Below are 55209 nucleotides of genomic sequence, written 5' to 3' on the forward strand. Positions count from 1 at the left end.
TCATAAGGGGATATGTGTATTCCTGCCAACGTAGAGAACCAATATTGGCATGGGTTGCAGCAAGCAACGACTGGTATTATTCTGGCGGACTGTTTTTCTCCTCTGGCTGAGACCGAGGAGCCGGACCGGCTGACGGAGGATACGCTGCGCGCCGTTCTCCGCTCGGTCCGGTCTGTTCTCAGCTCTTCAGACTGACGACCACCCGTCCGCGGACGGTGCCTTCCAGAATGTTCCTGCTGACCTCGGGGACATCACGGAGGGTGATTTCCTTTGTCATCAGCGCCAGTCTGTCCGGATTGACGTCTCTGGCCAGCCTGTCCCATGCGCGTTTGCGTACGGGTGCGGGGCACATGACGCTGTCTATGCCTGCGAGTGTCACGCCGCGCAGGATGAAGGGGGCGACGGTTGCGGGGAAGGACATTCCTGCGGCGAGGCCGCAGGCTGTCACGACGCCGCCATAGGCCATTGAGGCGCAGATATTTGCGAGTATCTGTCCGCCCGCGACATCGACCGCTCCGGCCCAGCGGGCTTTTTCGAGCGGCTTTCCCTTTTCTGAGAACTGGCTGCGCGGGAGGATTTCCGAGGCACCGAGTGTACGGAGATACTCTTCCTCTTCCGGGCGTCCCGTGACGGCAGCGACTTTGTATCCTGCACGGGACAGGAGGATGAGCGCGACGCTGCCGACGCCTCCTGCGGCACCCGTGACGACGATAGGGCCGCTTTCGGGCGTAACGCCGTGGTCTTCCAGCGCGTTGACGCACAGTGCGGCTGTATAGCCTGCCGTTCCGAGGGACATGGCGTCTTTCGGGCTGATGCCTTCGGGGAGCGGGGTCAGCCAGTCTGCGCTGACGCGGGCTTTTTCCGCGAGGCCGCCCCAGTGTTTTTCTCCGACGCCCCATCCGTTGAGGATGACTTTATCTCCGGGGCTGAATTCCGGCGATGATGAGGTTTCCACGACGCCGGCGAAGTCCACGCCGGGCACCATCGGGAAAGACCTGACGATGGAGGGGTTTTTCCCTGTTACGGCGAGGGCGTCCTTGTAGTTCAGCGTGGACCATTCCACGCGGACCGTGACGTCGCCCTCCGGCAGCATGGTGTCATCCAGTTCGCGCAGGGAAACGCCGTATTCCCCTGCTTCGTTTTTTTCGATCAGCAGTCCTGTGAACATTTATTTTTCTTTCTTTCAGGATGTGGCGAGAGGAAAAATTCAGATTTTCTCCGGCATTGTTGCCATGTCGATGACAAAGCGATAGCGCACATCCGAGCGGAGCATGCGTTCATAGGCCGTTTCGATCTCGTCCATACGGATCATCTCGATATCTGATGTGATGTTATGCTTGCCGCAGAAATCAAGCATTTCCTGTGTTTCCGCGATGCCGCCGATCAGGGAGCCGCTGAAATTCCTGCGTTTTCTGAGCAGGCCGGAGACTGCGACCGGCAGCGGTTCGTTCGGCAGTCCGACCTGCACGAGGGTTCCGTCGCGTCTGAGCAGGCTGAGATATGCATTGATGTCGTGTTTTGCCGAGACTGCATCGATAATCAGGTCGAAGCTGTTTTTATGCTTCTGCATGGCATCGTCATCTTTTGACAGGATGACTTCGTGCGCGCCGAGACGCAGGCCGTCTGCGATCTTGCTTTCCGATGTCGTGAACAGGGCGACTTCGGCACCGAGTGCGCGGGCGAGTTTGACGGCCATGTGTCCGAGGCCGCCGAGACCGACCACACCCACGCGTTTTCCCGGGCCTGCGTTCCAGCGTTTCAGCGGGGACCAGGTTGTGATTCCGGCGCACAGGAGCGGTGCGAGGGCGGCCGGATCGAGGTGGACCGGCATTCTGAGGACGAAGCTCTGATCCGTGACGATGCTGCGGGAATAGCCGCCGAGCGTGATGTCTCCGCCGTGGCGACGGTCCTTGCCGTTATAGGTTCCGACGAAGCCTTCCTCGCAATACTGCTCCAGCCCCTCTCTGCAGCTTTCGCATTCGCGGCAGGAATCGACCATGCAGCCGACGCCGACCATGTCACCTTTCTGGAATTTCCGGACGTTTTCGCCGGTTTCCACGACATGTCCGACGATTTCGTGGCCCGGGAGGCAGGGGAATGTCGTGCCGCCCCATTCGTTGCGAGCCTGGTGCAGATCGGAGTGGCAGACGCCGCAGAACAGGATGTCGATCCTGACATCGTCCGGGCCGGTATCGCGTCTTTCGAATGTGAAAGGTGCGAGCGGTCGGTCTGCTGCTGTTGCGGCGTATCCGGTGCAGGTGAACATGGGGCCTGTTCCTTTTCTGAGTTACCGGAGGATCCGGTCAGAGGCAGGCCGTATTTATAGGAACACGTTTATGCGTCTTGCAAATAAACTGTCGGGTGAGCGGGAATGCTTTTTCCCGTGTTTTTACCCTGGCATGGCGGCTTGATGCGCCATGCCAGGGATGTCCGGTCGTCAGTTTGCGGCAGGGGCCGGTGCGGCGTGCGCGGGGGCTGCCGGTGCCTTTGCGGCGGTGTTTTTACCGGTGTTCGTGCCTGTGTTTTTGCCGGCGGGGGCCAGCGTGTCCACTTCCTCATCAGCGATGAAGACGAGGCCGTCCAGGGCTGAGCTGAGCGCGGCGGCGGCGGAGGTGGCGTCGTCTCCCTCGGCCAGAGCTGCGGCACGGTTGACTGCGCCCTGGGTCTGCTGCAGCGGAGCCAGTGCGATGATGAGGGCGGCATCCTGGCCGACGACCTGCACGGTCTGGGAGGCCTGGGCTGTATTACCCTGACGGATCTGCGTGTTGGCCGTTGTCAGTGCGGCTTTCTTCTCCGGGGCCATTTCATCTGTCACGATGAATTCAGCGCCCACCGGGATCCAGTCTGTCGGCTGCGTTGTGGCGGTGTGTCCGGCCGGGGCCGGATGCTGCGGAACGCGGTGCAGCGCGGCTTCTGCGGCGTTGAATTTCAGGCGGGCCTTGCCTGCGGCTTCAAGGCGCTTACCGGCATCGGTGATCAGGGGGACGGCCTGGGTGGTTTTTCCGGCGGCGAGGAGATCGCGGGCCTGGAGGATGTCGTCGATGGCGCGCTGACCGTCCTTTGAGAGATGTCTGAAGGAGTGGTCTGCCCTGCCCTGCTCGTATCTGTCGTGGATTTTCTGCATGACGCCTTCGGCTGAGGCAGCGACCGGGGTGAAGGAGAGTGCGGCCACGATGGCGATGGATGATGAGAGGCGCATGGTTTTCATTTCCTTAAAATGAGCTTGATCCGAATATAGGCTGGAAATGATATGTTACAATACTCCGTTGTGACACTTCTCCTATGCCGCAACGCATACGTCCCTGAGGGCGCTGCACATTTCCTCGACCGTTTCCTCCACGAGCTGCGTGTCTTCGGCTTCCACCATGACGCGGATCAGGGGTTCGGTTCCGCTGGCGCGCAGGACGAGGCGACCTCGGCCTTCGAGGCGTGATTCTATTTTTTTCCTGACCTCGTTCACGCGGCTGTCGTGCAGCGGGCTTTCTCCGGTGTAGCGCACGTTTTTCAGGAGCTGCGGGAACGGGCTGAACACGCGGCAGACTTCGCTGGCGGGGCGTCCGTCTTCCATCAGCACGGCGAGGACCTGGAGGGCGGCGATCAGGCCGTCTCCGGTTGTACTGAAGTCCGAGAGCACGACGTGTCCGGACTGTTCCCCGCCGAGATTGCATCCGAGGTCGCGCATTTTCTCGACGACGTAGCGGTCTCCGACGGCTGTGCGGACGAGGTTCAGGTTCTGGCTTTCCAGGAAGCGTTCCAGGCCCATATTGGACATGACGGTTGCCACGACCGAGTCTGTTGCGAGGCGGCCTGCAGCTTTCCATGAGCGGGCGATGACGCCGAGGATCTGGTCTCCGTCCACGAGCTGGCCTTTTTCGTCCACGATCAGCATGCGGTCCGCATCTCCGTCGAGGGCGATGCCGAGATCTGCTCCGTGTTCGACGACGGTGCGGCAGAGGGTTTCGGGGTGTGTCGAGCCGCAGTTTTCGTTGATGTTGACGCCGTCGGGTTCGCAGCCGATGCGGATGACGTCCGCGCCGAGTTCCCACAGGGCTGTGGGGGCCACGCGGTAGGCTGCTCCGTTGGCGCAGTCCACGGCGATTTTCAGTCCGTCGAGGCGTCTGCCGCGCGGGAATGAGGCCTTGGCCTGTTCGATGTATCGTCCGGCGGCGTCGTTGAGGCGGGAGGCTCTGCCGATCTGGTCCGGGGCGGCCAGCCTGTCTGACAGGTCCGTATCCATCAGGGTTTCTATATCGAGTTCGGTGCGGTCCGAGAGTTTGAAGCCGTCGGGGCCGAAGAGCTTGATCCCGTTATCGCCGAAGGGGTTGTGTGATGCGGAGATGACCACTCCGAGATCCGCGCGCAGGGAGCGTGTCAGCATGGCGATCGAGGGGGTTGGCATGGGTCCGACGAGGATGACGTCGAGCCCTGCCGAGAGGAAGCCTGAGACGAGGGCGCATTCGATCATATATCCCGAGAGGCGGGTATCTTTTCCGAGCAGGACGCGGTTGCGGTGTGCGCCGCGCCGGAAGTGGAGACCTGCGGCCTGGCCCAGTCTGAGGGCCGTGTCCACTGTCATGGGCGCTTTATTGGCTGTGCCCCTGATGCCGTCTGTTCCGAAGTAGCGTCGTGCAGCGTTCATTGCGCCCGTTTATCCCTGCCCCTTGTCCGGAGGCCTTTGGTGCGGGCCTCCGCAAAAAATATACGGGCGTTCTGTTCAGCCCGCCGCCCGGGGGATAGTTACAACCCGCAGCGTGTTTGTGGAACCGCTGACTCCGAAGGGCATACCTGCGGCGATGACGAGCGTGTCGTCCGGCTTTATGTTTTCGTGTTCCGACACGATTTTTATGGCAGCGCTTACGACGCTTTCCATCGTGACTTTCTGAGTGTCCGGGTTGCTGATTGCCGGGTGGACGCCCCAGACGAGGGCGAGGCGGCGGGCTGTTTCGGGTGTTGGTGTGATGCCGAATATGGTGCAGCCCGGGCGTTCACGGGCGATACGCAGTGCGGTGGGTCCGGATCTGGTGAAGGCGACGATGGCGGCGGCGTTCAGGGTATGGGCGACCTGGTGCGCGGCTCCGGCGATGGCGTCCGCGACGTAGCGTTCCGGTTCGGGGCATCCGGCCTGGATGAGGCTGCGCCAGCTTTCGTCCTGCTCCACTGCACCGATGATGCGGTTCATCATGCTGACGGCTTCGCGCGGGTATTCGCCTGCGGCGGATTCCGCGGAGAGCATGACGGCGTCCGCACCGTCGAACACGGCGGTTGCGACGTCCGAGGCTTCGGCGCGTGTGGGCACCGGGGTCGTAATCATGCTTTCCAGCATCTGGGTTGCGACGATGACGGGTTTTCCGGACTGTCTGGCCAGCCGGACGATCCGTTTCTGTGCGAGCGGGACGGTTTCCGGCGGGAGTTCGACGCCGAGGTCTCCGCGGGCGACCATGACGGCGTCCGAGGCTTCCATGATGGCTTCGAGGCGTTTAATGGCTTGGGGTTTTTCGAGTTTGGAGACCAGCCAGGCTTTTCCGCCGATGATGTCTCTGGCTTCCAGAACGTCTTCGGGTCGCTGGACGAAGGACAGGGCGACGAAATCGACGCCGAGTTCGAGGGCGAAGGCGAGATCCTTGCGGTCTTTTTCCGTCAGTGCCGGGATGCCCAGTTCCATGTCGGGCACGTTGACGCCCTTGCGGTCGCTGAGCTGGCCGCCGTTGACGACTTTTGTCTCTATGAAGTCCGGGCCGGTTTTCGTGACGGTCAGGCGCAGGCGTCCGTCGTTGAGCAGCAGGGTCGTGCTCTCACTGGCCGCGTCTATGATTTCCTGATGCGGGAGGCAGACGCGGGTTTTGTCGCCGGGTGTTTTATCGAGATCGAAACGGAAGGGCTGGCCTTCCTCCAGTGTGATTTCCCCGTCGCGGAAGGTTCCGACGCGGAGTTTCGGTCCCTGGAGATCCGCGAGGATTCCGACCGGGCATCCGAGTTCTTCCTCTACCTTGCGGATGGTGCGGTAGCGTTCCGCGTGGTCCTCGTGGGCGCCGTGGGAGAAGTTGAGGCGGAAGACGTCCGCTCCGGCGATGACCAGGTCGCGGATCACGTCTTCCGTTGAGGAGGCCGGGCCGAGTGTGGCGACGATTTTTGTCCGGTACTGTGTGATCGGACTTTTTTCTTTTTTCATTCCCTGTCCTTCCCGGCCTTCCTTTCCGTCGGGGACGCATCAGCCGTCAGGACGGCTGAAGGGCCTCGTCCGGGAGGAGACCCCAGATCTCCTTGCGACGCACCCATCCGGCATACTGCTTTACCGATACCTGGCACCACGCCGCTCCGGCGGCGCAGGTTTTTATGGTTCCGACGGTTCCCGGCAGAAGGACGGCGACGCCTGAGGCCGTATCTTCTCCTGCGGAGCGGAGGATGACGGCACCCGGATAGTGCGACATGTCTGTCTGCCCGGTAACGTACCCCGTTACAACGGGTTCCATGTGGCGGGGCGGATTCTTAGGATCTGCCGCGGTTTCCTTCTGTGTTCCGGGGATCACGAAATCGCGTGCGCCGACGAGAGTGGCCTGGTGAACCCATCCCTGGATTCCGTCCGCGTCTTCCACCAGACGCCAGATATCGAACTCGCGGGTGATTTTCACGGGGAGGCCGCGGCGGTGATAGACCCACTGGATCGGGTAGCGCTGGCCTGGTCCGGCACGCATGTTGACCTCATCGGCACGGAAGGCGGCGAAGCGGGGCAGCGGCAGACCGGTGTTGCTGCCTTTTTTCAGGTCCCGGGCATCTGCGGGGGGCACGTCCGGATTTTCCGGCGTTGCCGTTCCGGGCTGTGCGGCACCGGGCTGCGGCGCCAGCGGGGTGGCGGTGACGGCGGGCGGTGTGGCTGCCTGCGGCGCTGCAGTGCGTGCGGCGGCGTGCGGGGTGGCGGGCTTTTTATGGTGCGCCGGTTTTGCGTCCTTGTGGTGCGCCGCGGAGGATTTGTGCTCCTCCTTCACCTTGTCCTCGTGCTTCTTTTTTACGGCGGTTTTTTTCCTTGCCGCGGCCTCGCTGTCTTTCTTTGCCGCCTTTACGGATGAGGCGCCTTTCTTTTCCCCGTCCTTCTTATGGTGGGGATGCGGGTGCTCTTTCCCTGCTGCCGTTTTGTGTTCCTGGGCCTGGGCCGCGGACAGCACGAGGGGGGGCAGTGCCGGCATCAGGGCCAGCGCCAGAGCGAGGCGGAGCGGGGACAGGGCGTTCATGGTCCGCATCCGTGCCAATCCGTGCGGTCCCGGGCAAGTGGTTTTGTGCTCTTTCTGCGTCGTTGGCGATATTTTTTTCCGTTCCGGAGCGGAAAGCCGCGCTTCAGGGCTGCTTTTGCTCTTCCGTCTTTCCGCAGGCCGGGCAATCGGGGTCGCGACGCGTCTGCAGGGTTGTAAAGCGCATGTCCAGGGCATCCCACATCAGGAGGTGTCCGGCCATGGTTTCTCCGATGCCGAGCAGTTCCTTGAGGGTTTCCGATGCCTGGAGCGTGCCCATTACGCCTGTGACGGCTCCGAACACACCTGCCTCGCTGCAGGTGAGCTCGCCTTCCGTGCCGTCCCGTTCGGGGAAGATGCAGCGGTAGCACCCGCAGCCGGTTCCGGGTTTCCAGGCCATGAGCTGGCCTTCGAAGCGGCGGACGGCGGCTGAGATGAGGGATTTGCCTTCAGCAACGCAGGCATCGCTGACGAGGTATCGCGTGGTGAAATTGTCGCTGCCGTCGCAGACGATGTCGTAGCTGCGGATCAGGCGTCTGAGTTCCGCCGGGTCTGTCAGTCTGTGCGGGATAAGATCGAGGCGGACATCGCTGTTCAGGGCTGTGATGGCGTCCCGGGCGGAGTCGGTCTTTTTATCTCCGACGCGGGCCGTGGTGTGGAGGATCTGCCGCTGGAGATTGGAGAGATCCACGTGATCGTCATCGGCAAGGCCGAGGCGTCCGACGCCTGCTGCGGCGAGATACAGCGCGACGGGGGAGCCCAGCCCGCCTGCGCCGATGATCAGGACGGAGGAGGAGAGCAGCTTTTCCTGGCCTGTTCCTCCGACTTCGGGGAGCAGGATGTGGCGGGAGTATCGTGTGATCTGATCTTCGTTCAGCTGCATGCCGGTGTCCCGATTATGACTTTTTTACGATCAGGGGCATTCCGGCGCAGAAATCTGGTGCATGTCTGGAATGCGCATGGTAGATAGCTTGGAGGCCCTGAAGTAAGGAGAAGAAAGGCTATGTCCGGCGCTCTTGCTATCACCGCACCTGCCGACATAACAACCGCGAGGGTCTCTGCGCCTGCAGTTTTCAGGGTCAGGGCACGCAGGCTCTGCCTTGCGTCTTTTGTCTGTGCCTTTGTTCTTTTCCTTGCCTCTCCTCTCATCACTCTGTGGAATATCTCGGCTGCGATTCAGTCGGGGAATATGGAAGGGCTTGGCCGTTCGATCAACTGGGGGTCTCTGGACTCCTGTCTCAAGCAGCAGATTCTGGCCGGTCTTAATCTGGATATGTCTCCGCCTTCGGATGAGCTTCCCGATTTCGGGTCTTCCTTTGCCGTGGCGGCTGTGTCGAGCGCGATCGATCATCGTCTGACGCAGGAGAATATCGGGTCTGTTGTCGGGCAGATCTTTCCCGACGGGATCGGTGCGCAGGCCGTGAGCAGCGGTACGGTTCTGTCCGTTCTGCAGCATGCCTCGGGGCGGTTTTCGAGCTATAACGTGTTTGAGGCGCGTGTCGTTCTTCCCGGTCATGAGAAGGAGACGCCTCTGGGCATTCAGCTGAAGATCGAGGGCTGGCGCTGGAAGCTGACCCGTGTGGATCTTCCCGTGGCGCGGCCTGTCGTTGCCGGGAAGGATCAGGCCGGGGCCGGACGCGGGGCCTGAGAGCTTTCTTTTTCCGGCTTCCGGGCGGGAGGAGTGGCGCTCCGCCTGCCCTGATGCTGTTACTTCCGTGAGATTTCGGCCGGGAGATCTTCTTCCAGGACGATGATATTGATTGCGTAGGACGTCTCACCTTCGTCCTCATCCTTGTGGACCGTTCCGATCACTTCTCCGTTCACGGCGATTTCCACGGACAGACCGGCCCGCGGCGGCGGGTTGACAGTCAGGCCGGAAGACCCGAGGAGACGACGCAGACAGGTCTGAAGGCGAGTGACTTCAGAAGAGGTAATTGTGCTCATGAGCGCGACTCCAGACATCACCGGCACTGCCCAGTTCATTGCAGCCAGCCGGTCTGAGAAACATACCCCGGAGCGGCACCGTCCGGACCGTGGCGGTATAGGCTCCCCTCTCCTGCCCCGCAACCTCCTGGGCGGGATCATGGCTGTGACTTTTTCCGTGCTTGCTGCGAGTGCCTTAACCGTTCGTGAGAGCCGGGCGCAGAACAGCGGTCTGTCCGCTCATTTCGTTCAGGCCAGCGAGATCGAGCAGTATATTCACCGGCATGGCGCACGGGCTGCGGCTGAGGCTCTGACGAAGGAGAATGAGTGGTCCCGTCTTCGCAGGGCCGTGGCGTCGGGCTGGGGCAACTGGGAGAAGCTGGTTCCTGAGCTGATGCCGGCCGTGAGCGTGCATACGGGGGAGTCTCTGCTCGGGGCGCTGAACACGGCTCTGCCTCTCAACCCGCATGCGACGCTGGAGGCGGTTCCGCCGTCTGCGCGGGAGGAGTATCTTGCGCGGGTCTGTTCTCCTGTGCATCAGCCTGAGCTGTGGCGTCACAGGACGCTGAGGGCTTTGTCCAGTATGCATCCGGCCCATGCGGAGGAGCAGGAAAAGGTCAGTTTCTGCCTGAAATCCCTGAAGGAAGCTTCCGAGACCTGAGGGGCGGATTTCTGCCGGGCTTTGCGCCTTTTCGCGAAGTCACCTAAAGCTTCTTTTCCTGCGGGGAGAAGGATCTGATTCGGGTGTTTCGCAACAGGCTGGCTGCTTTCCTTTCATTGTCTTTCTGTCTTCCTCTTCTGTCTTCCTGTGGCTATTTCCATTCGCGCTCCGCGCATCAGGCTCAGGTCAGCATGATCGGGACGACGCTGACGGATCTGGAGGCCTGTGCGGGACTTCCTGACAAGCGTGAGAAGATCAGCGATACGGTTCAGATTCTGGAATATGTCTACAAGCCTGAGACGACCGGGGATATCTCGATCAATCCGTTCGGGATTTCCCAGATCTCCTATAACGGCAAGGGGCATTTCTGCATTGCGGTTTTCCGTATCGATGAGGGCCGGGTGAGTTCCCTGCATTATAACGGATCGACCGATATGGAGATCGGGACGGATGGTATCTGCGAGCCTCTGTTACGCGGGTGTCTGCGTCAGCCTGTGACCAGCATGAAGCATATCCGTTCTTCCGGCCTTGGTGTTTCCGGGTTCTATTCTCCGTCCGAGCCGTCCCAGACTCCTGAGGCCATTTATGGCGTTGTTCCGAAGGATGCCGCGCCGGCGGCGGCGTCTGACCTGACTGCTCCTGCCGCCCCGGCTTCGGCAGCACCTGCGGTCAGGTAAGCAGGCGGCACAGGATGAGGGCATCGTCCCCGTCCGGATAATACGCGCGGCGGTATCCGGTTTCGGTATAGCCGTCGCGTTCGTAAAGCGTGCGGGCGGCGGTGTTGCGGGTGGCAACCTCCAGCAGGAGACGTGTCACGCCGAGCGTCTGCATGTCCTGTGCGAATACGGAGAGCAGGGTCCGGGCGATGCCGTTATGGCGGAAGTCCGGGCGAATGCCGAATGTGAGGATTTCGGCTTCATCGGCGACGGCGCGGGCGAGGAGGAATCCTGCATCTTCTGCTGTCTCCTCCGTTTCCCCTGACCGGGCCAGCCAGACTGCGCTGCCGGGCATGTTCAGCATGTCCGTGAAGTCTTTTTCCGCCCATTGTTCTGCGCGGACGAACATGTCCTGGTGCATCCGTGCGAGGGCGGCTCCGGTTTCCGGCGGAAAATGACTGGACAGGGCTGAGAGGAAGACGGGCATGTGCGGTGCGGGGGTCAGACCGGGCGGGGCCGGAGGCCTCCGGCGGGCAGTTTTGCCTCCGGCGGGTCGATATAGAGCGGCAGGACCGGGCGGGTTCTGTCTCCGCTGTCGTATTTCGTGAGGGCTGCGCGGGCGATTTCCTGCGGCTCCGGGGCGGTTCTTCCCGAGAGGGTGATACGGCCGGGGAAGCGGGTGGTCAGGTCGTTTCCGTCTGCATCCCCTGCGATGAACCAGCGGCCTGGCGGGGGTTCCCATGTTCCGGCCGGGCTGGCTTCGGGTGTGAGGGGGCCGTCCCTGAGGGAGGCGCCTTCGATGAACCACCGTCCCTGCCTTGCCGTGCTGAGACAGATCCAGCCGTCCAGGCCGTTATCCTGTGCCTGTGCGTGCAGTGCTTCGGCCAGGGCTTCTCCTCTTGAAAGGCCGGTGACGTCACAGCCTGTTCCGAGCGCGAGACCTTCCGCGAGGGCGCAGGAGGTGCGCAGGCCGGTGAAGGAACCGGGGCCGGTGAGCACGGCGATCAGGTCCGGTGTGATTTCTTCCAGGCAGGCGGCGGCGAGCTGCGGGAGATGTGCGATTCCGTCGTGCCCGGCCTCTTCCCGCATGATGTGTGTGGTGAGGGACTGATCCTGACTGATCAGCATTGCGGCGCGGGCGTGGGGGGTGAGTGAGGATGCGTCCAGGATCAGGATTGTCTGCGGGCCGGGCATCAGAGGACCTGGCAGGCTTCTTCGAATGTCAGGCGGGCGGCGCGGGGCGGCATGTCTGTCGGGTCTGCATGGCCGAGGCAGACGAGGAAGTTTGCGCGCCAGTTCCATGTGCTGAGGAAGGTGTTTTCCACGGCCATCTGATCGAAGCCTGACATGGGGAGGGCGTCGAGCCCCAGCGCGCGGGCGGCGAGGATGAGGAAGCCTCCGGCGAGGGTGCCGTTTCTCAGGGCGGTTTCTTCCGAGAGGCCGACATCTGCGGCGAACCAGTCGCGCAGGGCGGGTTCGGGATTGAGCTGCCCGAGCTGTTCGAAGAAGAGCGGATCGTGCGCGACGATCACCACGACGGGGGCTGTCATGGCTTTTTCGATATTGCCTGCGGAGAGGGCCGGTCTGAGGCGCTGTTTTGCGTCGTCCGTCGTGAGGAACACGAAGCGGGCGGGCTGGCAGTTGCCTGAGGTCGGTCCCAGTTTTACGAGATCGTAGAGATCCTGGAGCAGGTTCTGCGGGACCGGCTGGTCTGTCCAGCGCTGCGGGGTACGGGCCTGCCGGAACAGGCTGTCGAGCGCGTTATCGTCCACCGGTGTCATTCTGCTCTCCCGCCGTTATTGCGGCGGGTGTGTGTTTCCGCTCCCGGCCGCATCCTGCGGAGATAGGACGCGGCGGGGTGGAAACTCAAGGGGTGTGTTTCAGAACACCTGCTCGACCGAGACGATTTCGGGGACGTAGTGCCGCAGCATGTTCTCGACGCCGTGTTTGAGGGTGGCGCCTGAGGAGGGGCATCCGGAGCATGCGCCCTGCATGGTCAGCCGCACGACGCCGTCGCGATATCCGCGGAAGACGATGTCTCCTCCGTCTCCGGCGACGGCGGGGCGTACGCGGGTGTCGAGGAGTTCCTTGATCTGCTGGACGATTTCCTCGTCCCCCGGAAGGATCGGGTCTTCAGTGACGGCCTGGCTGTCCTCTACGCAGGGGCGTCCTGCGGCGAAGTGATCCGCGAGCGTGGAGAGGATTTCCGGCTTGAGCTCTGCCCAGTCTGCCTCATCCGATTTGGTGACGGAGACGAAATCGGAGCCCATGAAGACGCGGGAGACGCCGGGGAGATCGAAGAGCACCTCTGCGAGGGGGGAGCGGCCCGCAACGGAATCGGGGCTGACGAAATCGATGGTTCCCTGGTCTCCCGTGACGTCACGGCCGGGGAGGAATTTCAGGGTTGCGGGGTTGGGTGTGCTTTCGGTTTCGATGAACATGGCGGCTGGTCTCCCTGGCTGCTCCGCTGCGGCTCCGGGTTCGTTCGGGGCTGATCACGGACGGGCACGGTCCTGATTTGTCTCTGCACATGGGACAGGATGTGCGAAATGGCAAGGGCAGACGATACTTGCAAGGTGCGCGTGTCGGGCGGAAAATGTCTTTCATGTTCCGCTTTTCCTTTCGAGGCCGCTCCGGCCTGCTGCCCTTCCCTGCCCTTCGGGCGCGCTCCCCTGCGGGCCGTGCGGCCGTGATCTGTGCGGCCGCGGCCTGTGCTGCTGTTGTGGGGATCATGCCTGCTTCGGCGGTGCCCATGCCGCCGAAGCCTCTTCTTGGGGCGTCGGCCCTGACGGAGGCTGCACACTCGTCGGGGCAGATATGGGAGTCCGTTGCGGCTCTGCCGTCCGGGGATATTTTGATTCTCTCGCCTGTATGGCCGGGGAATACGGGGCCGCAGCTTCAGCTTCTGGGGCGTGACGGGGCGTTGTCTCCCTTTCCGGATGCGGCCTGGAATGCGGCGGGCGGTGATCCTTCGGGGCGTTTTGTCTCCGTGACTGCGATGACGGTTCTGCCTGACGGGGCGTTATGGATTCTGGACAGCGGGCGGCCGTCCCGCGACGGGACCGCGCGGGTTGCGCTGCCGCGTCTGATCCGGTTCGATCCGGCCTCGGGCAGTGTCGTGCAGACGGTGACGATCAGGGATACGGCGCTCCGGCCAGAGAGTTTTCTGAGTGCGATTCAGATTCACGGCACGCGCGCCTATGTTCTGGATTCCGGGTCTGCTGCCATTGTTCTTGTTCATCTTGATACGGGCGTGGCGGAGCGTCGTCTGGAGATGCATCCGTCCCTGACGTCCCAGAAGCCGATTGCGGGGCCGGAGGGGATTGTGAAGGCTGCGAACGGACGGCCTTTTGAGGTGGATGCCTCTCTTCTGGCGATCAGTCCTGATGGTCGGTGGCTGTATTACCAGCCCTATTCCGGGCCTTTGTATCGTCTGAGTGCGGAGACTCTGGAGGATTCCGGCTTTACGGGTGCGGCTGTCGAGGAGAGTGCGACGCTGTGGTACAAGACGCCAGCTCTGGGCGGGATGACGGTCGGGCCGGACGGGACGCTTTACTGGTCTGACGTGACCTCTGGCAGCATCGAGAGCTATACGCCCGGGCGTGTTCCGCATCGTCTGATTACGGATCCGCGTCTGCACTGGCCCGGGGGGCTGGCTGTGGACGGGCATGGCACGCTGTATGTTCCTGCGGCTCAGCTTGATCGTTCGGCCTGGTTCACGCATGGCGATCCGCAGGTTCAGCCGCCTGTCGTGCTGTGGAAATTTGCCATTCCTGCTATGGCAACTTCGGACGTGGTTGAAAAATAACTGCAGCCTGGCGGGAGACTGCCGGGGAGGAGAACAGGATGCGCAGGACTATTTTCGATTTTCAGAAGATGAAGCAGGATGGCGAGAAGATCGTCATGCTGACCGCTTATGATTATCCGTCGGCTCTGCTGGCGGAGCGGGCAGAGATTCCTGTGCTTCTGGTCGGGGATTCCGCTGGCATGGTCGTGCACGGGCATGACACGACCATTCCCGTGACGGTGGATGACATGATCGGTCATGCCCGGGCCGTGATGCGCGGGAGCCGTTCGGCGCTGGTTGTCGTGGACATGCCGTTCCTGAGTTATGGCGATGTTCCGCAAGCTCTGCAGACCGCGCGGCGGCTGATGCAGGAGGGCGGTGCCCCGGCCGTGAAGCTGGAGGGGGGCGAGATGGTTCTCCCGGCCGTGCGGGCGCTTGTGGCGTCCGGTGTTCCGGTGATGGGGCATCTTGGTCTGACGCCGCAGTCCCAGCATACGATCGGTCTGCGGGTTCAGGCGAAGGGCGCGGAGGCGGCGGGGCGGCTGATCCGCGATGCGCAGGCTCTGGAGGCGGCAGGAGCATTCGGTGTGGTTCTGGAGGTGGTTCCGGCGGAGCTTGCGGCGCATATTGCCGGGCTTCTGACCATTCCGGTGATCGGGATCGGGGCCGGGGCCGGGTGTGATGGCCAGGTTCAGGTCTGGCATGATGTGCTGGGTCTGTTTGAGGGGCGTCCGCCGCGCCATGCTTCCGTGTTCGCGCCGATCGGGCGGCAGATTGAGGACGGTCTGAAGGAATATGCCGAGGCGGTCCGGATGGGGACATTTCCGACGAAATCCAACTCTTCCTCCATGGACCCTGAGATTCTCCGGGAAGTGCTGGAATCATGAAAGTTGTGAATTCGATTGCCGGTGTGCGGGCGCATCGTCCGGACTGTGGCCAGGCGGGGTTCGTACCGACGATGGGGTTCCTGCATGAGGGGCATCTGAGCCTCGTGCGGACGGCGAAGGAGCAGTGCGGCTCCGTTATTGTCAGTATTTTCGTCAATCCGACGCAGTTTGGTCCGAATGAGGATCTGGATCGTTATCCGCGGGCTCTGGAGCGCGATACGCAGCTTTTGCGTGAGGCCGGGGCGGATATGCTGTTCGTGCCTGATGCGCGGGAGATCTATCCGCCGGGATGGGCGACAGTGATACAGCCCGGGCCTGTTGCGGAACGGTTTGAGGGCGGGCTGCGTCCGGGGCATTTTGAGGGTGTCGCGACGGTCGTGACGAAGCTGTTTCAGATCGTGCAGCCTCAGCGGGCCTATTTCGGGCAGAAGGATGCGCAGCAATGTGCCGTGATCCGGCAGATTGTCCGTGATCTGAACATTCCCGTTGAGATCGTCGTCTGTGACATCATGCGCGAGGCCAGTGGCCTCGCGATGTCCAGCCGGAATTCCTATCTGACGGATGAGCAGAAGGCGCGGGCTGCGGATATTTCTCTGGCTCTGGTGCGGGCGCGGGAGATATGGTCCGGCGGAGAACGGCGGGCTGAAGTGCTGCGAGCTGCGGCGCTTGAGGTTCTGGCGACTCACTACCGCGATGCGGTGGATTATCTGGCGCTGGTTGATGCTGACACGTTTGAGGATGTCTCGGATGTCGGGTCCGGCGATCTTATGATCACGGCGGTTCGCGAGGGAACCGTGCGTCTTCTGGACAATATCGTTTTCCAGGACTGATCCGAGGTTTCAGGAAAAAAGGGGGCTGTGATGCCCCCTTCCCTTTGCCTCTTACTGAGGCGAGACGTTTTCTGCCTGTCCGAGCTGCTTTCCGTTATATTTTCCGGTCAGCGTTTTCAGGAAGGCCGTGATGTCGTCCACATCCTTTTCCGAGATGGATTTGTCCGGCGTCTGGTAGATCGCCATTTTGCGGACGGCTTCATGCAGGGTTTTCACGCTGCCGTCGTGGAACCAGGGGCCTGTCAGCTCTACGTTACGCAGGGTCGGCACCTTGAAGCGGTGTCTGTCCAGCGGGTCTTTCGTGACGTTGAAGCGTCCTTCATCCGCATCCGTCTGCTTTCCGCCGCGATCTGCGAAATAGTCGCCTTCCAGACCCATGACCTCGAGCGCTCCGCCACCGGCGGCGGGTCCGCTGTGGCAGCCTGAGCAGCCGACGGTTCTGAACAGGTCGTAGCCGTGTTTTTCCTGTGCCGTGAGGGCTTTCTCGTCACCCTTGAGCCAGGCGTCGAAGCGGCTGTCCGGGGTGATGAGTGTTTTCTCGAACTCGGCGATGGCGTTGGTTATCGTGTCCTTGCCGATTTCCTGGTCGGGATAGATTTTCCCGAATGCGGCTGTGTAGTCCGGATCCTGTTTCAGTTTTCCTGCGACTTCCTCCCAGTTATGGGAGCCCATTTCCAGGGGGTTCATGACGGGGCCTGCAGCCTGATCCTGGAGGTCTTTTGCGCGGCCGTCCCAGAACTGCAGCACGTTGAAGGCCGAGTTATAGACGGTCGGGACGTTGATCGGGCCTTTCTGGCCGTGGATTCCGGTTGCCGTGACGAGGTGATCGACGCCGCCCCGGTTCAGGTCGTGGCAGCTTGCGCAGTTCAGCGTGTTGTCGCCGGAGAGGTTCTTGTCGAAGAAGAGCTTCTGTCCGAGGGCGACCTTATCGGCATTCACGTCCAGGGATTCGGGGACGGGCTGGACGGGTTCGCTGCGGAAGCGGTCTGCAACGCCGGGTGTTGCGTAGTATTTCGCACGGGTCTGTGCGATCCAGTCCAGCATGATTTTCCGCTGGTCTTCCGACAGATGTGCGTGCCAGTGCATCAGGAGATACTGCGGCGGGGGCATCCGGTTCTGACGGATGACTTCCTCGATCCTGGACAGTGTCTCGTAGGGCGGGGCTTCTCCCTTCTGCATGGCGCTGAGGACCGGCTCGATACGGAAGTGCCTCAGACCCTGGGTCAGATCGCGCTGCATGATCTGTTTTGCGACCGGGATGCTGAAGTAGAACGGCAGGTTCACGCCTTTTGCGTGGCAGTAGTCGCAGCGGGCTTCGGCCATGACGCCGAATGCGGCACGGGCTACCGGATCTTTTTCCGCCGTTCCGATGCGTGGTGCGCCTTCGTGATCGAAATGCGTCAGGTACGCTACCGTACCGCCATAGGCGATGACGCCCGCACCGATCGCCCCCAGAATAATCCGTCTCAGCACGATATGTTTCCTGTGTCCCGTTTTCTGTTTCACGGACCGTGCCGGTCCGTTCTGCGATATGCCTCGCGTCCGTTCTTAGTGTACTGGCCGCGGGAATTCGTCAAAACGATTATTTTGATACAAATGATCGAAAAATACGTTCAGACGTTCTGCGGGGATCGGGCGGCGGCCAGTTCTGCGGCGAGCCTTGCGCGGGCGACCGAGACGTAGTGCGGGTCTATTTCAATACCGATCCCGGTAAGCCCCTGGCGCTGTGCCGCGATCAGTGTCGTTCCGGTTCCCATGAAGGGGTCCAGGACTTTTTCCGCGTTCCCACCGTGCAGCTTCAGGCAGAGTTCCGGCAGGGCCACGGGGAAGGTTCCGGGGTGATGAAATTTCTGTTCTTTTTTCCTGACGGTCTCATAGGGGATCAGCCAGGTGTCTCCGCGGCATCTGCGGTCCTGGGCATGTCCGCGGCGGGCGATATTGCTCTTGTCCTTGTAGGGCACGCCTGCGGCGAGGCGGTCGAGCCGGACATCTCCCGAGAGTGTCAGGTGGAACAGGTGTTCGTGGTTGCGGTTGAGGAAGCGCGGGCTGTTGACGGGTTTGAAATGTCCGACCGTGCTGCCGTCCACGGCGATGGATTTGACCCAGACGATGTGGTTCTGCAGCACGAACTGCTTCCGAAGGCGGACTGCCAGCTCGAAGGGCAGCCAGGGCTGTGCCGAGGTGCCTGCGATATTGAGGAAGAAGGAGCCGTCCGGGGTGAGGATTTTGCGGATGGCGGCGCAGATGTCTTCCATCCAGCCGAGATATCCGTCTTCTGTCAGGCTGTCCTGGTAGCTCTCATAGGCGAGGCCGATATTGTAGGGCGGTGACGTGATGACCACGTCGATCGTGCCTGAGTGCATGCGGCGCAGGATCTGCAGGCTGTCTCCCTGCACGATCCGGTGTCGCCCGGCGCGGAAGCGTTGCGGGCGGCTGCTCTGTGTCATCACGGGGATATGGTCGGTTCGGAAAAAGGCTTTCCGTTCAGGCGCTGCGGGCTGCTGCGAGGCGCCAGCTTCCGCCGGTGCTTCCGGAATAGAGGCGCTCGAAGGTCCACAGATCGGAGAATTCCGTGACGGCATCCGTTCCGGCGACCGGCTGCTGTGAGGAATCGAGCGTGAGGCTGATCTGATCCGAGACGATCCGCACGTCGATGGCCACTCCGGTTCCTGCTGCGAGGTCCGTTTTCCGGACGTCCTCGATCGCCATGGACTGGACGCTGCGGATTTCGCTTTTCTGCGTCTCGCCTGCCTGTTCGCGTGTGATGATGGCTGACTCGAAGGCGGCAAAGGCGGCCGGGGTCAGGCGTTCCTGGAGGACGGGTCTGTTGCCTGCGGCAAAGGCCGTCACGATCTGACGGAAGGCACCTTCAGCGCCGCTGAGGAACTGCTCGGGCGTGAAGCTCTGATCCAGGCTTCTGAGCGTTCCTAGCTCCTGTCCCACGCGGGTTGCGGGCGCCGGGATGTTCGTGGAGACGTCTGATGCGGGTTTCTGTCCACCGACGACGGCAGCCCCCCGGGAAGGCTGCGGAGCCTGCGGAGGCGCGACCGGCCCTGGCTGCAGTCCGGCTTTCTTCCCCAGCACGCTGCGCAGACGCAGGACGAGGAACACCGCGACCAGAGCAAAAAAAATCAGATCAAACGGAAAATGTCCGCCGGTTACATTCATCTCAGATCTTCCCGCTGGTCCGGTCAGACCGGATCAAGAACCAGACGCTCTCCAGAATCGCACGAAGGGGCCTGACGGTTGCCTGCCCCTGTGCAAAACATAAGGTCTGCGGGCGTGCTGCACAATGCCGGAGCTGTCCTGACGGCGGAGAACTTGCTCCCTGTGCGGCTTATTTCCTATGTGTACTGGATGATTGTGCTGCGTCATTGCGAAAGCGAATTCAACCGTCTCTATACCCTGACGGGTCGTGATCCGGGGATTGCGGACCCGCCTCTTTCGGCGCGGGGGCGGTCTCAGGCCGCGGCGCTTCCTGCGGTGCTGGCCGGGCATCGGATCGGCCGGATTCTTGTGTCTCCCTATCACAGGGCGATCGAGACCGCGCAGCCTCTGGCGCGGGAGCTGGGCCTGACGCCGCGAATTCAGCCTCTGGTCCGGGAGCGGGCGCTTTATTCGTGTGATATCGGTTCTCCCCGTTCGGAGCTTGAGGGGCGCTGGCCCGATCTGGATTTTTCCGGTCTGGATGAGAACTGGTGGACCGAGGGTGTCGAGCCGGTGCGTGAGACCGAGCGGCGGGCCAGGGCGTTCTGCGCTGAGGCGGGTGCGGATGAGGCTGCGGATGGCGAGACGCTGGTGGTATCTCACTGGGCCTTTCTTCTTTCCCTGACCGGTGAGGGTATGGAGAACGGTTCCTGGCGGTTCTTTAACCCTTCCCGGCGATGAGCAGGCGTGCTTGGCGTCTTCGTCCGGCCATGCTACCGCCTGTGGTGGAATTTCTGTTTTCTTATTTTCAGGATATCTGTCTGATATGAGCGCATCTGGCACCCCTGCCCCCGACACTCCGGCACCGCCTGCCCTGCCGCTGATGATCAACCTTCAGTATACGAAGGATCTGTCATTTGAGGTTCCGGCCGGCGCTGCGATTTTCCCGACTCTTACGGCACCCCCGCAGATTTCCGTCAATATCGACGTGCAGGCCACGCCAGTTCAGGAAGGTCAGCCGGTTTTTGAGGTTGCTCTGACGATCCGTGCAGAGGCTGACGAGGCTCCGCAGAGCGAGGGCGGTCCGGCCGGTCGCAAGGTGTTCATTGCCGAGCTGACCTATGCTGCGGTCGTGACGCTGACGGGAACGCAGACCGAGCTGGTTGAGCCTCTGCTGCTGATTGAGGTTCCGCGTCTGATCTTCCCGTATGCCCGCAATATTCTGGGTGACGTGACGCGCGATGGCGGTTTCCCGCCGGTTGTTCTGCAGCCGATTGATTTTGTGGCTCTGTGGCAGGCCCGCCGCAGCCAGGAAGCCGGTTTCCCGCAGACTGTCGGCAACGCCTGAGACCGGATGGCCTGTCGTTCTGCGGCAGGCCGTTTTTTCTTTCAGCCTTTTCAGCCTGATCCCGGGCCGTCCGGGAATATGTCCGGAGCTTCCGTCATGATTTTTCGGCGCTCGTTTTTCCCGGCTCTGGCTCTTGCGGCCGGCTGCTTTCTTTCTGCCTGTTCCGAAGACGCGCCGGCTGAGGCTCCTGCCGCACAGGCTCAGGACCAGGCCCGTGCGCAGGCGGCGCGCATTCCTCCGCAGGATTTCCCGCCGGGCACCGTTGCCGAGACCCCGCCTCCTGCGGGTGTGACGCTGGTCAATGATCCGTCGGCCCCGGCTGATACGCCGCTGTGCGGTACGGCTGCGCGTGAGGCGAATGCGATATCTGCCACGAATTATCCGCAGCCACTCAGTACGGGCAACAGCTGCACGGCGAATGCGTGTTTTGATCCTTCGACCGTGACCTATATCGCCTCTGACGGCACGCGGCGCGTCTGCCGCTAGGTTCTGTTTCCGTGCGGCTGCTGTCACGTCTTTTTCGCAGGAGAAAGCCCCGGCTTCTGGGGGTTCTTCTGTGTTATAATGACGGGGATATTCTCGCGAACAGCATAGAGGCGCTGCTGGAAAGCGGTCATGAGATCGTGGTCTGGGACCACGGGTCCGATGATACGACGCCGCAGGTTCTTGATCGTTATAACAGGTATTTCCGGGAGCGGCGGTTCATTCCGCGTGAGGTTGATTTCTATGGTCTGTATCAGGCCATGTCTGAAAACCTGCTCCGCAGCCATGTTGCGTCTTTCGACTGGGTGACGTGGCCGGATCAGGATGAGATTCCTGAGGGTCCGGACCGGTCCCGGCCTTATACCTCCTTTGTGGAGGAGGTTCTGGAATCAGAACACAGCTGGGTGCGGTTTCATAATTTCAATTTCTGGTTCACCTCGGCGGATGATCCTGCTGTTTCCGACCCGGTAAAGCGTGTCCGGCATTATGCGCTGTTTCCGGACTGTGCGCCGCGCATCCGGGCGTGGCGGGCATCGGCGACCAATATCCGCGTGTTCAATCACAATCCGCCTGAGGGCACGCCATGGCCTGAGCCGTTCTGTCTGCGGCATTATCCGATGCGGGACCTTGCGCAGATGCGGCGCCGGCTTGAGAAGGATCGTGCCGGGCTGGAGCGGGACGGTGCGAATTATCATTATGAGAATATGAAACGGGCTGAGCAGCGGCTGATCATTCCGCCTTCTTCTCTGCATCTGGATGACGGTGTTTCCGACCTTGATCCCTCCCCTGTTTTTAACTGGCGGGAGATTTACGGGCATGGTCCGTCGCGCTGAATGATTCTGCCTTTCTGAGGAAGGCTTCGATATCGCCGCTCATCAGCAGGGAGAGGCTGTCCCTGATCCTGTCGCGGTCCCAGTCCCACCAGGACGTTGCCAGGAGGCGGGTGATCAGATCATCTGAGAAGCGTTTGCGGATCACGCGGCAGGGGTTTCCCGCGACGATGGCGTAGGGCGGGATGTCTCCGCGGATCATTGCGCCTGCACCGATGACCGCGCCGGTTCCGATGACGGCACCTGAGAGGATGGTGCTGCCGGCTCCGAACCAGACATCGTTGCCCACGACGATATCGCCCTTGCTGGAGTGGTCGGTTTCGAGATCTTCCGGTGCGTCCCAGAAGTCTTTCAGTTCCGCGAAGGGATAGGTCGTGACGGTGTCTGTCCTGTGGTTGCCCAGGATGAAGGTGACATCAGGTCCGATGGAGCAGAAGCGGCCGATCTTCAGTTTTGCGAGCTGCGGCTCCAGGACGAGCGGCCTGCCGTAGGTGTAGTCTCCGATCTCCCAGCCCCAGTCTTCGATATCTGCCGCGAGCTGGTATTTTGTCAGGGCCCGGAAGACCTTGTTGCCGTGGATGGACATTATGTCTCCGCTCCTTTTTTCAGTCGCTCGGAAAAATGCCTGCGCATTTTGGCGACTTTGGGGGCGATGACGGCGGCGCAGTAGGGCTGTGCCGGATTCCTGGCAAAATAGTCCTCGTGATAGGCCTCTGCGGGCCAGATATGTGCTGCGGGTTCGATCTGCGTGACGATCGAGGCATCCCATATTTTTTCCGCCTCGATCTCCGCTTTTACGGCGCGTGCGGTTTCCATCTGCGCTTCGTTTTCGCAGAAGATGACCGAGCGGTATTGCGGGCCGACGTCATTTCCCTGCCGGTCCTGTGTGGTCGGGTCGTGCGTGACGAAAAAGATTCTCAGCAGATCGGCAAAAGACAGAATTTCGGGATCGAAGGTGATGTCCACCACCTCCGCGTGCCCGGTTGTTTTCGTGCAGACCTGCTCATAGGTGGGCGCATCTGCATGGCCTCCGGCATAGCCGGGTTTTACGGAGTGCACGCCCGCGAGATCTTTGAGGACGGCTTCCACGCACCAGAAGCATCCGCCTCCCAGGACAGCTTTTTCCATGATCATTTCTCTCCCTGCGTCACGACCGGCAGCAGAACGGCGCTGGCGGTGTTTCCGCCCTGGTGCACGGTCTGCGTGGCGGCAATGAAGTCCGTTTTCTTCGCATCGAAGATATTGGGCACGTATTTCTGCGGGTTGCGGTCATAGAGCGGGAACCAGCTTGACTGCACCTGGACCATGATGCGGTGTCCGGGCTGGAAGACGTGGTTCACCGGCGGGAGATCGAAGCGGTAGAGTTCCGTCTTTCCCGGTTCTGCGGGCTCGGGTTTTTTGAAGCTTTTTCTGTAGCGGCCGCGGAAGATGTCCATGGAGATCGGAAGTTCGTATCCGCCTGCGGCCGGGGTGTCTGCCGTTGTCGGCGGTGCGACGTCGATCAGCTTGACGACCCAGTCTGAGTCCGTGCCTGTCGTGGCGGCGTAGAGCTGCGCGACCGGGACGCCGCTTACGGCGACGGGGTGATCGAGCACCGGGGTTTCCCAGGTCAGGACATCGGGGCGGGATTCCGCCTCTCTCTGGTCTTCGGTCAGCCAGGGTTTCCAGCGGGCTGAGTCTGAGAAGGCATAGGGTCTGTGCAGGAACGGGACCGGGTGTGCCGGGTCCGAGACATAGGAGGCGGCGCTGTCATTTCCGGCGTGTGAGAAGGACAGGCCGTTATTTTCCGACATGTACAGCGGTGTGAGGGCTGTGGCGGCGGGCCATTTCGGGAATCTGTCCCATTTCTGCGTGCCGGTGTTGTAGATGATGGCGTCCGGCAGGTGCACCATCGGGGAGCCGGGCTTGAGATAGGCGTTAAAGAAGGGGCGGAATACGGTTTCCCGATACTGCCGGGCTGTATCGCCTTCGAATTTCAGGTTTCCGAGTTCGGAGCCGTTATAGTTGACGCCGCTGTGTCTCCACGGTCCCATGACGAGTGTGTTGGGTGTGGTGTCTCCGGCGTTTTTGATTGCGCGCCAGGCGTGGATGGCGCCCCACATATCCTCCTGATCCCACAGTCCCTGCTCCCAGAGCATGGGCACGGCGGGTTTTTTCTGCGCGATCAGTTTGTCGAGGGCCTGTCCGCTCCAGAAGGCGTCATAGGCCGGGTGCGCGTGCATGCGCTGCCAGAACGGGAACTGGTCGAGGCCTGCGGCTGTGGCGAAGGCTCCGGCTGAGCCGGCCTGGAGGAAGTTCGTGTAGTCATCGGCGCTGATGCGGGGGATGGGGTTGCCTTCTCCGCGCACGGTCATCTGGTCTGTGAAGTAGTCGAGGCTGCTCTGGCGGAAGGCGCCGTAGTGGAACCAGTCATCTCCCATCCATCCGTCGACCATCGGGCTTTCCGGGGCGGCGACCTTAAGGGCCGGGTGCGGGTCCAGCAGGGCCATGACGACGGTGAAGCCTTCATAGGAGGATCCGGTCATCCCGACGCGTCCGTTGGATTGCGGGGTGTTTTTCACGAGCCAGTCGATGGTGTCCCAGGCGTCTGTCGTCTCGTCCGTTTCTGTCGGGTTGAGCGGGCCGCGCGGCGGGCGGGTCATGACGTAGTCGCCTTCGGAGCCGTATTTGCCGCGGATATCCTGGAACACGCGGATATAGCCGCTTTCCACGAAGACGTCGTCGCCCTGTGGCAGGAGGGCGCGCATGGTGGGGGCGGCATGGATGCGGTTGAGGCGCTGTCCCGCGTTATAGGGCGTGCGTGTGAGGAGGATCGGGGCGTTTTTCGCGCCTTTGGGGATCACGATGACGGTGAAGAGTTTCACGCCGTCCCGCATCGGGATCATGACTTCCTTGCGGATGTAGTCCTTTCCCTGGTCCGGGAATGTCACTTTTTTCGGAATGTCGCTTCCGGTCTGCACCATGTCCTGTGTGACCGGACCCTGTGTGGTCTGGTCTTGTGCGGCGTGTGCGGATGTGAGGGTGCAGGACAGGAGGAGGGCTGTGAGCAGGGTGAGACGTGCGGATGAGGCGCGGACGGGAAGCGGCATCAGGAACTGGACTCCGGATTTCGATGATGCCTCAGAATGAAAGCCTGCTCCGTGGAAAGTCCAGCCCGGGAATCAGTTTTCGGGTTTTTCCCGTCGCGTTACCAGAAGCTGGTTGATGCGAAATCCCTCCACATCCACGACTTCGAAGCGGAAACCGGCTTCGTCGATGCGGTCTGCCTTACGCGCCATCCGGCGGAGGCGGTGCAGGACGAAGCCTCCGATTGTATCGAAATTCTGGCTTTCGGGGAGATCGGCTACGCCGAGTTCGCGGATGACGTCTCCGATCGGGGCGGCGCCGTCCACGAGCCAGGAATGTGTATCGCGGCGGACGATGGCCTGTTCCTCGAAGGGGTTGGCGAGGCCGTCCATCAGGGCGCCGAGAATGTCCTTGAAGGTGATCAGCCCGACCACCAGGCCGTATTCGCTGACGACGAGTGCGAAGCCTGCGCCCTGCGTGTCGAACTGGGCCAGGGTGTCCCACAGGTTCAGGGTTTCGGGGACGGAGAGGACGTCCCGGCGGAGTCTGAGGATGGAGGCGCGGACGTTCTGGGAGGATGGCGGGACGCCGTGGTCGTCCACCACCGTGACGAGAACGTCTTCCGCGCGGATGGAGCCGATGACGTGATCGAGGCCGCCATCGCAGAGCGGGTAGCGTGAGTAGGGCCGCACGCGGACCTTGTCGCGCTGTTCTTCCGGTGTGTCCTGCACGTCGAGGAAGACGATCTCGTCACGCGGGGTCATGGCGGAGGTGACGGAGCGGTCCTGGAGGCCCAGGACGTTGTGGATCATCTGGTGTTCCTGTTCCAGGAGCACACCGGATGCGGTGCCTGCGGCGAGGATGGCGCGGAGGTCTTCGGGCGTGACCGGCTCCACGGCTGAGGCGGCGGGGATTTTCAGGAGGCGCAGCAGGGCGTCTGCGATGCGGGAAAAGACGACCACGAGGGGATAGAGCACCCGGAGTGCGCCTGCGGGGAACCAGCCGACCGAGAGGGCAATCCGGTCCGGGGCGTTCATGGCGATGCGTTTGGGCAGCAGGTCGGCAAAGATGACGAACATGCCTGTGACGATCACGAAGCCTGTTGCCGAGGCGAGGCTTGAGGCGGAGGCCGGGATCAGCCCCCATCCGGCATAGATTACGGTCAGGGGCGGGGTCAGCATTTCCGAGCTGATGATACCGCCCATCACGCCGACGGCGTTGAGGCAGATCTGGAGCACGGTCATGACCTGACCTGTGTTTTTTCTCAGATTAAGGAAGGATGTCGCGCGTTCGTCACCTGCGTCCGCGCGCGCCCGGAGACGGACATCCCGTGCTGCGGCGAACGAGATTTCCGACAGGGAGATGAGGATATTGACGGCAACGAGCAGGACGAGGGCGACGAGGCCCATGAAAAGGAGCACGACGGGTTCAACCGGTTTCTGATCAGAGGCCGGAAACTACCTCATCCCGTACGGACCTGGCGAATCCTATCGATTCGGCTGTACCGATTTCAGGTTTTCCCGGTAGCCCATCTGCTCCCACTGTTCTTTTTTCGTCAGTTTCTTTTCCGGTCCTGAGCAGGCCGAGAGGGCCAGGACCGCGGCAGCGAGGGCGAGTGTGGAGCGCAGCATGTTTTTCGTCCTTCTGCGGAAAGAGGCCTGAGAAAAAGATCCGGGAAAAAGGCCGGGCCGGATGTGAGATCCGGCCCGGTTGCGGGGGGAATCAGAACGGGGCGTCGATATCGACCACGTCGACCAGCTTGTGGTTGACGAATTCCTTGATTCCCAGATCGACGAGTTCGCGTCCGAATCCGGAGCGACGGACACCGCCGAACGGCAGGTCTGCCTTGACCATCGTCGGATGGTTGATGAAGACCATTCCGGTCTCGATCTGGCGGGCGACGGCCACGCCGCGCTCCTCATTCTGCGTAAAGACCGAACCGCCGAGACCATAGGGGGTGTCGTTGGCGATGCGGATGGCGTCCTTTTCGTCCTTTGCGCGGAACACCATGGAGACCGGGCCGAAGAATTCGAAGTGACGGGCCGGATTCTCGCTGTCGATATCGGTGAGGATGGTCGGCTGGAAGAAGGCGCCCTGGTTCGGCAGACTGATTCCGGCCTCGACAGCTTTTGCTCCGTGAGAGACAGCTTCGGCGAGCTGTTTCTTCAGATCGTCCACAGCACCCTGGGAGGAGAGCGGTGCGAGCGTGGTGCTCTCGTCCATCGGATCTCCGGCGCGGAGTTTTGCGACACCGGCCATGTAGAGATCCATGAAGCGGTCATAGACCTTGTCTGCGACGATCAGACGCTTGGCCGAAACGCAGACCTGGCCTGCGTTCCAGTGGCGTCCGAAGACGGCCCATTTTGCAGTTTTCTCGATATCCGCGTCATCTAGGACCACGAAGGCGTCTGCACCGCCGAGTTCCATGATGGTCTTTTTCAGAGCCTTACCTGCCTGGGCGGCGACTTTTGCGCCTGCGCCTTCCGAGCCGGTCAGGGCCACGCCGTGGACGCGCGGGTCACTGATGATCCGCTCGATCTGTGCGTGGGTGGGGTAGAGATTGGTGAAGCAGCCATCGGGCAGACCGGCGCGGCGCAGCAGGTCTTCTGCCTTTGCAGCACTCTGCGGCAGGTTGGAGGCGTGCTTGAGCAGCAGCGTGTTTCCGGCGGAAATCTGCGGGGCCAGGATGCGGATCACCTGGTAGAGCGGGAAGTTCCAGGGCTCGATAGCCAGCAGGACGCCGAGCGGCTCGTGGTAGATTCTGGCCTTGCCGGTCTGCGGATCTTTCACGTCCAGATCTGTCGGCTTCAGAAGTTCTTCCGCGAATGTCACGTAGTAGTCGAGGATCTGGGCGGAGAGTTCGACCTCGGCGCGGGCTTCGGCCAGGGTCTTGCCCATTTCCGTCGTCATGATTTTTGCGAAATCATCGGTTTCCGCACGCAGAATCGAGGCGGCTTTGGCGAGGATGCCGCTGCGGGTGGCGAAATCCGTCTCGCGCCATGAAAGGAACGCCTCGTGCGCCTTTGTGATGGCCTGCTCGAGTTCCGCGTCTGTCGTGTTCGGGAAGGTTTTGAGGACTTCGCCGGTGTATGGATTTGTCGACTGATAGGCCATTGCGGGCATTCCTTCGTCTGGTATCACATCACTGCGAGATGATCTGTAGAGCAGACACCTCCCTGTGTGCAACGAGGCAGCGTGCGTCCTAGTTCAGGAGCGGGCGCGTCACAGGGATATGAGACGGGCTTCAGCGGTGGCGGCGTTCCGCCGAGAGCGCGACGTTCATCAGCAGTGTCCGCAGCGGCGAGTCCGGCACGGTTTCGAGCGCCTTACAGGCTTTGGCCGCGAATTCCGCGGCCTTGCCGAGCGTTCTGCTGATCGCGTCCGTGCGGGCGATCAGGGAGAGGGCGCGGTCGAGATCCTCGTCCGTCTGGGACTCGCAGTCTTCGATGGTGCGGAGCCAGAAGGCGCGCTCTTCTTCCGTGCCTTCGCTATGGGCGATGATTACCGGGAGGGTCATCTTGCCTTCCCTGAAGTCATCACCGACGGTTTTTCCCAGTTCGCTCTGGCTGGCGGAGTAGTCCAGCGCATCGTCCACGATCTGGAAGGCCATGCCGAGATTTGCGCCGTATTCCCGCAATGCCTCACGCAGGGCGGGGTCGGCCCCGGCGATGACGGCGCCGCATTCGCAGGCGGCGGCGAACAGGGCTGCGGTCTTGCCGTAGATGACCTTGAGATAGCTGTCGATCTGCGTGCTGAGATCATTCTGCGTGGTCATCTGCATGACCTCGCCTTCCGCCAGTGTGGCGGAGGCGGCGGACAGGATGGCCATGACGGGCAGGCTGCCGTCTGCGGTCAGGATCTGGAAGCTGCGGGCGAAGAGAAAATCGCCCACGAGCACCGAAGCCTTGTTGCCGAACACGGCGTTTGCACTGGCTCTGCCGCGCCTGAGGAGGCTATTGTCCACGACATCGTCATGCAGCAGAGTCGCTGTGTGAATAAACTCCACACAGGCTGCCACACCGACATGACGCATGGCTTGGGGACCGGGCTGATATCCTGCGACGCGCGCGGCGGCGAAGACCAGCAGCGGGCGGAGGCGTTTGCCGCCTGCCGCGACCAGATGCGCCGCGAGCTGCGGAATCAGCGGCACATTGCTCTGCATCCGTGCGATGATTTCGTTATTACAGGCCAGCATGTCATCTGCGAGACAATCAGCCAGCGCGGCCAGCGCAGCCTCTGCGTCCGGAACGGCTGCGGAGGCAGCGCTTTCTTTTTCCGGCAGGTTAACCGTGACACCCAAAAGACGTTCTCCCGCGGCAGGAACAGCCTGTGAGTGTTTCATATGATAGTGCGGCTGACAGTGGTCAACCCGCCTCTCCTTTGTCTGCGTCCCCGGATTCCGTGATCGGGGCGTCTGCAGGAGAGGAGATGACCTCCGGCACGCTGCTGGACGGGCGCATTCCCTATACCCAGTTCCGCCAGGGCAATCGCACCGGATTTGAGCCGGTTTTCATGGCTGCCGCCGTTCCGGCGCGGCGTGGTGAGCGTGTGCTTGAGGCGGGGTGCGGGGCCGGTGCGGGGCTTTTGTGTCTCGCCTCGCGAATTTCTGACCTGCACGGAACGGGGGTCGAGGCGGATGCGGCAACGGCGGCGCTGGCGGAGCGGAATATCCGGGATGCGGCAACGGCGGGGCTGAACACGGCGGGGCTCAGAATCGTGCAGGATGATCTTCTGCGGCCGGACAGCCCGCTTCTGTCGGAGCCTTTGTGGCATCATGCCTTTGCCAATCCTCCCTGGCATCCCTGGGAGGGGACGGCTTCGGAGGTACCCCGGCGCGATCTGGCGCGGCGTGCGCCTCCGGATACGGTTTCGGGCTGGGTTGCCGCGCTGTCGCGGCTTGTGCGCGAGCGGGGCACGCTCACGCTTGCCCTTCCCCCTGCCCGGCTTGGCGAGGCTCTGGCGGCGTGTGCCGAGCATCGGCTGGGCAGTGCGTGTATTTTTCCGCTCTGGCCCGGGTCCGGGCGGGAAGCGCGTATTATCCTCGTGCGCGCGCGGGCCGGTGGCAGGGGCGGAGTGCGGCTGCATGCGGGTCTTGTGCTGCATGACGAGGCGGGCGGACTCAGTCCTGCGGCGGAGCGTGTGCTGCGCGGAGGTGAGGCCTTGCAATTCTGAGGGGTCTGGCAGTCTTTTTCCGGACCGGAACCCCGCAACTCCGTTTCCGTTAGTGATCTTCGGAAGATTTCGTTCCATTTTACAGACAGCCGGACGGATGTCCGTCTGCTGACATGAGGAGCTTAAGACTTATGGCCAAGAGCACATCTTCTAAATCAGCCTCTGCCAAGGAAGCCCGGATTCACGAGCATCTCGGCACGCCGACGGATCTCCATAAGGACGCCGTCCATGAGGTATCGGCAGCGCTGCGTGTTCTGCTTGCGGATGTCTTTGCGCTTTATCTCAAGACGAAGAATTTTCACTGGCATATGAGCGGTCGTCATTTCCGTGACTACCATCTGCTTCTTGACGAGCAGAGTGCGGAGCTTTTCGCCATTACTGATCCGATGGCCGAGCGGGCGCGCAAGATCGGCGGGATCAGCCTGCATTCGATCGGTGAGGTGTCCCGTCTTCAGCGCATTCGTGACAACGATGCCGAATATGTCACGCCGCAGGACATGCTGGCGGAGCTGGCGGAGGATAACCGGCAGCTTGCTGCAGCGATGCGTGTGACGCACGGGGTGACGTCCGATGGGCGCGATGTTGCCACGACCAGCCTTCTTGAGGAGTGGATCGATCAGGCCGAGCGCAGGACGTGGTTCCTGTTCGAGGCTTCACGCAACACGGCGGGCGAGAACAGCTGAGGCTGTCAGGTCGGTCGTCCGAACGCCTTGAGATGCAGTTTCTCAAGGCGTTTGAGTCCGTCGGCGGCGTTCGGATTGAGCGTCAGCACGTGCTGCCAGGCTTTGAGCGCGGCCGTCGGATCATTCTGTGCCTCTTCCGCCAGCGAGAGTGCTGACCAGCTTTCCGCGTCGTCACTGTCCAGGCGCAGGGCCTCCCCCAGATCGGTGATGGCGCCGGGGGCATCTCCGGCGGCGAGACGCGCCCTGGCCCGCAGGCGCCACAGGACTTCCTCGTTCTTCTGAAGAGCGATGGCATCTCCCAGATCCGCGACGGCGTCTGCGGTTTTTTCTCCCGTGAGATTTCTCTGTGCCCGGCGCATCAGAAGCCGGGTGGCGGGTTTGAGCGTGGAACTGCGCAGGGTTTCAAGCTCGTCCTCTATCGGCTGGGCCTCGGAGCGGTTCTTTGCGCTGGCCAGCTTTGCTGCGAGCTTTGCCTTTTCCGTTGTGAGTCTGGTGTCTTCCGCACTCCGGGGCGACGGTGTCCGTACTGCTGATGCCGCCGGTGATGGTGGCCCGGCGAGGACCGGCGTGGTGATTGCCGATGTGGCGAGGATCGGGGCGGCGATCAGCAGGCGGAGATATTTCATCGGTGGCGGCTCCGTTCAGATGAACGTATCGAGCTTGTATACAGCCAGCGGAGCCTCAAGATCGGGCGTCAGGCCTTCTGCCATTGCGAGGAAGTGAGGGGTGTTCACATGCGCCTCGAACGCATCGTTCCCTGCCCAGCGTTCCGTGAAGATGAAGCGGGAGCTGCGCTCCCTGTCCCTGCTGATGGTGTAGCTCAGGCAGCCCGGCTCCTTGCGGGTTTCGATAACGCAGGCCCGGATGATTTCCGCGGCCTTGTCTGCCTTGTCTGCTTTTACGTCCACGACAGCCACGACGGAGAGTTCTGTGGTCATGAGAGGTTTCCTTCGGATCGGATGCGTGTCGGAAGATCAGCATGAAAAAACCCGCCAGACCACCCCGGAAGGTGATATGGCGGGTTTCCGAACTGCAGCGGCAGCACAGGCTGCCGCCGGAGCACTCAGCCCTGGCGGGCTTTCATGCGCGGGTTCTTTTTGTTGATCACGTAGACGCGGCCACGGCGGCGAACGACGCGGCAGTCTTTATCGCGCACCTTGGCGGATTTGAGGCTGTTTCTGATTTTCATGACTCTTGTCCCAACAGAACTGACGCCGGCCTGGAAACCGGGAAAAGATGGTGCGAGTTACGCAGACAGGTGCGGAAAGTCAAGGGTCTGCGTGAGTTATGGTGCAGGAAACTTCGTCTTCCCCGCTCTCCCCTGCCCGGTTTTCCGCAGGTGCAAGAGCGGAGAATGCCGCGGCCAGAGCCCGGAAGTCCTCGGCGCGTGGTGAACGGGCACGCCAGCCGAGGCTGATGGTCCGCCATACGGGGCCTCCTGCCACAGGGCGCACGACGACGGGTTCTTCGTCGAGAATCCCGGCGTCCACGGCAATCCTCGGCACGAAGCCTGCCCCCATTCCCTGCCCGATCATGCGCACGAGGGAATGCAGGGAGGAGACGGAATGCAGGGCGGCGTCCGCATCCGTGCGGCTGCGTTCCCGGCAGATATCCAGCACCTGATCGCGCAGGCAGTGTCCGTCTTCGGGGAGGATCATCGTGTCCGGGGTGATCTTTTCTGCGGGGACGCGGGAAAATTCCGTGAGGTCATGTGATTCAGGGACGGTCAGCAGCAGTTCGTCGCGCCACAGCGGGACCGTTTCAAGGCTGTCGCATGAGCAGGGCATGGCGAGGATGAGCACGTCGAGGCGGCCGCTGTGCAGTTTTTCGAGCAGCCGCTCGGTCATGTCCTCTGTCACCTCGGGGCGGATCTGCGGGAAGCGCTCCCGGATGACGGGCAGCAGGCGGTGCAGGAGGAACGGACCTATGGTCGGAATCACGCCGAGTCTGACGGGTCCTGTCAGCGGTTCGCGGGCAGCCTGGACCAGTCCCTGGACCGATTCCAGCGCATCCAGCACGGCTCGGCCGCGGCGGACGACCTCGTCCCCGAGCGGTGTGAACACCACGCGGCGTCCGGCTGCGCGATCGAGCAGCCGGGCATCGAGCTGTCGTTCGAGGGCGAGGATTCCGGCGGACAATGTGGACTGCGTGACGGCGCAGAGTTCTGCCGCTCTGCCGAAATGGCGCAGTTCCGCAAGTGCCGTCAGATAGCGCAGCTGCTGGGGTGACGGGAGGGCGATCATGGCCGGTGATCTAATCGATTTATTCAATAGTAAGAAAGTAAATTATTCATTGGCATGATCGTGCTGCCAGGCTCATATACGTTTCCGGAGGCGGCGACATCGTCTCGCCCGAAACATCTGATGAAGGAAAAGAGCCATGCTGACAGTTGGCGATAAATTCCCTGCTTTTGATCTGGCTGCCGTTCCCGGCGGTCCGGACGGCCTGAAGGGTAATTTCACGCAGATCACGGATCAGACCGATGCCGGCAAGTGGAAGGTTTTCTTCTTCTGGCCGAAGGACTTCACCTTTGTCTGCCCGACGGAAATCGTTGCGTTCGGCAAGCTGGCGAAGGAGTTTGCCGATCGTGACACCGTTCTTTACGGCGCGTCCATCGACAGCGAGTTCGTTCATCTGAACTGGCGTCTGCACCATGAGGATCTGAAGTCCCTTGAGATCCCGATGCTGGCTGACATCAAGCGCGAGCTGAGCAATGCGCTGGGCATCATCGCTCCGGGACCGGGCGTTGATCTGCGTGCGACCTTTGTTGTCGATAACACCGGCGTCATCCGCCACGTGTCTGTCAACGATCTGTCGGTCGGTCGTAATCCGCAGGAAATCCTGCGTATTCTGGACGGTCTGCAGAGCGATGAGCTGTGCCCGTGCAACTGGAACAAGGGCGACGAGTTCCTCAAGGTCTGATTTCTTTCGAAAGAGAGACCTGAAACAGGTCCGGTCGCCGCCCGGTGACCGGACCTTTTTTATTCCGGACTGTCCGGAGGAGAATACTGTTATGTCTGTTGAATCCCTCAAGGACCGCATCCCCGATCATGCGAAGGATCTGCGGCTGAACCTCGGCTCTCTTGCGACGGATATCTCTCTGTCGGAGCAGCAGCTTGCGGGTACGTTCGTGGCTGTTGCCATTGCATCGCGCAATCCGGATGTGATCCGGGCGATCGAGGCGGAGTTCGGCCCGAAGCTTTCGGCTGAGGCGCTGTCTGCGGCGCGTTCGGCTGCGGCGATCATGTCGATGAACAATATCTATTACCGCTTTACGCATATGGCGGGCGGTGATTACGCACAGATGCCTGCGAAGCTGCGTATGAGCGTGATTGCGCGTCCGGGTGTTGAGAAGGCGGATTTCGAGCTGTGGAGTCTGGCGGTTTCGGCCATCAACGGCTGTGAGATGTGCGTCAGAAGCCACGAGAAAGTGGTGCGTGAGGCCGGTCTGACATCCGAGCAGGTTCAGACTGCCGTACGGATTGCCGCGACGGTTTTTGCGGTGTCTGTCACGCTGGGTGAGCTCAGCGCCGTCGGCTGAGACCGGTTTTTCCGGACCTGTTTACACGGCAGGTCCGGCTGTCCGGGCCGGGTTCAGGCGCTCAGTGCCTCGTGCAGTTCCCGGGGGCCGTTCAGGACGCCTTTGTCCGTGATATAGGCTGTGACGAGATCTGCGGGGGTGATGTCGAAGGCCGGGTTTCTGGCCGGTGATGTCGTAAGGGCGATACGGCGCATCACGCCGTTTTCATCCGGTCCGGTAAGGAATCGGACCTCGTCCTGGGTGCGTTCCTCAATGGGGACTGCGGCACCGTCCGGCGTCTGTACGTCGTATGTGCTGGACGGAAGCGCGACATAGAACGGGATATCTGCGGCCTTTGCCGCGAGAGCCTTGAGGCAGGTTCCGATCTTGTTGCAGACGTCTCCGTTGGCCGTGACGCGGTCCGTGCCGACGATGACCATGTCCACCTGGCCCTGCTGCATGAACAGGCCGCCTGCATTATCGGCGATATAGCTGTTCGGAACGCCGTGTCCGCCCAGTTCGAAAGCTGTCAGGGCGCCCTGGTTGCGGGGGCGGGTTTCATCGACCCAGACATGCACCGGGATTCCTGCATCATGCGCCATATAGATCGGGGCTGTTGCCGTGCCCCAGTCGATGGTGGCGAGCCAGCCTGCATTACAGTGTGTGAGAATATTGACGGGATTTCCGTTTTTCCGTTCGGCAATCTTGCGGATCAGTTCCAGGCCCGCCACGCCGATCGCGTGGTTCATGGCGGCATCCTCGTCGCAGATGTCCCTGGCCTCTTTCCAGGCTGTTACCGCACGTTCCGAGGGCGGGAGCGGTGCGACGAGTGTTCTGACGCGCTCGAGTGCCCAGCGCAGGTTGACGGCTGTCGGGCGGGCATTGACAAGCAGTTCCCATGCTGAATCCAGCGAGATGTCGGAGCTGTCATCCGTCAGGGCCATGGCCAGACCGCAGGCTCCTGCGGCGCCGATCAGCGGGGCGCCGCGTGTTGCCATTTCCGCGATGGCGTTACGGGCCTGTTCTGCTGTGGATATCCGTATTTTCTCGACGGCCCAGGGCAGTCTGCGCTGGTCGAAAATGCCGATGCTGCGTCCGTCCTCCTCGAACCAGAGCGAGCGTGTTGCAACTCCGTTGAGTTTCATCTCCTGACTCCGTTCAGCTTCATTTCCTCCCAAGCGCAGGCAAGCAGGAATTCGCAGGCTTCCACCGCATATTCAGCATTCTGCATGGTTTTTCCCCAAGCGTAGAGGCCGTGGCCGCGAATATAGAAGGCGGGGAGCAGCTTTTTCTGTCTGCCCAGGATGCTCCGCAGCTCAGCGGCCAGGGCAGGCATATCCTGGCTGTTATCGACAAGGGGCATGTCCACGCGGACCTCATGCGTGTCAATTCCCGGAAAAGCCTTGAGAACTTCATAGCCTTCCAGAACGATTGTGTCCTGCCCCGCAAGTGCGCGGCTGAGGACGGTGCCGGGGATGCTGTGCGTGTGCAGCACGGCACCGGCTTCGGGGTCGAGATCGTAGATCAGGCAGTGCAGCAGGGTTTCTGCGGAGGGTTTCTTGCCGTCGAGCGGGGTTCCGTCGGCGGAGACGCGCATGACCTGATCGGGGGAGAGCATGCCTTTATGCGCGCCGGAGACCGTGATGGCTGCGGAGCCGTCCGGCAGTCTCACCGAGTAGTTTCCGGCTGTTGCCGGGGCCAGGCCGCGGGCGGCCAGGCGGTTTCCCGTTTCGATGATGGCCGCGGCGGCCCCCGTAAAATCACTCACTCAAAATCACTCATTCAGGGATTCTCCGGCTTTCGTATCAGGTGTAGCTGCTTATGTCGGGGCAGGAACAGACCAGATTGCGATCACCGTAGACATTGTCGATGCGTCCGACCGGTGGCCAGTATTTGGACTCCGGCTTCACGCCCGGGGGAAAGCAGCCTGTTGCGCGGCTGTAGGGGCGGTCCCAGGTTTCTGCGGCCAGGTCTTCGCCCGTATGCGGTGCGTGACGCAGGGCGGACTGTTCTGCCGGGACGCCTCCGTTTTCAACGGCGGCGATTTCCGCGCGGATTTCGAGCATGGCCTCGCAGAAGCGGTCCAGCTCTGCCTTGCTTTCCGATTCCGTCGGTTCGATCATGAACGTTCCGGCGACGGGGAAGCTGACGGTCGGGGCATGAAATCCGAAATCGACGAGGCGTTTGGCGATATCGTCCACCGTGATTCCGCAGGCATCCCTGATCGGGCGCAGGTCGATGATGCATTCATGCGCCACCCTGCCCTTCTCCCCGCGATACAGCACCGGATAGGCATCCTGAAGGCGTGCGACGATATAGTTTGCATTCAGGATGGCGAGTTCGGTGGCGTGTCTCAGCCCTTTATCGCCCATGAGGCGGATATAGACCCAGGAGATCGGCAGGATGGAGGCCGACCCGGACGGTGCTGCCGAGACGGCACCGGCTTCTCCCGTTTCCGGGCGCGTCGGCAGATAGGGAGCCAGGTGCGCCTTCACCCCGATCGGCCCCATGCCCGGGCCGCCGCCGCCATGCGGGATGCAGAAGGTTTTGTGCAGGTTGAAATGGCTGACATCGCCGCCATATTCGCCGGGTTTTGCGAGGCCGACCTGAGCGTTCAGGTTGGCGCCGTCGACATAGACCTGCCCGCCTGCAGCGTGGACGAGTTCGCATGTCTCGCGCACGGTTTCCTCGAACACGCCGTGTGTCGAGGGGTAGGTGATCATGATCGCCGCGATGTTCTTTTCGTGTTCTGCGATTTTCAGTTTCAGATCATTGATGTCGATATTGCCGCTGGCATCGCATTTCACGACGACGACGCGCATGCCGACCATCTGTGCCGATGCCGGGTTGGTGCCGTGTGCGGAGGCCGGGATCAGGCAGATATCGCGGTGGCCTTCCCCCTGTGCCCGGTGCCAGCCGCGGATGGCCAGCAGACCGGCATATTCTCCCTGGGCACCTGAATTGGGCTGGAGCGAGACGGCTTCATATCCGCTGATGCCGCAGAGCCATTTTTCCAGACCGGCAAAAAGCTCCTGATAGCCCTGCGTCTGATCCGTCGGGGCGAAGGGATGGATATTCGCGAATTCCGGCCATGTGATCGGGATCATCTCCACGGTCGCATTCAGCTTCATCGTGCAGGATCCGAGGGGGATCATGGAGCGATCCAGCGCCAGATCCTTATCGGCAAGACGGCGGAGATATCTCAGCATATCCGTTTCCGAGCGGATGGCGGAGAAGACCGGCTGCTTCAGGAACTCTCCCGTACGGGCCAGGTTCTGCGGGATGCCTGCGACGACTTCAGCCTCACCTGCTGAGGAAGTCCCGAGGCAGCTCAGGATTTTCTCGACGGTTTCGGGGGTGGATGTCTCATCAAGGCTGAGACCGATCCGGCCCTTTCCCGCGTGGCGCAGGTTGATCCCGGCCTTTACCGCGCGCTGGTGAAGGCTCCGGGCTTCATCCTCCGGCAGGGAAATCGTGAGTGTATCGAAGAATTTTTCCGATTCCGGAGAGATTCCGCGTGCACGCAGACCCGCTGCGAGCAGTGAGGTCAGACCAGCCACGCGGCGGGCAATGGCGGTCAGGCCCTCCGGACCGTGCCAGACGGCGTACATTGATGCGATGACGGCAAGGAGCACCTGCGCCGTGCAGATGTTCGACGTCGCTTTTTCACGGCGGATATGCTGCTCGCGGGTCTGGAGCGCGAGGCGGTAGGCCGGGCGTCCTGCGCTGTCCACGGACACGCCCACGAGGCGGCCGGGCATACTGCGCTTGAGGGCATCCTTCACCGCCATATAGGCGGCGTGCGGGCCGCCGAAGCCCATGGGCACGCCGAAGCGCTGCATGGTGCCGATGGCGATATCCGCATTCATGTCGCCTGGTGTTTTCAGGAGTGTCAGTGCCAGGGGATCGGCGGTGATGACGGCGATGCCGCCTGCCTCGTGCAGGGCTGCGATTGCCTGTGTCGGGTCGTTCAGTGCGCCCGAGCTGCCCGGCCAGGAGAACAGTGCGCCGAACGCATCTGCTGCGACGAAATCCGTGTGTGAACCGATCTGAAGGGTAATGCCCACGGGTTCCGCACGGGTTTTCAGGACGGCGATGGTCTGCGGATGCGTGTCTGCATCGACGAAGAATGTCTGTGCCTTACTCTTTGCCGAACGCCGGGCGAGCATCATGGCCTCTGCTGCGGCGGTTGCCTCATCAAGCAGCGAGGCGTTGGCGATATCGAGGCCTGTCAGTTCGCAGACCAGAGTCTGGTAGTTCAGCAGGGCCTCAAGACGGCCCTGGCTGATTTCCGGCTGATACGGGGTGTAGGCCGTGTACCATGCCGGGTTTTCAAGAATATTCCGCTGGATCACGCCCGGGAGGATCGTGCCGTAATAGCCCTGCCCGATCAGGGAGGTCATCACCTGGTTTTTCGAGGCGATGGCCCGCAGTTCCTCCAGAACCTCCGCCTCTGACGTTCCGGCTCCGGTGTGTGTCGTTGTGGTGTTCAGGATGGAGGCCGGAACGGTCTGCGCGAGCAGTTCTTCCATTGAGGCCACACCGACAGTGGCGAGCATCTCCGCCGTTTCTTCCGGGCCGGAGCCGACATGCCGGCGGAGGAAGGCGGCGGCCGGCGGCCTGAGGCCCGCATGGAGGGAAGTGGCGGAGGAAGGCGGCATGGCGTTCATGCGGGCAGGTCTCTCTCAGGCGGTCTGTTCAGATCAGGCCAGGAAGGTTTTGTAAGCTTCGGCATCCATCATACCGTCCATCTGGGACGGGTTCGTCAGCTTCATGCGGAAGAGCCAGCCTTCTCCTTCGGGATCTTTCGTCACGAGTGACGGATCTCCGTCGAGTTCCGGATTATTGTCCGTCAGCTCTCCGTCTGCCGGGGCATAGACATCGGAGGCTGCCTTGACGGATTCGACCACGGCAGCGCTGTCGCCTTTGCTGACGGGGGTTCCGGCTTCACGAACCTCCACGAAAACCAGCTCACCCAGTTCTTCCGCCGCGTGGCGGGTGATGCCGACTGTGGCTACGTCGCCCTCGACGCGGAGCCATTCGTGTTCTTCAGTGTAGTACGTTTTCGTCATGATCTGTTTCCTGAAATTCAGCGTTTGTAGCGGGAAGAAACGAAAGGCATCTCTGCGACGGTCACCCGGACGCGGCGTCCGCGCAGATTTGCGAAGAGAACGGTTCCGGGGTCCGAATGCGCGGTGTCCACATATCCCATGGCGACCGGTGCGCCGACAGTGGGGCCGAACACGCCGGATGTGACGGTTCCGATGGCCTGTTCCCCGTCTTCGGAGGCGAAGAGTTCGGCGCCTCCCCGGATCGGGGCGCGTCCTTCCGCCTTCAGGCCCACGCGACGACGGGGAGCGCCGGAGGCGAACTGCTGCAGGATGATGTCCGCACCGGGGAAGCCGCCCTCACGGCTGCCTCCTGCCCTGCGGCTTTTCTGGATCGCCCATTCCAGCGCGCCCTCGACCGGGGTGGTGGTTTCATCCAGGTCGGAGCCGTAGAGGCAGAGTCCGGCTTCCAGGCGCAGGCTGTCCCGGGCGCCGAGGCCGATCGGCTTTACTTCCGGCTGTTCCAGCAGGAGGCGGGCGATCCGGGCGGCGTCGTGGCCCTCGATACCGATCTCGAATCCGTCCTCTCCGGTGTAGCCCGAGCGGGAAATGATGACGCGGGCTCCGTCGAGCACGATCTCGCGTGCATCCATAAAGCGCATGTCGTCCGTTTCCGGAGCGAGGCGGGACATGACCTGGCCTGCTTCCGGTCCCTGGAGCGCCAGGAGTGCGCGGCCGGACATAGACTCAACGATGCATGTGTCGTTCAGCCCTTCTTTCATCAGAGCGATGTCCTGCGTCTTGCAGGCCGCGTTCACCACGACGAGCAGCCAGTTTCCCATGCAGGAGACCATCAGATCGTCCAGGATTCCGCCTTTTTCATTCGTGAAAAGGGCGTAGCGCTGGCGGCCGGGCTTTATCGACACGATGTCGGCGGGCACGAGGGATTCGAGCGCCTTTGCCGCGACGCTCACGTCACCGCTGCGCGGGCGGACACGCACCTGACCCATATGCGAGACATCGAACAGTCCGGCATGGGTTCGGGTGTGCTGGTGCTCGGCCATGATGCCGTCTGCGTATTGCAGGGGCATTTCATAGCCGGCGAAGGGAACCATTTTCGCGCCCTGTGCGACATGCACGTCGTACAGCGGCGTCCTCTGGAGGGTACCGTTCATCAAGAACTCACAGTATGGAGAAGGTGGAGAAAGGAACAGAAGATCAAAGGACGCGCTCCGGCCTGCTTAAACCCTGCGCCCCTTCTGTTCCCTTGCCTGAGATTGCTATCCCGTCGGCGGGCGCATAGGGCGCCTCTCTCCAGAAGTATGGTGTCTGCGGGGTCCTTTTGCCTGAGAGTTTCCGGGGCGGTTGCTCCTTCGGCGCCGGACCTCTGAAGGCCCGGTCTCTCCCTCCGCGACACTGCCGAATGTGGCAGCCGTCATTGGCAAAGTCAAACGAAATCAGGCTCCCTCACCTTCTCCGGAAAGAAGGGCCGGAGCCTGCTGTATCGATGCTGTTTTTCGCGGATTCCCGCTCAGGGGAGACAGCGGGAGATATAGGGCGGGAGCGCGAAGGATGCGGCGTGAACTTCCGGTGTCCAGTACTCCGTTTTACCGGTCAGACCCGCCTGTTCTGCACGTTTGCGGATGGTGGCGACATCCTGTGATCCGGCGATGTCTTTTTTGCTGCCGATCCCCAGCGTCATGAAGCCGCCGACATAGGTCGGCACGGCGGCGACATAGGCTGATACGTGGCTGAAGAAGCGGGCGCGGCGCAGGCTTGTGTCGCGCAGTTCGTCCGCCTGCATGAACGGTACGCCGCACTGATTGACGATCAGGCCATCCTCACCCAGCACGCGGGCGCAGTTCTCATAAAACGAATCCGTAAAGAGAACCTCTCCCACACCGATGGGATCGGTGCTGTCCACGATGATGACATCGAATGCACCGTCGGGAGCTCGGGTGACATAATCAATGCCGTCTCCGACAATGACTTCGGCACGCGGATCGGACCAGGCGTCTCCTGAGATTTTCGGCAGGAATTTTTTTGAAAGTTCGATGACATCGCCATCGATTTCCACCATCACCGCTTTTTCCACAGTCGGGTGCTGCAGCACGCGGCGGAGGACGCCGCCGTCTCCGGCTCCGATGATCAGGACGCGGCGTGCAGCGCCATGAGCCAGCAGCGGCACATGCGTGAGCATTTCCTGATAGACGAATTCATCGCGTTCGGTGATCTGTACCACGCCGTCCAGGAGCAGGACACGTCCGTGGCTGTCGGTTTCGATAATTCTTATATCCTGGAAGGGACTTTTTGTATGAGCCAGTTCGGCTGTCACACGAAAGCGCTGTCCCCAGCTGTCATAGAGTTCTTCCGCGATCCATGTTCCGGACATACGCGCTATCTCCCGCAGGAAGTAAAATCAGCAGATCGGGCATGCGCATTTCGTACGGGGGAAAGAATTCCTCCGCACGAAATCCGGATATATGCCGATAATTGAAAATGCCTTGCGGCAGATTTCAGGAACGGTCGACCCGTCCGCGCCGTTCCTCGTCAATTTCCAGGCGTCCTGCCTGAAACAGGCGCTGCATGACCGGCACGGCCATGTGCGGATCGCAGGCGCCGCACATGAAGATATCCACGGCTGCGAAATTACGCTCGGGCCAAGTGTGGATCGAGATATGGCTCTCTGCGAGAACGACCACACCGGACACGCCGCCATTTGGTGAAAAATGGTGAAAATGACTGTGAAGAATCGTAGCGCCCGCCACAATAGCAGCCTCGCGCAGCGTGGCGTCTATTCTGTCAGGATCGTCGAGATTCTTCGCATCCCAGAGATCGACCAGAAGATGCGTTCCCGCAAACTTCATTCCGTCGCGTTCGACAAAATAGTCCTTCCGCTCATCGTCCGATGCAGCGGCAAAAGAAGCATTCTGGTTATTTCTCGGGAGTTCCGAGACCATCCCCAGTTGAGCAAGTGCGTTCACGACGTACCCCCAAACCAGCAGACGGCCTGTTGGGCTTACGCCCCCTTGGGCCAGGAGCGCGACTGATAGGGCTTCTCTTCCCGCAGTGCAAGCGAAATTACGATAATAAAGGGTAAATATTTTTCCGCAGTGAAATCAGGCTCAGTACAGCTGGTGATGGCGGTCGTAGGGCACCACGATTTCGTTTTTACGGGACAGGTTGAGCATGGCGCGTGCACGCTCATCCAGAAGATCGGGATCGAGTGCGCCTTCCTTCAGGCCCGCCACGCGACGGCGCCAGATGTCCTGCTCGACCATCGCGTTCTGCTGGGCCTCGTGCGCCTCATCCAGCTTGAGAAGCTCTTCATGATAGGCCTTCAGGCCGTGATCGCCCTGAGTAGCCTCCCAGCCGAAATAGGTTGTAAGACTGAGAAACAGGGCCGGGGGAACGGTCGCGCTGAGCGCGCGTCTGATAAAACGTCCGATTTTCATTCCGTCCTGCTTACCGTTCGCCTGTTTGCCTGATTCACCCTATCAGCCGAAAACTGACAAAGTTATGTCAGGATCTGACCTACACTAGGCTTTCCTAAAAAAAGTAACCTGTTGCCCGAAAGCAACAGGTTGCTCTGTGTCCGGAGAAGAGGACTCTCAGTGTTTGAGAATGGTCCGCCCGGCATACTGACCTGCCGTTGCGAGCTCCTGCTCGATCCGGATGAGCTGGTTGTATTTGGCCATACGGTCTGAACGGGACAGGGAGCCGGTCTTGATCTGGCCGCAGTTGGTTGCCACGGCGAGATCTGCGATCGTGGAATCTTCCGTCTCACCCGAGCGGTGGCTCATTACGCAGGTGTAGCCCGCACGATGTGCGATCTGCATGGCGGACAGGGTTTCCGTCAGCGTGCCGATCTGATTGACTTTCACGAGCAGCGAGTTAGCCACACCGGCCTCGACGCCGCGTGTCAGACGCTCCGGGTTCGTCACGAACAGATCATCTCCCACGAGCTGAATCCTGTTGCCCAGAGTCTGCGTCAGGAGCGACCAGGCTTCCCAGTCATCCTCGGCAACGCCGTCCTCGATGGAGACGATCGGATACCGGTCGCACAGATCTTTCAGCCATGCGACGACGCCACCCGCATCAAGCGTTCTGCCCTCACCTTCCAGAACGTATTTGCCGTTCTTGTAATATTCGGTGGCTGCGCAATCGAGGGCGAAAGTCACGTCCTCACCCGGGCGGTAGCCTGCGGCTTCCACAGCGCGCGTGATGTAGCTCAGAGCCTCATCCGCGGATTTCAGGTTCGGCGCGAAGCCGCCTTCATCGCCCACATTCGTGCCATGACCGGCTTCGGAGAGGGATTTCTTGAGCTGCTGGAAGATTTCCGAGCCCCAGCGGATGGCGTCCGATATGGTCGGCGCGCCGACTGGCTGGATCATGAATTCCTGAATATCGATCGGGTTGTCTGCGTGCTCTCCGCCATTGATGATATTCATCATCGGCACCGGCAGGACATGCGCGAACGGGCCGCCGATATAGCGGTAAAGCGGCAGTTCCAGCTCTGCTGCGGAAGCTTTTGCGACGGCAAGCGAGACGCCGAGGATTGCGTTGGCACCGAGGCGGCCCTTGTTGGGCGTGCCGTCGAGTTCGATCATCGCATTGTCGATATCGATCTGATCCTGGGAGTCCGCGCCCTGGAGGGTCGGAAAGATTTCGGTCTCGACCATCTCGCAGGCCTTGAGAACGCCCTTTCCGCCGAAGCGGGACTTGTCTCCGTCGCGCAGTTCCACGGCTTCGTGGGCGCCGGTGGAGGCTCCGGAAGGAACGGCGGCGCGGCCGGTGGCACCGGAAGCGAGTTCGACCTCAACCTCAACGGTAGGATTACCGCGACTGTCGAGAATTTCCCGTGCGATGATATCAACAATAGCGCTCATTGAAACTGCCTTTGCTTCTGACGTCGAGGTGCAGCTGGTCCGAAAGAGCGTTCCTCCGGCTGCGGCACTCTAGTCCATTGCCTGTTAGGACGGAACGCCGCAGAGGCAAAAAAGTGGCCCGGTCCCTGCGTGTAATTTACGTGATCAGCGCGGCCTTGCCCGCCGGATGATCCGTTTCAGTATCTCAGCCGCACGCGGGCAGCGCCGTGCGATCCGGCGCAGGCCGGAGCCGGCACGCCAGATCGTGCTGTCCCTGATGATCCGGTTCTCCTGCTCAAGATGGTCGGCCCGCTGACGCTGGGCATCCGAATCGGATAGAGCCGCGCTGAGGGCCTGGTCCCGTTCCTGAACCAGCCTCTGCATTTCAACGATACGGAGTTCCAGCTGTGTTCTTGCCTCGATCGACGCTCCGTCCGAAAGCGGCTCGTACCAGCGCAGGGGAAAATCATTGAAGCGGACACGCTCGGCCGTATTCAGGGGATAGGGGCCATCATTCACCATGACCTGAAATGCGGCTTCCTGCTCCGAATACCGGTCGAGATCGGCCTGCGTGAGTTTCAGGTCAAAACGCTCCAGCAGGCGCAGGATGATACGGTCGGGTGTCGACAGTGTCCGGTCTGCGGGCGGTGCCGGAAGGGTAATTTTGCGGATCGACTCCCTGAGGCCGCGGACGATGATGAACATCGCCTCCACGGGCGCCTCTGCCTGCCATTCAAGATCGAAGAACAGGGGGGTGGAGCCGTCCTGCGGGACGATCAGGTTGAATGGTGTCGCATCAACCAGATCGCCGGTGACCTTCATGTCCGCTGTCAGGTGATCCGCATCTGCCCGGTTCAGCCAGGCGCGCAGCCAGATATCCGCCCATTCTTCCAGGGTATCGAGGGTCCAGCCTTCGCGAGAGAGGATATCGAGCAGCCGGAACCACCAGCATGGCTGCGCGTGATACACCTCCCTGCCCGCTTCGCAGGTCCAGGCGAACGGACTGTCGGATCGGGTGGCAGATGAGGCGGAGGCCGGTGCGAGCGGATGACGTTCCACCAGGATGTCATCTTCCTGCGTAAGGAAGCGGGTTTCCTTCACATAAGGCTGCGCGCGGCCGGTGGCATAATGCCAGGCCAGAACGGAAGGGTCTGCGATATCTGCCGGGAGGGCACTGCCGGAGGCGAGCATGAGGAAGGAGTTTGTCACGTCCTGCAGCAGGCCGTTCCGCGCCATGACCGGCCAGGCTTTCTGAGGCGAGAAGGACGGACGACGCTCACACTCTCCGGTCTCGGCAATCAGATGTCCGGCCAGAAATCCGCTCTGCCCTGCTGCCCGCGGGGGCAGGACAAGGGCAGGCAGTTTGTAGTCCGGAAAGGGCATCCAGGGTTCAGTGATCCCTAACCCGGCCTGTGTAAGTGCCTGTGTCAGCTCCGCGCGTCCGAAAGTGACGGCGGTACGCGCGGTATAGAGATCATTGATGCCGAACCACGGAATACCGAGGTGGTCTTCCTTTTCTCCAGCCAGATATTTCAGGCCGGTCTGGTTCTCTATCGCGAGAAACAGCACGCCGTCCGGTTTAAGAAAGCGGCGGAGATACGCGAGAAAAGCTGCAACGGGATCGGCCTCTTGCGCCCCGAACAGCCTTGCATATTCCAGAACGCCGACCAGGACCACCGCATCGAACTTCTGAATCGGCTCAAGCTGCAGAAGATCTCCCGCGATGACATCCATCTGCGGGAATTCCTCTGTCCGCGCCCGCGCGATGGCAGCCCGGCGTGAGCTGCTCTCAACGGAAACGACCTTTCCGCCCTGCCCGGCCGTGATCTCGCCCAGAAACCGGCTGATCGCGCCGCATCCTGCGCCGGGTTCAAGAATGGTGCGGGTGGCAAGAAAACCGGCAAACGGGCGGAGCAGGTTCGCCCGGGAAGGAGACAGGTGATAGAGGGATGGCCAGTCCGTGACGGCGCCACGCAGTTCGGACGAGAACAGCGAGCGGTCTTTCGCATTGCGGACCGCCGTGAGCAGGCGTGTTTCGGTTTCGTCCCCGTCACTGTAGTGATGCGCGGGCGGAGCGGCTGTGCCGCAATGCAGAACTCCGTTTTCATCCGGCGTGAAAGCGCCGCTGAAAAACTCCGTCACCGGCATGTCAGCCCTGCCTGCCGGCCGAAAGCTTCGCGAGAACGGCCTGAACGATCTGCTCTGTCGGCATCTCTCCGTCGATGACGAGAGCATGTTCGTCCTGTGCGGGGATTTCGAGCGTATCGAGCTGGCTTCTGAGCAGTCCCACGCCCATATAGTGGCCGGAGCGATGGATCAGCCTGTCGCGCAGGCGCTCTTCCGGAACATTAAGATACAGAAAAAGCGGTGTGAAGCCGGGGGATTTGAGGCGCTCGCGATAAACCCGCTTCAGTGCCGAGCAGGACAGGATCGCCCCGTGTCCCTGTGCGTGCATGGCGGCCAGCCAGTCCCGGCATTTATCCAGCCAAGGCCAGCGGTCCTCATCCGTGAGCGGGATGCCCGCGCTCATCTTTTCCACATTCGCGGCGGGATGAAGCCCGTCTCCCTCCTGGAAAGACCATCCGAGGGCCTTCTGAAGCGCTTCTGCCAGGGTGGATTTTCCGCTTCCGGAGACGCCCATCACGACCAGCGCACCCGCCGGTTTATGTACTGATGTGCTCATCTTTCGCGATGAAGACGGAACACTCCGTCTTTTCCCGCGATGATGGCCTCTGCCGCATAGCCGATAAACAGACCGCTTTCGATCACGCCGACAATATCTCCGATGTGGTGCTCCAGTCCTGCCGGATCCGCGATCTGACCGAACCGGCAGTCCAGGATCAGATTGCCGCCATCCGTCACGAAAAGCTGTCCGTCGCGAGTGCGCCTCGCCTCGACCTCGGCTCCGAGCTTTTCGAGCCTGCGTGCGGTGTTTTCCCATCCGAACGGGACGACTTCGACCGGAACGGGTGTGTGATCCCCGAGGTGATCGACCACCTTGCGGTCATCGGCGACGATGACCATACGCTCCGATGCGGCGGCAACGATCTTCTCCCGCAGCAATGCACCGCCAAGCCCCTTGATCAGAAAGAGCGAGCCGCGCTCCACCTCATCCGCGCCGTCGATGGTCAGATCGATATGCTGATGGGTCGCAAAGCCCGCAAGCTCGATCCTCTGCTGCCTCGCGAGTGTTTCCGTTGCTTCTGATGTCGGTATGCCGACAAAGCGGAGACCTTCCTCCCTCATCCGGCGGCCCAGCTCCTCCACGACGAGAGCGGCCGTGCTGCCGGTTCCGAGCCCGACGACCATCCCCGGGCCGACCAGCGCAGAGGCCGCGACGGCCGACTGCCGCTTGAGGTCCAGAAACCGGGCTTCTTCTTCGTTCATGTCCTGCTTTCCCCGGCGGCCGCACTGTCGGCCAGAAACGTGATCCGGCCTTCGGAGACGATGTGGCTGGCCGGCTCGGCAGGATCGCCTGCCCTCACCCGCTCCAGAACCTGCTGTTTCCCCTGGCCGGTCACCAGAAACCAGACCTCCCGGCTTGAGGCAATAGCGGGATATGTCAGCGTCAGGCGTGTGTGAGGCGCGTCGTCCGGAACGCAGGTGGCCACCCAGCGCTCACGTTCGTGCAGGACCGGCTGCCTCGGGAAAAGAGAGGCCGTATGCCCGTTCTCTCCCAGCCCGAGCAGCACGATATCGAACAGCGGCCTGCCCGGATCGAGTGTATCGGCCTCGTAATACTCTTTAAGATTACGCTCATAGGCGCGTGCGGCATCCTCCGCATCGCCTGAATCCGGCATCGGGTGGATATTTGCGGCCGGAATGTCGATTTTGCTGAACAGAAGTCTGTCCGCCATGCCTGCGTTACTGTCCGGATCGTCATGCGGGACGAAGCGGTCGTCACCATAGAAAAAATGCACACGCTCCCAGGGAAATCTATCCGCGTAGTCTTTCCCGGCCATCAGCCCGTAGAATTTTTTCGGCGTGGAGCCGCCTGAAAGCGCAACCGAGAGCGGGCCTTTTGCCGCAAGGGCACGTTCCATAAGACGGTCGGCCACGTCGCGCGCGACCGCGTCCGCGTCCTTCAGAACCGTAAATTCTGCATCCTGCACGCCATGTTCCGGCATTTCCGTTTTCCTTCTGTATCAGCCGTCTGCTTTTACGCGCGGAAGAATGTAGTCCGTAACGGCCCGCGCCCAGCCGTCCTGATCATTGGGAGCTGTCCGGAAATGCGCGTGCGATGCCACTTCTCCGGAGGCCTGTCCCATGGCGATGGCCACCCCGGCCACGTCCATCATCGGCACGTCGTTCGGCATATCCCCGAGGCACGCCACCTGATCAGGCGTGATTCCGAACAGGCGGGCCAGTTCTTTCAGCGCATGGCCCTTGCTGGCACCTTCCGGCGTGATGTCCAGATAATAGGGAGAGGAGCGTGCGACATGGGCCTGCCCGGAAAGCAGCGCGCCGATCTCGGTTTCTATGCGTTCCAGAAGCGGATAATCCGACCCTGATCCGGTGATTTTTCCGATCCTGTCGATCCAGGGATCAACGGAGCTGATGACCTTCGGCCGGATGCCTGTCCCGCGTGACTCCTTTGGGACATAGGCCGAGGTCTCGTCATGAACGAGCCACTCGCTGTCCGTGTAGAACCACTGATCGACGCCATGAACCGCCAGCATGTCCACTGCCATGCGCACGACATCCTCAGGCAACGTGAGAGAGGACAGAACCTTTCCGCGGCCATCGGAAATCACCGCGCCGTTCAGGCTGCCGAAGGGAAGGTCTTTCCCCGTGACCTCAAGAAAGGAGGACATCCCGGCCGGCGGACGGCTGCTGACCAGGCAGACCGGAACACCGGCTTCCGCCAGAGTCCGGATGGCCTGCCGGGTTGAGGCCGCGATGTCCTTGTCCGGATCGAGCAGCGTCCCGTCCACATCGGAGACCACGAGCCTCACACGGTCAGAAGGTGCACGAAGGGCATCGTGCCGGGCCTGCTCGTCGGTTTTCATGTCAGTCTTTCGCCTTATTTCTTTTCGAGATGACCGCCGAAACCGAAGCGCATCGCGGAGAGAACCTTTTCCGCATAGGTGTTGTCGGTGCGCGAGCGGAAGCGTGTGAACAGCGCTGCCGTCATGACCGGAACCGGCACGTCTTCCTCAATCGCGGCCTCGATCGTCCAGCGGCCCTCTCCGGAATCGCTGACCTTACCTGAGAATTTCGCCAGATCACCGTCCGAGGCCATGGCCTGTGCCGTAAGGTCCAGCAGCCAGGAGGAAACGACGCTGCCGCGACGCCAGACTTCCGCGATGTCGGCCATGTTCAGGGAAAAGCGCTGATCTTCCGGCAGAAGCGGGGAGTCCTTGCTTTTCATGACATCAAAGCCTTCCGCGAAGGCCTGCATCATGCCGTATTCGATGCCGTTATGGACCATTTTCACGAAATGGCCCGAACCGGCGGGTCCGCAATAGAGATATCCCTGCTCGGCACGCGGATCGAGGTCCGAGCTGTCGCGTCCCGGCGTGACGGGGATATCTCCCTTGCCCGGTGCAAGCGCGGAGAGGATCGGGTCGATATGCTCGGCCGCATCCTTCGTTCCGCCGAACATCATACAATAGCCGCGATCCAGACCCCAGACGCCGCCTGAGGTACCGACATCGATATAGTGAATACCGCGCTCGCTGAGTTCCGCTGCTCGGCGGATATCATCCTTGTAATAGGTATTGCCGCCATCGATGAGGATATCATCCTTGCCAAGGAGCTTTCCGAACTCCTGCACGGCGACTTCCGTGATTTCACCTGCCGGAAGCATCAGCCAGACGATCCTGCGTCCGCCGGAAAGTTTCGAGACCACGTCCTCATAACCCGAAGCGGCGACGGCCTTGCCTTTCTCCGCAGCTCCGACGGTTTTTGACGTTGCTTCTTCCGAGCGGTCATAGACAACGACATCATGTCCGTGACGGCTCAGCCGGACGGCAATATTGCCGCCCATCCGTCCGAGCCCGACGATACCAATCTGCATCTTTCTGTCCTCCACTTTCACAGAACGGACCGGATTGCCGCAGACAGGGTCTGCAATCCGGCTTTCAGGTCACCTGTAATATGTACTCGCAGCGCACGGCGGCCGCGTTCTGCCAGAACGTCAAAATCCCCGCGTGCCTGTGCGGCTTTCACGACGCCAAAGCTGAAACGCTCGCCCGGGACCTCGAGGTCTTTCGCATCCTCAGCTGTGATCTGCAGGAACACGCCGCTGTCCGGCCCGCCCTTATAGGCCTGCCCGGTCGAGTGCAGGAACCGCGGACCGAACTCTGCGGCGCTCGCCACCTTCTTCGCGTCGCGGATTGCAAGGCGCGTGTGCTGGATCCACTCGCATGTGGCGTGATCGCGCTCGATATAGGCCAGCAGGGCAACGTAGTCACCCGCCTTCACCCGGGAGAAATGCGCACCCAGGATATCCTTTGCCGTTTTTCCGGCAAGTGCCCCGGCATTTTTCGGATCGGCAAAGAAGCTGAGCGCACCGTCGGTTGCAAACGGCTTTTCCTCGGGCAGGCTGCCGGTTTCGTTATACGCCGTGGTCAGTTTTTTCGTTCCGACCTTGCTGGCCTCCACATCCGGCTGATCGAAGGGATTGATCCCGAGGAACGCACCGGCGACCGCCGTTGCGATCTCCCAGCGGAAGAATTCCTGGGCGATCTGCCGGGGTGCATGCAGCGTGATCGTGACGACCGGCTGCCCGGCCTCGATCAGCGTTTTTACGGCCTCATCCTGCTCGTGCATGTGCTCTGTCGCGAGACGGATATAGACGAACAGGCGATCCTTGCCGTAATGCGCCGGTCCGGCCAGCGTCTCGTCATCAATGGGGATCAGACCCTTGCCGGATTTTCCGGTGGACTCGGCAATCAGCTGCTCGGCCCATGCGCCGAAATCCTTCACCTTCGGCGTGGCGATGATCGTGATCTTGTCACGGCCGAATTTCGTTGCGGCAACACCGAATACGGTGCCCAGCAGCACGCCGGGATTGATGGCCGGCGGCACGCTGGCATCACACGCCTTCACGCCGCGCAGCGCATCCTCGAGGAAAGCTTTTACGGGCACGCCGGAAGCAGCCGCCGGGACGAGGCCGAAATCGGACAGGACGGAGTAGCGGCCGCCGATTTCCTTCTCTCCGTAGAAGATTTTCCAGAAGCCGTCCTGTTTCGCCCGCTTCTCCATATTCGATCCCGGATCCGTGACCGCGACGAAATGGGAACCGACCTTGTCTCCGACAGCTTTTTTCGCGAGATCGAAGAAATAGGACAGGAGGATGTTGGGCTCCAGCGTTCCACCGGATTTGGACGAGACGATGAACAGCGTTTTCGCCGGATCGATTTTCTTCTCAAACGTGGCGATCTGCTGCGGGTCCGTGCTGTCGAGCACATAGAGATGGCCGTAGCCCTCATGCTTGCCGAACGTCATGGCCAGCACTTCCGGGCCGAGGCTTGAGCCGCCCATGCCAAGCAGGAGAATCTGGCTGAAGCCGCGCTTTTTCACCTCGGCCTGGAAGGCTTCCAGTTCGCTGACATGCGCGAGGCGATCGTCAACGATATCGAGCCATTTCAACCATTTCGCCTCGTCCGCGCCGGTCCAGACGGAGGCATCCTTTGCCCAGAGTTTGCGGATGGCACCGTCTTTTCGCCAGCTTTCCAGACCGTCCTTTACAGCGGCCGCGAGGTCGTCCGGCAGAGAAAGCTTCGTGCCGGTCAGCTTGTCTCCGAGAAACTTCTCCTGCTTTTCCGCAACGGAGCCGAGCAGCGTGTCGAAGGCATCGGCAAAGGAGGATACGCCTTCCTTGACGAGCACATCCGTAACACCGTCGAGATCGAGTTTCAGACGCTCTGCCTCAGCCAGGACGTGCTTTGCTTCCTCAACCCCCTGATCCAGAGACCGTTTCGGCGTGCCATGATCGCGGAAGGCGTCCAGCGTCGCGGGCGGGATGGTATTGACCGTCTCCGGGCCGATCAGTTCCTCAATGTAAAGGACGTCGCTGTAGGCCTTGTCCTTAACGCCCGTCGAAGCCCAGAGCAGACGCTGGGGCTGCGCGCCTTCTGCCTTGAGTTTTTCCCATCGGGCGCTTTTCATCACGTCCAGCCAGTACTGATAGGCCATTCTGGCGTTGGCGATCGCGACCTTACCGCGCAGAGCCTTGAGTTTTTCGGATTCCGGATCGCCCGCCTTCACGCGGCGGTCAATTTCGGCATCAATCTTGGCGTCGATGCGGCTGACAAAGAACGAGGCTACGGACGCAATGCCGGAGATTTTCTTTCCGGCGGCCAGGCGATCTTCCAGACCGGACAGCCAGCACTCCACAACATCCTTGTAGGACTGCTGGGAAAACAGCAGCGTGACATTGATATTGACGGCATCTGCAATTTTTTTACGGATCGCCGGGACGCCTTCAGCCGTTCCCGGAATCTTGATCATCAGATTGGGTTCGTTCACCTCGTTCCACAGGCGACCGGCTTCCTCAATCGTGCCTTCGGTATCACGCGCGAGATAGGGGGACACCTCAAGGCTGACATACCCGTCCAGCCCTCCGGTCTCTTTGAAGACGGGGCGGAGAAGTTTCGCGACGGCGCGGATATCGTCAATTGCGAGCAGTTCATAAAGACGTCCGGGAGAGACGATCTCCCTGCCGAGAATCTCGCGGATCTGCGTGTCATATTCCGTGCCTTCGCCCATGGCTTTCTGGAATATGGCCGGGTTGGAGGTCACGCCCTTCACGCCGTCCTCGGTGATCAGCTTTTCCATCTCGCCGCCCTCGGTATAGGCGCGACGGACGAAATCCAGCCACGGGGACTGACCGAAATCAGACAGACGCGCCAGAGGGTTGGCACCCTGAGCGGATTTGGCTGTCATTTTCGTATCTCCTCTGTTGTGTCCGTTATTTTTGCTGTTATCGATTTTTTCTTGATGGCGGCTGCCGGCAAGAAACCGGCAGCCCGATGTCAGTTGGGATTTTATATCGTGCGATCAGAGCGCGATCTGGCGTTTTGCCGCGGCGATGACGGCTTCTGTCGTGAAGCGGAATTTTTTCATCAGGGCACCCGCAGGGGCCGACGCGCCGAAACCGTCCATTCCGACGATCTCGCCCGTCAGACCGACATAGCGGTGCCAGCCGAACGAGGAGCCTGCCTCGACCGCCACGCGGGCCGTCACTTTCGGCGGCAGAACCTCATTGCGGTAGCTTTCCGGCTGCGCGTTGAACAGTTCCTGGCTCGGCATCGAGACGATACGTGCAGCAACGCCCTCGGCCACCAGTTTTTCATAGGCCTCGACAGTGATGCCAAGCTCGCTGCCCGTGGCGATCAGAATGACGGACGGCGTCTTTCCGCTGTCTGCCAGGACATAAGCCCCTTTCGCGACACCGCTGGCCGGTGCGTATTTCGTGCGATCCAGCGTCGGAAGGTTCTGACGGCTGAGAGCCAGCACCGAGGGCTTGTCCTTTGTGCTGATCAGCACGCGCCAGGCTTCTGCAACCTCGTTCGCATCACCCGGGCGGAAGGTCACGACATTCGGGGTGGCGCGAAGCTGGGCCAGCTGCTCGATCGGCTGATGCGTCGGGCCGTCCTCTCCCACGCCGATGGAATCATGCGTGAAGATGAAAAGAGACGGCAGGTTCATCAGCGCCGCGAGACGGATCGGCGGCTTCATATAGTCGGAGAAAATCAGGAAGCCTGCGCCATAGCCCCGGATTCCCGAAAGCGTGATGCCGTTGACGATGGCGCCCATCGCATGTTCGCGCACGCCGTAATGCAGGTTGCGGCCTGAATAGGCCCCGCCCCAGGCTTCCGGCTGGAAGGACTCCGCGCCTTTGATGAGGGTTTTGGTCGAAGGCGCAAGATCCGCGGAACCGCCGATCAGCCAGGGCAGCTTCTTCGCAACGGCATTGAGCACCTCTCCGGAGCTCTGGCGGGACGCCACGCCCTTGGCATCTGCCGGGTAGACCGGAATTTCAGAATCCCATCCCTGGGGAAGCTCGTGCGAGAGGATCAGGCTGATTTCCTTTGCCTGATCAGGATATTCCTTGCCGTAGGCCGCGAATTTCTCTTTCCACTCGCTGCTTTTCCTTGCGCCGCGCGCGCCCAGGCCCTGCTGCACGTGATCAAGCACGCCGTCAGGCACGAAGAACTGCTCGTTTTCCGGCCAGCCATAGACCTTCTTGGCCCCGCGGATTTCCTCATCACCCAGCGGCTCACCATGTGCGGATGCGGTGCCTGCCTTGCCGGGCGCGCCGTAGCCGATCACGGATTTTACGATGATCAGGCTCGGACGATCGGTTTCCTTTTTTGCTTTTTCAGCAAGACTGAGGAATCCGGCCGTATCGTTCGCATCCTCAAGCTCGGAAACATGCCAGCCATAGGCCCGGAACCGCTCCGCCACGTTTTCCGTCAGGGCGATATCGGTGGAGCCTTCAATGGAAATCCGGTTGCTGTCATAAATCCAGGTCAGATTGCCCAGTCTGAGATGACCGGCGGTTGATGCAGCCTCGCTGACCACGCCTTCCATCATGTCGCCATCGCCGCAGATCGACCAGACGTGATAATCAAACAGGGAGAAACCGGGGCGGTCATAGCGAGCGGAAAGCCATTTTCCGGCAATCGCCATACCGACGGAGTTCGCGCAGCCCTGACCGAGCGGACCCGTGGTGGTCTCCACGCCGCTCGTGTGCCCGTATTCGGGATGCCCGGGGGTTTTCGAGTCGAGCTGGCGAAAGTTTTTCAGATCCTCAAGCGTCAGGGACGGCTTGCCCGTGACCTTTCCGTGCGTGACCTCTTTCACGCCTGAAATATAGATCAGGGAGTAGATCAGCATCGACACGTGGCCGACGGACAGAACGAAGCGGTCACGGCCCGGCCACAGCGGATCGGCCGGATCATAATCCAGAACATCCTGCCACAGCGTATAGGCAACGGGAGCCAGCGCCATGGCCGTTCCCGGGTGACCTGAGTTTGCTTTCTGGACCGCATCCATCGAGAGCGTGCGGATCGTATTGATGGCAAGACGGTCCATATCCGCATTTCCGGAGGAACTGCCGGTTTCC

General features: G+C 61.4%; 57 protein-coding genes and 1 riboswitch (1 of these 58 only partly in view). Of the genes, 14 read left to right on the forward strand and 43 right to left on the reverse strand.

Going from position 1 to position 55209, the window contains the following annotated elements:
• Positions 1-178: 178 nt before the first annotated feature.
• From LOC54_RS00335 to LOC54_RS00365, 7 genes are all read right to left on the reverse strand, one after another.
• A complete protein-coding gene (locus LOC54_RS00335; RefSeq protein WP_279311827.1) occupies positions 179-1168 on the reverse strand; it encodes an oxidoreductase in 990 nt (329 codons plus the stop codon).
• Positions 1169-1207: 39 nt separating this feature from the next.
• On the reverse strand, positions 1208-2266 hold the full coding sequence (locus LOC54_RS00340) for an NAD(P)-dependent alcohol dehydrogenase (protein WP_279311828.1): 1059 nt from the start codon (positions 2264-2266) through the stop codon (positions 1208-1210).
• Positions 2267-2437: 171 nt separating this feature from the next.
• Positions 2438-3199: a YfdX family protein gene (locus LOC54_RS00345; protein ID WP_279311829.1), complete on the reverse strand. Its 762-nt coding sequence runs from the start codon at positions 3197-3199 to the stop codon at positions 2438-2440.
• Positions 3200-3280: 81 nt separating this feature from the next.
• Positions 3281-4639: a phosphoglucosamine mutase gene (glmM, locus tag LOC54_RS00350; protein WP_279311830.1), complete on the reverse strand. Its 1359-nt coding sequence runs from the start codon at positions 4637-4639 to the stop codon at positions 3281-3283.
• A 75-nt stretch (positions 4640-4714) separates the two neighbouring features.
• Complete coding sequence (gene pyk, locus LOC54_RS00355) at positions 4715-6169, reverse strand: pyruvate kinase (RefSeq protein ID WP_279311831.1); 1455 nt, start codon at positions 6167-6169, stop codon at positions 4715-4717.
• A gap of 46 nt (positions 6170-6215) precedes the next feature.
• Positions 6216-7226, reverse strand: coding sequence for an SH3 domain-containing protein (locus LOC54_RS00360; protein WP_279311832.1), 1011 nt, complete (start codon positions 7224-7226; stop codon positions 6216-6218).
• A 103-nt stretch (positions 7227-7329) separates the two neighbouring features.
• A complete protein-coding gene (locus LOC54_RS00365; RefSeq protein WP_279311833.1) occupies positions 7330-8106 on the reverse strand; it encodes a molybdopterin-synthase adenylyltransferase MoeB in 777 nt (258 codons plus the stop codon).
• A gap of 120 nt (positions 8107-8226) precedes the next feature.
• Between LOC54_RS00365 and LOC54_RS00370 the strand changes: the two genes are divergently transcribed.
• The gene (locus tag LOC54_RS00370; RefSeq protein ID WP_279311834.1) at positions 8227-8871 is read left to right on the forward strand and encodes a DUF2939 domain-containing protein; all 645 of its coding nucleotides are present in this window, start codon (positions 8227-8229) and stop codon (positions 8869-8871) included.
• 59 nt (positions 8872-8930) lie between these two features.
• On the opposite strand, the gene LOC54_RS00375 is transcribed toward LOC54_RS00370, so the two are convergent.
• On the reverse strand, positions 8931-9167 hold the full coding sequence (locus LOC54_RS00375; protein ID WP_279311835.1) for a DUF3126 family protein: 237 nt from the start codon (positions 9165-9167) through the stop codon (positions 8931-8933).
• Between LOC54_RS00375 and LOC54_RS00380 the strand changes: the two genes are divergently transcribed.
• Together LOC54_RS00380 and LOC54_RS00385 are read left to right on the forward strand one after the other, a co-directional pair.
• Entirely contained in the window at positions 9166-9807 is a 642-nt protein-coding gene (locus tag LOC54_RS00380) for a hypothetical protein (protein ID WP_279311836.1), read from the forward strand. The two genes, LOC54_RS00375 and LOC54_RS00380, sit on opposite strands and share 2 nt — an antisense overlap.
• A gap of 83 nt (positions 9808-9890) precedes the next feature.
• On the forward strand, positions 9891-10484 hold the full coding sequence (locus tag LOC54_RS00385) for a hypothetical protein (RefSeq protein ID WP_279311837.1): 594 nt from the start codon (positions 9891-9893) through the stop codon (positions 10482-10484).
• On the opposite strand, the gene LOC54_RS00390 is transcribed toward LOC54_RS00385, so the two are convergent.
• The 4 genes from LOC54_RS00390 to LOC54_RS00405 all read right to left on the reverse strand — a co-directional run bounded on the left by LOC54_RS00390 (position 10477) and on the right by LOC54_RS00405 (position 12904).
• On the reverse strand, positions 10477-10950 hold the full coding sequence (locus LOC54_RS00390; protein ID WP_279311838.1) for a GNAT family N-acetyltransferase: 474 nt from the start codon (positions 10948-10950) through the stop codon (positions 10477-10479). The two genes, LOC54_RS00385 and LOC54_RS00390, sit on opposite strands and share 8 nt — an antisense overlap.
• Positions 10951-10964: 14 nt before the next feature.
• Positions 10965-11657, reverse strand: coding sequence for a tRNA (adenosine(37)-N6)-threonylcarbamoyltransferase complex dimerization subunit type 1 TsaB (tsaB, locus tag LOC54_RS00395; protein WP_279311839.1), 693 nt, complete (start codon positions 11655-11657; stop codon positions 10965-10967).
• A complete protein-coding gene (locus tag LOC54_RS00400) occupies positions 11657-12244 on the reverse strand; it encodes a malonic semialdehyde reductase (protein WP_279311840.1) in 588 nt (195 codons plus the stop codon). The genes tsaB and LOC54_RS00400 overlap by 1 nt, the downstream gene beginning before the upstream one ends.
• A gap of 99 nt (positions 12245-12343) precedes the next feature.
• Positions 12344-12904, reverse strand: a complete 561-nt coding sequence (locus LOC54_RS00405) for a NifU family protein (RefSeq protein ID WP_279311841.1) — start codon at positions 12902-12904, stop codon at positions 12344-12346.
• 164 nt (positions 12905-13068) lie between these two features.
• Here LOC54_RS00405 and LOC54_RS00410 point away from each other — a divergent pair, with 164 nt between their 5' ends.
• From LOC54_RS00410 to panC, 3 genes are read left to right on the forward strand one after another with little or no spacing between them, the layout of a single operon-like run.
• A complete protein-coding gene (locus tag LOC54_RS00410) occupies positions 13069-14271 on the forward strand; it encodes an L-dopachrome tautomerase-related protein (RefSeq protein WP_279311842.1) in 1203 nt (400 codons plus the stop codon).
• A 38-nt stretch (positions 14272-14309) separates the two neighbouring features.
• A complete protein-coding gene (gene panB / locus LOC54_RS00415; RefSeq protein WP_279311843.1) occupies positions 14310-15137 on the forward strand; it encodes a 3-methyl-2-oxobutanoate hydroxymethyltransferase in 828 nt (275 codons plus the stop codon).
• Entirely contained in the window at positions 15134-15967 is an 834-nt protein-coding gene (panC, locus tag LOC54_RS00420; protein ID WP_279311844.1) for a pantoate--beta-alanine ligase, read from the forward strand. The genes panB and panC overlap by 4 nt, the downstream gene beginning before the upstream one ends.
• Positions 15968-16018: 51 nt before the next feature.
• Here the strand turns inward: panC and LOC54_RS00425 are convergent, their stop codons facing one another.
• The 3 genes from LOC54_RS00425 to LOC54_RS00435 form a co-directional block, all read right to left on the reverse strand.
• Positions 16019-17437, reverse strand: a complete 1419-nt coding sequence (locus LOC54_RS00425) for a cytochrome-c peroxidase (RefSeq protein WP_279311894.1) — start codon at positions 17435-17437, stop codon at positions 16019-16021.
• A gap of 143 nt (positions 17438-17580) precedes the next feature.
• A complete protein-coding gene (locus LOC54_RS00430; RefSeq protein ID WP_279311845.1) occupies positions 17581-18414 on the reverse strand; it encodes a site-specific DNA-methyltransferase in 834 nt (277 codons plus the stop codon).
• A 37-nt stretch (positions 18415-18451) separates the two neighbouring features.
• Positions 18452-19135 (reverse strand): Tim44/TimA family putative adaptor protein, encoded by a 684-nt coding sequence (locus tag LOC54_RS00435; RefSeq protein ID WP_279311846.1) that lies wholly within the window; start codon positions 19133-19135, stop codon positions 18452-18454.
• 189 nt (positions 19136-19324) lie between these two features.
• Between LOC54_RS00435 and LOC54_RS00440 the strand changes: the two genes are divergently transcribed.
• From LOC54_RS00440 to LOC54_RS00455, 4 genes are all read left to right on the forward strand, one after another.
• Positions 19325-19855 carry a histidine phosphatase family protein gene (locus LOC54_RS00440; protein ID WP_279311895.1) on the forward strand — a complete coding sequence of 177 codons (531 nt, stop codon included), beginning with the start codon at positions 19325-19327 and terminating at the stop codon, positions 19853-19855.
• A gap of 85 nt (positions 19856-19940) precedes the next feature.
• Complete coding sequence (gene secB / locus LOC54_RS00445) at positions 19941-20462, forward strand: protein-export chaperone SecB (RefSeq protein ID WP_279311847.1); 522 nt, start codon at positions 19941-19943, stop codon at positions 20460-20462.
• 96 nt (positions 20463-20558) lie between these two features.
• On the forward strand, positions 20559-20948 hold the full coding sequence (locus tag LOC54_RS00450; RefSeq protein ID WP_279311848.1) for a hypothetical protein: 390 nt from the start codon (positions 20559-20561) through the stop codon (positions 20946-20948).
• An 11-nt stretch (positions 20949-20959) separates the two neighbouring features.
• A complete protein-coding gene (locus LOC54_RS00455) occupies positions 20960-21778 on the forward strand; it encodes a glycosyltransferase family 2 protein (RefSeq protein WP_279311849.1) in 819 nt (272 codons plus the stop codon).
• Here the strand turns inward: LOC54_RS00455 and LOC54_RS00460 are convergent.
• From LOC54_RS00460 to LOC54_RS00490, 7 genes are all read right to left on the reverse strand, one after another.
• Positions 21738-22361 carry a CatB-related O-acetyltransferase gene (locus tag LOC54_RS00460; RefSeq protein WP_279311850.1) on the reverse strand — a complete coding sequence of 208 codons (624 nt, stop codon included), beginning with the start codon at positions 22359-22361 and terminating at the stop codon, positions 21738-21740. The genes LOC54_RS00455 and LOC54_RS00460 overlap by 41 nt on opposite strands.
• A complete protein-coding gene (msrA, locus tag LOC54_RS00465) occupies positions 22361-22903 on the reverse strand; it encodes a peptide-methionine (S)-S-oxide reductase MsrA (protein WP_279311851.1) in 543 nt (180 codons plus the stop codon). The genes LOC54_RS00460 and msrA overlap by 1 nt, the downstream gene beginning before the upstream one ends.
• 2 nt (positions 22904-22905) lie before the next feature.
• Positions 22906-24864, reverse strand: a complete 1959-nt coding sequence (locus LOC54_RS00470; RefSeq protein ID WP_279311852.1) for a CocE/NonD family hydrolase — start codon at positions 24862-24864, stop codon at positions 22906-22908.
• A gap of 72 nt (positions 24865-24936) precedes the next feature.
• Positions 24937-26250 carry a hemolysin family protein gene (locus LOC54_RS00475; RefSeq protein ID WP_279311896.1) on the reverse strand — a complete coding sequence of 438 codons (1314 nt, stop codon included), beginning with the start codon at positions 26248-26250 and terminating at the stop codon, positions 24937-24939.
• A 78-nt stretch (positions 26251-26328) separates the two neighbouring features.
• Positions 26329-26472 carry a hypothetical protein gene (locus tag LOC54_RS00480; RefSeq protein WP_279311853.1) on the reverse strand — a complete coding sequence of 48 codons (144 nt, stop codon included), beginning with the start codon at positions 26470-26472 and terminating at the stop codon, positions 26329-26331.
• 91 nt (positions 26473-26563) lie between these two features.
• On the reverse strand, positions 26564-27955 hold the full coding sequence (locus LOC54_RS00485) for an NAD-dependent succinate-semialdehyde dehydrogenase (protein WP_279311854.1): 1392 nt from the start codon (positions 27953-27955) through the stop codon (positions 26564-26566).
• 130 nt (positions 27956-28085) lie between these two features.
• Positions 28086-29141, reverse strand: coding sequence for a polyprenyl synthetase family protein (locus LOC54_RS00490; protein ID WP_408740263.1), 1056 nt, complete (start codon positions 29139-29141; stop codon positions 28086-28088).
• Positions 29142-29269: 128 nt separating this feature from the next.
• Here LOC54_RS00490 and LOC54_RS00495 point away from each other — a divergent pair, with 128 nt between their 5' ends.
• A complete protein-coding gene (locus LOC54_RS00495; protein WP_408740264.1) occupies positions 29270-30013 on the forward strand; it encodes a tRNA1(Val) (adenine(37)-N6)-methyltransferase in 744 nt (247 codons plus the stop codon).
• A 131-nt stretch (positions 30014-30144) separates the two neighbouring features.
• On the forward strand, positions 30145-30696 hold the full coding sequence (locus LOC54_RS00500; protein ID WP_279311856.1) for a DNA starvation/stationary phase protection protein: 552 nt from the start codon (positions 30145-30147) through the stop codon (positions 30694-30696).
• Positions 30697-30701: 5 nt separating this feature from the next.
• Here the strand turns inward: LOC54_RS00500 and LOC54_RS00505 are convergent, their stop codons facing one another.
• The 4 genes from LOC54_RS00505 to LOC54_RS00520 all read right to left on the reverse strand — a co-directional run bounded on the left by LOC54_RS00505 (position 30702) and on the right by LOC54_RS00520 (position 32939).
• Entirely contained in the window at positions 30702-31322 is a 621-nt protein-coding gene (locus LOC54_RS00505; protein WP_279311857.1) for a hypothetical protein, read from the reverse strand.
• Positions 31323-31337: 15 nt separating this feature from the next.
• Positions 31338-31634 (reverse strand): putative quinol monooxygenase, encoded by a 297-nt coding sequence (locus LOC54_RS00510; protein WP_279311858.1) that lies wholly within the window; start codon positions 31632-31634, stop codon positions 31338-31340.
• A 125-nt stretch (positions 31635-31759) separates the two neighbouring features.
• Positions 31760-31885 (reverse strand): type B 50S ribosomal protein L36, encoded by a 126-nt coding sequence (gene ykgO, locus LOC54_RS00515; protein ID WP_003625637.1) that lies wholly within the window; start codon positions 31883-31885, stop codon positions 31760-31762.
• A 79-nt stretch (positions 31886-31964) separates the two neighbouring features.
• A complete protein-coding gene (locus LOC54_RS00520) occupies positions 31965-32939 on the reverse strand; it encodes a hydrogen peroxide-inducible genes activator (protein ID WP_279311859.1) in 975 nt (324 codons plus the stop codon).
• A gap of 136 nt (positions 32940-33075) precedes the next feature.
• On the opposite strand from LOC54_RS00520, the gene LOC54_RS00525 reads away from it, so the two are divergent.
• Both LOC54_RS00525 and LOC54_RS00530 read left to right on the forward strand, forming a co-directional pair.
• Positions 33076-33618, forward strand: a complete 543-nt coding sequence (locus LOC54_RS00525) for a peroxiredoxin (RefSeq protein WP_279311860.1) — start codon at positions 33076-33078, stop codon at positions 33616-33618.
• Between the two features lie 91 nt (positions 33619-33709).
• A complete protein-coding gene (locus tag LOC54_RS00530; RefSeq protein WP_279311861.1) occupies positions 33710-34237 on the forward strand; it encodes a carboxymuconolactone decarboxylase family protein in 528 nt (175 codons plus the stop codon).
• 53 nt (positions 34238-34290) lie between these two features.
• On the opposite strand, the gene mtnA is transcribed toward LOC54_RS00530, so the two are convergent.
• The 17 genes from mtnA to tkt form a co-directional block, all read right to left on the reverse strand.
• A complete protein-coding gene (mtnA, locus tag LOC54_RS00535; RefSeq protein ID WP_279311862.1) occupies positions 34291-35361 on the reverse strand; it encodes an S-methyl-5-thioribose-1-phosphate isomerase in 1071 nt (356 codons plus the stop codon).
• Positions 35358-35984, reverse strand: coding sequence for a methylthioribulose 1-phosphate dehydratase (locus tag LOC54_RS00540; protein ID WP_279311863.1), 627 nt, complete (start codon positions 35982-35984; stop codon positions 35358-35360). Before LOC54_RS00540 ends, mtnA begins: the two co-directional genes overlap by 4 nt.
• A 37-nt stretch (positions 35985-36021) precedes the next feature.
• Positions 36022-38877 (reverse strand): aminomethyl-transferring glycine dehydrogenase, encoded by a 2856-nt coding sequence (gcvP, locus tag LOC54_RS00545; RefSeq protein ID WP_279311898.1) that lies wholly within the window; start codon positions 38875-38877, stop codon positions 36022-36024.
• Positions 38878-38919: 42 nt separating this feature from the next.
• The gene (gcvH, locus tag LOC54_RS00550) at positions 38920-39288 is read right to left on the reverse strand and encodes a glycine cleavage system protein GcvH (protein WP_279311864.1); all 369 of its coding nucleotides are present in this window, start codon (positions 39286-39288) and stop codon (positions 38920-38922) included.
• Between the two features lie 17 nt (positions 39289-39305).
• Positions 39306-40439: a glycine cleavage system aminomethyltransferase GcvT gene (gene gcvT, locus LOC54_RS00555; RefSeq protein WP_279311865.1), complete on the reverse strand. Its 1134-nt coding sequence runs from the start codon at positions 40437-40439 to the stop codon at positions 39306-39308.
• Positions 40440-40589: 150 nt separating this feature from the next.
• A riboswitch (glycine riboswitch) is annotated at positions 40590-40682 on the reverse strand.
• Positions 40683-40795: 113 nt separating this feature from the next.
• On the reverse strand, positions 40796-41656 hold the full coding sequence (speE, locus tag LOC54_RS00560) for a polyamine aminopropyltransferase (RefSeq protein ID WP_279311866.1): 861 nt from the start codon (positions 41654-41656) through the stop codon (positions 40796-40798).
• 124 nt (positions 41657-41780) lie between these two features.
• Positions 41781-42248, reverse strand: a complete 468-nt coding sequence (gene speD, locus LOC54_RS00565) for an adenosylmethionine decarboxylase (protein WP_279311867.1) — start codon at positions 42246-42248, stop codon at positions 41781-41783.
• 141 nt (positions 42249-42389) lie between these two features.
• Positions 42390-42719, reverse strand: a complete 330-nt coding sequence (locus LOC54_RS00570; protein WP_279311868.1) for a septum formation initiator family protein — start codon at positions 42717-42719, stop codon at positions 42390-42392.
• Positions 42720-42875: 156 nt separating this feature from the next.
• Complete coding sequence (gene eno, locus LOC54_RS00575; RefSeq protein WP_279311869.1) at positions 42876-44153, reverse strand: phosphopyruvate hydratase; 1278 nt, start codon at positions 44151-44153, stop codon at positions 42876-42878.
• Positions 44154-44297: 144 nt separating this feature from the next.
• On the reverse strand, positions 44298-46274 hold the full coding sequence (locus LOC54_RS00580) for a class I SAM-dependent methyltransferase (protein ID WP_279311870.1): 1977 nt from the start codon (positions 46272-46274) through the stop codon (positions 44298-44300).
• 7 nt (positions 46275-46281) lie between these two features.
• Complete coding sequence (locus LOC54_RS00585) at positions 46282-46815, reverse strand: gluconokinase (protein ID WP_279311872.1); 534 nt, start codon at positions 46813-46815, stop codon at positions 46282-46284.
• A complete protein-coding gene (gene rpiA, locus LOC54_RS00590) occupies positions 46812-47519 on the reverse strand; it encodes a ribose 5-phosphate isomerase A (protein WP_279311873.1) in 708 nt (235 codons plus the stop codon). Before rpiA ends, LOC54_RS00585 begins: the two co-directional genes overlap by 4 nt.
• Positions 47516-48259, reverse strand: a complete 744-nt coding sequence (pgl, locus tag LOC54_RS00595) for a 6-phosphogluconolactonase (RefSeq protein WP_279311874.1) — start codon at positions 48257-48259, stop codon at positions 47516-47518. Before pgl ends, rpiA begins: the two co-directional genes overlap by 4 nt.
• An 18-nt stretch (positions 48260-48277) precedes the next feature.
• The gene (locus LOC54_RS00600) at positions 48278-49141 is read right to left on the reverse strand and encodes an HAD family hydrolase (protein ID WP_279311875.1); all 864 of its coding nucleotides are present in this window, start codon (positions 49139-49141) and stop codon (positions 48278-48280) included.
• 14 nt (positions 49142-49155) lie between these two features.
• Positions 49156-50151 (reverse strand): phosphogluconate dehydrogenase (NAD(+)-dependent, decarboxylating), encoded by a 996-nt coding sequence (gene gnd, locus LOC54_RS00605; RefSeq protein WP_279311876.1) that lies wholly within the window; start codon positions 50149-50151, stop codon positions 49156-49158.
• Positions 50152-50168: 17 nt separating this feature from the next.
• Complete coding sequence (locus LOC54_RS00610) at positions 50169-53024, reverse strand: bifunctional transaldolase/phosoglucose isomerase (RefSeq protein ID WP_279311877.1); 2856 nt, start codon at positions 53022-53024, stop codon at positions 50169-50171.
• Between the two features lie 114 nt (positions 53025-53138).
• A protein-coding gene (gene tkt / locus LOC54_RS00615) for a transketolase (RefSeq protein WP_279311878.1) crosses the window boundary here: on the reverse strand, positions 53139-55209 show its 3' portion. 35 nt of this gene lie beyond the right edge of the window; the window shows 2071 of its 2106 coding nt (coding positions 36-2106); the start codon falls outside the window, past its right edge — the gene reads right to left on this strand; its stop codon occupies positions 53139-53141.

This window comes from Acetobacter sp. AN02, assembly GCF_029759835.1.
Lineage (GTDB): Bacteria > Pseudomonadota > Alphaproteobacteria > Acetobacterales > Acetobacteraceae > Acetobacter.

What these genes read in the sequence shown, in the direction of transcription:
- LOC54_RS00335 (WP_279311827.1), bottom strand. Translation starts at nt 1,168, where the DNA reads ATGTTCACAGGACTGCTGATCGAAAAAAACGAAGCAGGGGAATACGGC.
- LOC54_RS00340 (WP_279311828.1), bottom strand. Translation starts at nt 2,266, where the DNA reads ATGTTCACCTGCACCGGATACGCCGCAACAGCAGCAGACCGACCGCTC.
- LOC54_RS00345 (WP_279311829.1), bottom strand. Translation starts at nt 3,199, where the DNA reads ATGCGCCTCTCATCATCCATCGCCATCGTGGCCGCACTCTCCTTCACC.
- glmM (WP_279311830.1), bottom strand. Translation starts at nt 4,639, where the DNA reads ATGAACGCTGCACGACGCTACTTCGGAACAGACGGCATCAGGGGCACA.
- pyk (WP_279311831.1), bottom strand. Translation starts at nt 6,169, where the DNA reads ATGAAAAAAGAAAAAAGTCCGATCACACAGTACCGGACAAAAATCGTC.
- LOC54_RS00360 (WP_279311832.1), bottom strand. Translation starts at nt 7,226, where the DNA reads ATGAACGCCCTGTCCCCGCTCCGCCTCGCTCTGGCGCTGGCCCTGATG.
- LOC54_RS00365 (WP_279311833.1), bottom strand. Translation starts at nt 8,106, where the DNA reads ATGCAGCTGAACGAAGATCAGATCACACGATACTCCCGCCACATCCTG.
- LOC54_RS00370 (WP_279311834.1), top strand. Translation starts at nt 8,227, where the DNA reads ATGTCCGGCGCTCTTGCTATCACCGCACCTGCCGACATAACAACCGCG.
- LOC54_RS00380 (WP_279311836.1), top strand. Translation starts at nt 9,166, where the DNA reads ATGAGCGCGACTCCAGACATCACCGGCACTGCCCAGTTCATTGCAGCC.
- LOC54_RS00375 (WP_279311835.1), bottom strand. Translation starts at nt 9,167, where the DNA reads ATGAGCACAATTACCTCTTCTGAAGTCACTCGCCTTCAGACCTGTCTG.
- LOC54_RS00390 (WP_279311838.1), bottom strand. Translation starts at nt 10,950, where the DNA reads ATGCCCGTCTTCCTCTCAGCCCTGTCCAGTCATTTTCCGCCGGAAACC.
- tsaB (WP_279311839.1), bottom strand. Translation starts at nt 11,657, where the DNA reads ATGCCCGGCCCGCAGACAATCCTGATCCTGGACGCATCCTCACTCACC.
- LOC54_RS00400 (WP_279311840.1), bottom strand. Translation starts at nt 12,244, where the DNA reads ATGACACCGGTGGACGATAACGCGCTCGACAGCCTGTTCCGGCAGGCC.
- LOC54_RS00405 (WP_279311841.1), bottom strand. Translation starts at nt 12,904, where the DNA reads ATGTTCATCGAAACCGAAAGCACACCCAACCCCGCAACCCTGAAATTC.
- LOC54_RS00410 (WP_279311842.1), top strand. Translation starts at nt 13,069, where the DNA reads ATGTTCCGCTTTTCCTTTCGAGGCCGCTCCGGCCTGCTGCCCTTCCCT.
- panB (WP_279311843.1), top strand. Translation starts at nt 14,310, where the DNA reads ATGCGCAGGACTATTTTCGATTTTCAGAAGATGAAGCAGGATGGCGAG.
- panC (WP_279311844.1), top strand. Translation starts at nt 15,134, where the DNA reads ATGAAAGTTGTGAATTCGATTGCCGGTGTGCGGGCGCATCGTCCGGAC.
- LOC54_RS00430 (WP_279311845.1), bottom strand. Translation starts at nt 18,414, where the DNA reads ATGACACAGAGCAGCCGCCCGCAACGCTTCCGCGCCGGGCGACACCGG.
- LOC54_RS00435 (WP_279311846.1), bottom strand. Translation starts at nt 19,135, where the DNA reads ATGAATGTAACCGGCGGACATTTTCCGTTTGATCTGATTTTTTTTGCT.
- LOC54_RS00440 (WP_279311895.1), top strand. Translation starts at nt 19,325, where the DNA reads ATGATTGTGCTGCGTCATTGCGAAAGCGAATTCAACCGTCTCTATACC.
- secB (WP_279311847.1), top strand. Translation starts at nt 19,941, where the DNA reads ATGAGCGCATCTGGCACCCCTGCCCCCGACACTCCGGCACCGCCTGCC.
- LOC54_RS00450 (WP_279311848.1), top strand. Translation starts at nt 20,559, where the DNA reads ATGATTTTTCGGCGCTCGTTTTTCCCGGCTCTGGCTCTTGCGGCCGGC.
- LOC54_RS00460 (WP_279311850.1), bottom strand. Translation starts at nt 22,361, where the DNA reads ATGTCCATCCACGGCAACAAGGTCTTCCGGGCCCTGACAAAATACCAG.
- msrA (WP_279311851.1), bottom strand. Translation starts at nt 22,903, where the DNA reads ATGGAAAAAGCTGTCCTGGGAGGCGGATGCTTCTGGTGCGTGGAAGCC.
- LOC54_RS00470 (WP_279311852.1), bottom strand. Translation starts at nt 24,864, where the DNA reads ATGCCGCTTCCCGTCCGCGCCTCATCCGCACGTCTCACCCTGCTCACA.
- LOC54_RS00475 (WP_279311896.1), bottom strand. Translation starts at nt 26,250, where the DNA reads ATGGGCCTCGTCGCCCTCGTCCTGCTCGTTGCCGTCAATATCCTCATC.
- LOC54_RS00480 (WP_279311853.1), bottom strand. Translation starts at nt 26,472, where the DNA reads ATGCTGCGCTCCACACTCGCCCTCGCTGCCGCGGTCCTGGCCCTCTCG.
- LOC54_RS00485 (WP_279311854.1), bottom strand. Translation starts at nt 27,955, where the DNA reads ATGGCCTATCAGTCGACAAATCCATACACCGGCGAAGTCCTCAAAACC.
- LOC54_RS00495 (WP_408740264.1), top strand. Translation starts at nt 29,270, where the DNA reads ATGACCTCCGGCACGCTGCTGGACGGGCGCATTCCCTATACCCAGTTC.
- LOC54_RS00500 (WP_279311856.1), top strand. Translation starts at nt 30,145, where the DNA reads ATGGCCAAGAGCACATCTTCTAAATCAGCCTCTGCCAAGGAAGCCCGG.
- LOC54_RS00505 (WP_279311857.1), bottom strand. Translation starts at nt 31,322, where the DNA reads ATGAAATATCTCCGCCTGCTGATCGCCGCCCCGATCCTCGCCACATCG.
- LOC54_RS00510 (WP_279311858.1), bottom strand. Translation starts at nt 31,634, where the DNA reads ATGACCACAGAACTCTCCGTCGTGGCTGTCGTGGACGTAAAAGCAGAC.
- ykgO (WP_003625637.1), bottom strand. Translation starts at nt 31,885, where the DNA reads ATGAAAATCAGAAACAGCCTCAAATCCGCCAAGGTGCGCGATAAAGAC.
- LOC54_RS00520 (WP_279311859.1), bottom strand. Translation starts at nt 32,939, where the DNA reads ATGATCGCCCTCCCGTCACCCCAGCAGCTGCGCTATCTGACGGCACTT.
- LOC54_RS00525 (WP_279311860.1), top strand. Translation starts at nt 33,076, where the DNA reads ATGCTGACAGTTGGCGATAAATTCCCTGCTTTTGATCTGGCTGCCGTT.
- LOC54_RS00530 (WP_279311861.1), top strand. Translation starts at nt 33,710, where the DNA reads ATGTCTGTTGAATCCCTCAAGGACCGCATCCCCGATCATGCGAAGGAT.
- mtnA (WP_279311862.1), bottom strand. Translation starts at nt 35,361, where the DNA reads ATGAAACTCAACGGAGTTGCAACACGCTCGCTCTGGTTCGAGGAGGAC.
- gcvP (WP_279311898.1), bottom strand. Translation starts at nt 38,877, where the DNA reads ATGCCGCCTTCCTCCGCCACTTCCCTCCATGCGGGCCTCAGGCCGCCG.
- gcvH (WP_279311864.1), bottom strand. Translation starts at nt 39,288, where the DNA reads ATGACGAAAACGTACTACACTGAAGAACACGAATGGCTCCGCGTCGAG.
- gcvT (WP_279311865.1), bottom strand. Translation starts at nt 40,439, where the DNA reads ATGAACGGTACCCTCCAGAGGACGCCGCTGTACGACGTGCATGTCGCA.
- speE (WP_279311866.1), bottom strand. Translation starts at nt 41,656, where the DNA reads ATGTCCGGAACATGGATCGCGGAAGAACTCTATGACAGCTGGGGACAG.
- LOC54_RS00570 (WP_279311868.1), bottom strand. Translation starts at nt 42,719, where the DNA reads ATGAAAATCGGACGTTTTATCAGACGCGCGCTCAGCGCGACCGTTCCC.
- eno (WP_279311869.1), bottom strand. Translation starts at nt 44,153, where the DNA reads ATGAGCGCTATTGTTGATATCATCGCACGGGAAATTCTCGACAGTCGC.
- LOC54_RS00585 (WP_279311872.1), bottom strand. Translation starts at nt 46,815, where the DNA reads ATGAGCACATCAGTACATAAACCGGCGGGTGCGCTGGTCGTGATGGGC.
- rpiA (WP_279311873.1), bottom strand. Translation starts at nt 47,519, where the DNA reads ATGAACGAAGAAGAAGCCCGGTTTCTGGACCTCAAGCGGCAGTCGGCC.
- pgl (WP_279311874.1), bottom strand. Translation starts at nt 48,259, where the DNA reads ATGCCGGAACATGGCGTGCAGGATGCAGAATTTACGGTTCTGAAGGAC.
- LOC54_RS00600 (WP_279311875.1), bottom strand. Translation starts at nt 49,141, where the DNA reads ATGAAAACCGACGAGCAGGCCCGGCACGATGCCCTTCGTGCACCTTCT.
- gnd (WP_279311876.1), bottom strand. Translation starts at nt 50,151, where the DNA reads ATGCAGATTGGTATCGTCGGGCTCGGACGGATGGGCGGCAATATTGCC.
- LOC54_RS00610 (WP_279311877.1), bottom strand. Translation starts at nt 53,024, where the DNA reads ATGACAGCCAAATCCGCTCAGGGTGCCAACCCTCTGGCGCGTCTGTCT.